The organism is Mucilaginibacter sp. (genome assembly GCF_025362475.1).
Classification (GTDB): domain Bacteria; phylum Bacteroidota; class Bacteroidia; order Sphingobacteriales; family Sphingobacteriaceae; genus Mucilaginibacter.
The window spans coordinates 1-57671 of sequence record NZ_JANYGH010000040.1; the positions used below are offsets into that span (position 1 = coordinate 1).

Below are 57671 nucleotides of genomic sequence, written 5' to 3' on the forward strand. Positions count from 1 at the left end.
TTAGGCCACGTAAAAAACGTCATGACGGAATAGTGACGGTTTTACGTGAAGTTCAACAAATAATTATGCAAGTCCTGACGTTGTGAAGTTTTTACGGTGTCAGCGCCGTGGAATAAATCCGACTCAAAGATATTAAAAAAAGGCCGTTTCCGTTACAGAAACGGCCTTTTTATCGGAAAAATCAACAAGCCCATGGCTGTTAATTTAAGTGCGCCCACCTGGGCTCGAACCAGGGACCAAAAGATTATGAGTCTTCTACTCTAACCAACTGAGCTATAGGCGCGGTTATTTATATTTATTTAACGGGTGCAATTTTACATATTTGCAGTCAAATTACAAAGTCATTTTATGCAAAATATTAAAAATATCATCTTCGACTACGGTAACGTCATCTTCAATATCGATTTCCTGAAGGCTCAACAGGCGTGGAACCAGTTGGGTATCAATAATGCAGCTGATTTTTTTGGTCATAAACAGCAAGATCAAATTTTTGATAAATTTGATAGAGGTGAGGTCTCTGCGGAGGAGTTTAGAGACTATATTCGGCTAAAATCGGGTAATCCAAAGCTCACAGATGAGCAAATAAACGCGGCGTGGAACAGTATGTTGCTCGGACTTGAGCCAGGAAACCATGAATTGTTGCTAAATTTAAAAGGCAGGTACCGTACTTTCCTCCTTAGTAATATTAATGCCATCCATTACGATCATATTATGAACTACCTGAAAACTGATTTTGATTTTGATGGTAATGATCACCTATTTGAGAAAACTTATTACTCTCACCTAACAGGTAAGCGTAAGCCAGAGTCAAGGATATTTGAATTGGTGCTTAATGAAAACAACCTTGAACCCGCTGAAACTTTGTTTATAGATGATAGCCCTCAGCATTTAGCCGGTGCAGAAAAATTGGGGATACAAACCTTTTTGATGACCAAACCTGATACTATACAGCAGTTTTTTAAAAGAGCGCAGTTATAAATTAAATTTGAGTCCATCCAAAATCTTTTATCTTGTTTTTTTCCTGGGCCGTATTCAAATTGAATTATTGTTTAATTAATAATTCCATTTGAATATTACTCCGTTCGTATGGCGAATTACGGCTTGCAACTTTATTAAAACCCAGTTTGTGGTACAGGCTAATTGCTGGTTTTAGTATAGTATTGCTTTCAAGGTAGATTTTTTTTGCACCCAATAATCTGGCTTTTTCAATGATCCCTTTACCCAATAAGAAACCAATATTTTTCCCCTGTGCTAAAGGCGATACCGCCATTTTTCCCATTTCGTATTCATAGTCCGGATCATTCATTTTAATTAAGGCGCATACGCCTACAGGTACATCATTGTACAAAGCAACCAATATACAGCCACCTTTATCTAATATATAGCCTTGTGGGTCATCTAATGCCCTGTAGTCGGCTTCCTCCATTTTGAACCACCTGGAGATCCATTCTTCATTTAAATCCTTAAATACCTGCTTATATTGCGGATCATAAGCGATGATCTTTACATTAAGGCTCTCCCGTTCTTTCTTTTGCTCACGAACCCTGGTAAGCAAGGATTGCTGATCTAACAAAAACTCCCACTCTTCTATTGCTTTCCAAAGATCGTTACGGGTTTGTGTCGTGAGTTGTTCAATTGCCCGGTTGATATCGATATATTGATCTTTAATTTTTTCACTAATGGTGTTCCCTTTGGCAGACAAGCTAACCATATTCAATCTTCCATCTTTTTTATCCTTTTGTTCGGTAACCAACCCTTGCTTAACCATTTCCCTGATGATTTTGCTTACAGAAGGATGCGAATGCCCAATTTCCTTTGAAATGTTTGTAATGGTTTTTGCTTCTCCCGCCGATAAAACATAAAAAACAGGAAACCACTTAGGTTGCATATCAATATCATACATTTTATAAATGCTTGCGGCATCTTCGGTAATTTTCTCGGTAAGCATTCTTAACCGGCTACCTATGGCCATCTTGCCGGTTCTGTTAAAAAATTCCATATATAAATCTAATTACGTAACTGATTACGCAAATATATCAGAAATTAGATTTATCCAAAGGCAATCGGTATAAAATGACAAAAAAACAATGATTTTAAGAGGGCGAAAGTTGCATATAAACCTCTTTTATAGAACAATTAAGGGTGCAGAGAGCCATATACATTGATGATCAACATATAGTATAATGTCAAATATCGCCCACGCAATATCAGCATTGATTTACAATACATTAACTTATTTTAAAGAGATATTAAAAATCCCTATGCCCAGGCTTTCCTCAAAAACCTCAACCAGTTACCATGCATCATGTTCTCGATATCCAGATCGGTATAACCTCGCTTTTTTAACAGATCAGGTACCTTTTGCAGATCGGCGATGGTTTCCAGGTCGTACGGACACTGTTCGCGACCGAAAGCGCCGTCAAGATCGGTGCCCATACCTACATGCAGGGCGTTTCCGGCTATCTGGCATATATGATCGATATGATCAATCATAACCTCAAGGTTACAGTTCATTCCTTTTGGTGTAGATACTCCCCTCACCCATCCCGGCACCATCATCCAGGCATCAAGGGCCGCACCTATTACCGCTCCGCGATCAATCAGGGCCTTTATCATTTCATCGCTGTACTGGCGGTTATGGTTTACCAATGCACGACAATTGTTATGACTCGCCCATACGTGGCCGTTAAAATGGTCCAATGCCTCCCAAAAACTATCATCGCATAAATGAGTAGCATCCAAAATAATATTCAAGCGCTCCATCTCTCTTAAAAGCTCGTGCCCTTTCGGCCCCATATAGCCAGTAGCATCAGTGCCTTGCGCATACCTGCCGGGGCCATAATGAGCCGGCCCAACAGCACGCAAACCATAATTATAGGCTCGCTCCAGGTGTTGAACGGTAATAATAGAATCTGCCCCCTCTAAACTTAAAATATACCCTATCGCTTTATTTTCTGTGGGTTGGCCATCATTCCAATACGATAAATGTTTTTCTAATGATGTCAGGTTATTCACTTGCACCATTTCGCCAGCATCTTCCATGGCTTTATACCATGCTACCTGTCCTTGTGTTTGTGCCCAGGCTTGCTCTGGCGAGTGCCAACCCGGCAGCGGATTGCCCGGTGCTACATAACGCCCTATTTGTGTGGCTACTACCAAACCGATGTTGCCTTTACGCAACTCTGGCAAAGTAATCACGGCTTTGGCTCTATCGGGTTTATCGGTCAGGCCTTCTTCACGCCGGTTAAGTTCGGCTAGTGGCCGGGTAAGGTCACGATTCCACTCCAGCGCATTCATGCTGAGATCTAAATGAGCATCAACTACAAACATATTTTTTTATCAGATGGTAATCTTACGGTCGCGGGCTAAGTTTAGCCACTCACCCGTAAGTGTTTTATTTTCAATTGTATAAACACGTTCATATAAAGCCACTGTTGGGCAAACATGATGCGGAATGCCATAAAGCACATCCCCTATTTTATAGTGATGATCTTTACCGGCATCAACTACCAAATGCTCTTCACTTTGGCCGGTTGGTATCAATTCCGGGGCGTTTAAAAAGTATATGCGTTTTCTTAATTCGTTCTCGGCAGATACGGATTTATGCCCTACATCCAAACAAAGCTTAGTTTCATCCGGCAGGGAAACTACTCTTGTAGCAATTAGCACTGCTGGCAAAAATGGCTGTTCGGGTATCCCTATTTCGTATCCCCTATCCCAATATACAAAAGTTCCGGGGCTGCATTCTACAAAATCTCTTTTGGCATGAATGGTAAATGTAGGCGAACCACCGGCAACAATAATAGGTTCCGGATAGCCCTTGGTTTTAATATCCCGTTGTAGTTTTAAAACCGGTTCAAACGCCGCATCACAACGTTTTTTTCTTTCATTGATATCAACATCATGAATATGACCGTCATAAGCATGCAAACCAACCGGATTTACTCCTGGCAAAACACTGCAATCTATATATAATTGCAAGGCTTCTAACCCGGCGGCAATCCCTGTACGGTTCATCCCAACATTCAAATCCAGGTAAACATTGATCGTGAGGTTATATTGTTTAGCTACCTCAGAAATTTCATTGGCAGCTACAACACTATCAACCAGGCAGGAAAATTGAGTTTGCGGATAAGTGTTGATCAATTTAATGAACCTATAAAGTTTAGGTCCTACCGGTTGGTAAGCAAGCAATACATCGGGAGCGCCGCACATTGCTAATAATTCGGCCTCGGCAATGGTAGCGCATTTAAACTTTTTGATTCCGGCCTTCAGCAATAATTGGGTAACTTCTTTGTTTTTATAGGTTTTTACATGTGGTCGCAAACGCTTAACATCGTCTATCATTGTTTTAAGCAGATCGATATTGGCCTGTACCCGGGCCGGATATACTACAAGGGCAGGTGTATCCAGCTTGTCTATATCTTCTATTTTGAACCAATCTTGTTGATCAGCCATGGCTACACTAATTCAAACAGGGCCTCTATTTCAACCGGAATATTATCGGGTAATGATCCCATACCTACTGCGCTGCGCACACCAATTCCGTTTTCTTCGCCCCAAATTTTAGCAAAAAGTTCACTTGCTCCGTTGATAATGAAGGGGTGTTTTTCAAAATCGGATGTACAGTTAACCATACCCAATACTTTTATCACCCTTTTAACCTTATCAAAACTTCCGATATTAGCTTTTATAGTAGCCAGCATAGCCAAGCCAACCTGCCGTGCAGCCAACTTACCATCTTCCATATTAATGGTATCACCAATTCTGCCAATAATAAGGGTGCCATCATCCTGTACCGTTCCGTGACCAGATAGGTAAAGGTATTTACCATCAACTAAACAAGGCTTGTAAACACCAAGTGGTTTTGGCGCCGGCGGCAGGTTTAAACCCAATGCCGCAAAGTTTTCTTCGGGAGTGTTCATAGCGTAAAACTATTGTTTTTTTAATAAATACGGTACCATAAAAAGCAAAAAAGCCGGGGATCTCACTCCCGGCCTCTCCTTAAATCATAAAACCAATCTCTATTTAAATCTGTATGTAACTCCAATATTGATGGCGTAATCGGCAAATGCCGCATCGCCCTGTGTATATGTTCCTGTTAGTTGTGTTGAAATTTTATCCGGAACACTTTGAGTACGATCACGTTTTAAAGCAACCGGTACAAAAGCATAAATTGAAAGCGATTTTAAGCGATAAGTAACACCTGGCTCAGCAGATATAATGTAACCTGGCCTTCTGAAGCCATTGCTACCACCTACAAGATCCTTTACTGGCAAACATTCGTAACGTACACCGGCAGAAAAATCAAATTTACCTACACCATAGCTCGCACCACCTCTCAACATTACCTGGTCTGGTACGCTCATGATATCGCTGCCATTGGCAACAGCTTTAGCACTTGGAGCACTGCCACGTGCCGATGAAACACCATTTTGTTCTCTTGGACTAATAAGGTAATAGAAACCACCATATACTCCAAACTTATGGGTGAAGTTATAATAGGCATTAATTTCGGTAGTTATACCGGTACCACCATCTCCCAATTGTATAGATTGATCAACCGGACCAAGTACTTTGGTATCGGCTGTACCTCCCTGGTGGTAAAAATAATCCTGGTAGTTATAGGTGCCGGTAGCCAGCTTTAAACCCAATCCTACCTGTATATTTCCTTTGCGGGCTTTTGCCGGGTTCAATAGCCAGGCATAAGCTGTTAAACGGATATCGCCTAAGCCAAAAGAATGTGTGCTTAAACGCTCTTTATTACCATGTTCATATAAAGATGACCGGCTGTTATCAACAATAGGCACATCAACCGCAAATGACCAACGGTTGTCAAAAATACGGGTAAGCGTTAAATCCTGAGTATATGAATGGTTAATCACGTTTGTACCTAAAGCAATACGTTGCTTTTGTTCCTGGGTACCAACAAAGTGTTTGTATGATTTGAAATATCTGCTGTTGCTATTGAACAACCAGCTTCCATTGCCTGTATTAGAACTATCCGGGTGTTCATCCATGGTACATAAGCCACCTGTGCTTCTGATTGCCACACAACCTTGGGCCTGTACATTGATGTAATTAAAAAGGATAAGAAAAGCGATACCACAGATAGATTTTAGAATAAATTTCATAGTTTTTTTAGGTGTTTATAAATGATAGAATGATAAAACCGGTCATTTTAACCCAGTTTCGACCTGACTTGATACAGGATTTTATGTTAATTAATGATGTTTAAATTAGATGTATTTTTAAAAGGCCATGCAATGGAGCCCGAAGGGGCTTTTTTAACTGCGAACCACAATGATAATAATACACCGTAGCTGCCGCCACGTTCTATCCATTCAAATATTTCATATTTAGGATAAAAAAGTTCGCTCGCTATTTTCCAGGCAATTAATACCAAAAGTATATTAGCAAAGGGACGAATGAGTACCGAAAAGGCAGCCACAATTTCAAATAGGCCTACTATATATGCTGTTTTACCGGGATCATTAAACCCTAAGGAATGATATTGATTGATAAGCCCGGCTTTCTGGATAAGATTTAGCCACCCATGGCCAAGCAGTAGCAGGAAAGCGAATACCCTTAAGCAATTAATTACTGCTTTTAAGGTAGATGCATCCAAATTTACATGATCATCCATACGGGTAAACCATTTTTTCAAAGGCATTTTAAAGCCTCCCTGTAATAGCAGCAGCACAAACGGAGCACCAAAATTACCCGCACGTTCAATTAACTCGGCAAATGGCTCACCCGATAATGGGCGCATTGATGCTGTTATAAATCCCCATATTACCAGCCATCCCGCTACAACACGCAAGGGATAAACCAAAAGAGATAAGCCTAACAGTATATCAATTACCCCTACATATGGCATCAGCGTATATGACATGTCATGACCAATGCCTACTACCGCAAAGTAATTACACCATATTTGTTTGGTTATGATCCCAAATGCACCATGCCCAATAAAACACATGGCACAGGCAAAGCGTAGTGTATAATATATTTTTTGATCGGCGGTTAAACGTTGCATTTTTTAGCTTACTTGATAGTACTTATTAAAGTCCGGCTCCGTCTGCTTTCCCCCTGTTAACTGCATATTGCCCTACCTTGTTACCGGTTACCAAGCCAACTTCACAATCACTGCGGAAGTGGATACCACCATACAACCTTGACATAGCAGCATCATTCGCCAGATCAGTAAACTTACTTCCCCTATCAGGTAATAAATAGGTAAGCACGGTTGCAGCTGCACCGCTAAAGTTTGAGTGGCCTGACGTATAAGCTGGAAAATTGGGTACGCCTGTCAGGGTTTTTACCAAAGGATCAACTTGTGATGGGCGTTGATTAAAGTAAAAATATTTGGTATCCCAGCAAACAATTGCAGCATCCATTTCGGCCATATTTAATAATGCAAAATTACGGGCCCAGCGTACTTCGCTATAATTTTGTTTTACAAACTCATCTGCAGCTATGGCATCCCAATGACCTGCCGGGGTGTAAGTTCCAATACCATCGGCCCAAAAAGCAACCTGCTCTTCATGCTGGCGGCTGTGGTTTTTGCTCATTGATAATACCTCGTCAACTTCTTTCTTATACTCAACTGAATTGGATAAATAAGGCGCAGCCGGACGAAGAGCAACCACTGTTAAAGTATCAAACAAAAAAGGAAGAACTTTTGAAAACAAAGGTAACATTGGCGGCCGTTTAGGCGTTTCTAAACTCTCCCAGAATTTCCCTTTTTCAAATGCCGTTGTTTGAAGTTTTGCCCATACTGTAGCATCACCAATAGCCTTACCGGCACGATCACCACGGGCACGGGCTGCAAATAAGGCAGCAACTTGCTTACCCAATGATTCTCCTGCTGTAATTTCACCACGAGTGTTGGCGCCCGCCATTATACGATATAATTTTTCTTCCTGAGCTTTCTCGTTAATGAAGGCTAACTCTGTTGGGAATAAAAGCTTCATCATCTCAACTGTAGTGCCGGCAACAACAGCATCTTCACTTGGATACGATGGCAAATCAGAAACAGGTACCAGGGCACGTACAGTTGCATCGTTTTTGTATGGTGCAGTACGTTTATAAGTATTTTTAAAATGCCAGGCCGCTACTAAGGCATCATATTGAGCAGCACTCACATAGGCATAAGCACGTGCGGCATATGGAGGATTCGAGAATGGAAACTCCGGATAATTAAACGGATTGGCCGAGCTTGGTGCTGGGTAAGTACCATCAATATTTTGATACGGCGCAACGTTATGCTTAGCCACCAGTTGGCGCATAATCTCATTCCACCTTAATACGGCACCTGCGCTCCAATATTTTATAGAGGCTTTCTGGTCATCAGTTAAATTCCTTTGCATCGCCTTAATCTCGTTGATATCGGCAAGGTAAGCGGGTGATGTCACTGCATCAGGCGCAGATATGGTAAGAACGCTAAAGTCCTTAACTAATACCGGTTTCCAGGTATCTGCATCAAGGTCGAGCTTTGCAGGTGTTAATGCAGGGTACAATGCTGTACGGTCAACTATATCTTTTTTACACGATGAGCTAAAAATGGCTACACCTAAAAAAACTGTTGGAATTATATGAAGTAAAGATCTTTTCATCAGATTATTATTAAGTATTATGAAATTATTTAGCTTTCCTGGTGTTGAATACGTAATAAACACCACCATAAATGGTTCTTGCCTGGCCCACATTTCTGCCTTTTAATACGTAGTTGCCACCAGCAGTCAACTCCAATCCGGCTATCTTTTGAAAACTATATTTTAATATAACACCGGCAAGTGTGGAGTTCATCTTATTACTTGGAAAAGGCATATCATTTTTCCTGATATCAAAACCACCTAACGTTGTAACCTTTGTAAGTACAGCCTCCGCGTTAAATTGCAAGCTCCTAAAACCAGCGCTTACTAAAAAATTAGAAACATCAGGCATTTTCACTTCGTTGGTATAATGCATCTCGGTAGTATAATAAGAGTTCCTATCGATATTGATATTGCCCCTGCGGATGTATTGTGCCGCACCGGCTACAAAGAACTGATTAACCTGGTAATTGAGTAAACCGCGTAAAGCAATATTCTTGCTATGCAAACCAATAGATAAAGGCAAAAAATCGGCCTCATAATTAGTTGCCGGTATTGATCCGGATAATATAGCGTGAAAACTAAGTAATCCTTTGCCTATCTCCTGTTTAACAGCCAGCCATTTTACATAGGCGCTTACATCCTGTAAATTGCGCTCACCTCTCAGTGTGCCGGCACTTGCATTTGTGGTTACATAAGGAAGTGCAATTGATACGTTAATTTTGTTTGTAAGACCATAAACAAAGCCCAGCATATATGAATTTGAACTTACGGTACCCAGGTTTGGGGCATCACGTTTAAAAGTACCTTCCCAATAGTGGTCCCACTGACTGTGCGTATAAACGCCAGCGGCACAAACATAGTTTTTAGGTATCATTAGGGCATCAGCATCTGTCTGCGCCTGCGCATAATCTGAAAAAGTAAGGCAACATGCCACAACAATACAGCATCTGTAAAAATACAGCAATGAATGTTTCATTCGATTTAAGTAAGTAAGGGAAATAAGTAAATTAATAAACAGGCCGAAAGAAAATTATTAATAGCATTCAATAAGGCTATCAAATATTTGCTCAGCATTAAAATTGAGAAGCATATAGTAATAATTAAGTAGTGGGCCAACACCTCTTATTGCAAATGATGGCGCAACAATGAGTATTGGTCAATAATTAAATCAAACTGCGCTTCTTTTTAAAGAACAATTCAACATCATAAACTATAAGCTATAATTAGCAGGTAAAGTTAGGCGGTTTGCCGGGAGACTCGATGTAGGGAGAATTAAGGTGGTAGATTATAGGGCTGCTATTAGTCTTCAGCAGTATGGAAAATGAAGAAAACTGGTAATTAATTACCGTAAAACTATAGTCGTTACCTAAATTTACTTTTTTCAGGGAAGAATCATGCCCTTTTTTACTCAATGGAACATCATTTATTTCTTTGGCTATGACCAGGTTGGCAGAAACGAGCCTGGTTTTAACACTATTGGCAATACAGATGAATGACATTGTATCGGGCGCCATTTTATACCTTAAATAGTTATAATAAACACCTTTTAATTGCAGCTGCCCATTTATGCGAATGTAGTCTTTCCATTTGTGTATCCCTGGCAAATGTACCGGGATCTTGATCTCGACAAGCTTGGTAGCGTCTATCTTATTTTCGTAGATCTCTTTTACTATCTGCACTTCAGACTGATGAATGAAATATTGAAATACTAAATTGTACCCGCCCAAATTGAACAGATGTACATTTAATAATAGTATCGCAATAATCCTTTTCACTTCTCAGAATGTGTTATTATGTTTTATAATTAATGGTAAATATATTGTTACAACGCTATTAAAGCAAATAAAAAGTAAAATTACAGAAACTCACGTTATACACATGGGTTGAAAAGTATATTTGCACATACAATAAATATATATGCTACAGCAGTCATTTAAATAATATGAGTCTATTAACACAACCATGGCCCTGGTATATCGCTGGCCCCCTTATAGGCATTGTAGTTCCGGCGCTTTTGCTTATGGGTAATAAAGCATTCGGCATATCATCTTCACTCAGGCATATTTGCGCAGCCTGCCTGCCATCCAACATCTCCTTTTTTAAATACGATTGGAAAAAAGAAAGCTGGAACTTGTTTTTTGCAGCAGGTATTATTTTAGGTGGATTAATTGCCGCTCAATACTTATCCGGTAACCAGGCAGTTGATATTAACCCCAAAACTATAGCACTTCTTAAACAACAAGGTGTGCAGGATTTTAGCGGTTTATTACCCGGGGATATTTTTAGCTTTAGGCAACTGCTCACTTTACGTGGTTTTATTTTTATAGTTGTAGGTGGCTTTATGGTAGGCTTTGGTACCAGATATGCAAGTGGGTGTACTTCTGGCCATGCTATTATGGGGATATCAAACCTGCAATGGCCATCTATGATAGCAACATGCTGCTTTATGATAGGCGGCTTTGTAATGACCTGGTTTATTTTACCCTACCTTATACAGCTTTAACATGAAGAATATAAAATACCTGTTCATTGGTTTACTTTTTGGGATAGTGCTTGTAAAATCGCAGGTAATCTCCTGGTTCAGGATCCAGGAAATGTTTAGGTTGCAGTCTTTTCATATGTACGGTATCATTGGCAGCGCCATTGTTGTTGGCATGTTATCTATTTTAATCATCAAACGGTTCGGTATTAAAATCCTATCCGGTGAAGAGGTTGTCATTCAACCAAAAAACTTCAACTGGGGTAATGTGTATGGCGGTTTAATATTTGGGTTGGGTTGGGCCATTACAGGTGCCTGCCCGGGTCCCTTATTTGCGCAAATTGGAAGTGGCTTTTTAGTTACTGCTGTAACCCTGCTTAGCGCCATTGCAGGTACATGGGTATATGGCTTGCTTAGGGATAAATTGCCTCATTAAATTTGCCAAGCAAGAAAAGCAATTCATTAATTATGGCTTAAAGCAATACGTCAGGTTTGTTTATTGAATCTCCCCTCTTTTATACCAAAAACTATCGCGCATGATAAAAAGCAAACATTTCTCTAAATCAAACATCATATTTACTGTACTTATGGTGTTGGCTTTAGTTACTTTAGTAAATCCCACGGCTAAAAGCTTTTTTATACGTGGATTAATGTCCGTCGGCTTTTTTCAGCCAGATCCTGAAGGGTATTTACGTCACCATAAAGTTATCGCCACTTTACCCGATTATCGCTACAGAGATACAAGCGGCCATATAATAGCTTTATCCGATTTAAAACATAAAGTAGTATTTGTAAATTACTGGGCAACCTGGTGCCCTCCCTGCCTTGCCGAAATGCCATCCATTAACAAATTGCATGAAAAATTTAAAAACAATCCTAAAATAATTTTCATCATGGTTGATGTAGATAATGATCCGGCCAAAGCCACAGCCTTCCTGCGTAAACACAACTACAACTTGCCTGTATATACAACACTAAATCAACTGCCCGATACTTTGTTAGATGGCACCATACCTACCACGCTGGTATTTGATAAGACTGGAGTTTTAAAATATAACCATTCCGGAGCAAGTGATTACAGCAGTGATAGCTTTAAAACTTTTTTGAACAAAGAGGCGAATAAAAATTTTTAGCTAAACATTAAGGGTGCATCTTGATTTGAAAATCTTTTATCTAATTTTTTTTATTGTTATTTTCACACTTATTAATAATTTTTCTTTTCTTTACGGTATAAACCTGTTTTCAATGAAAAGAAATTTGCTCTCCTCACTTGGCATTGCCGCGCTGTGTTTAATTTCGACAGCCGGATACAGCCAAACCGGCACCCTCAGTATCAGCAATGATTCAAAGACAACCATTAGCAAGCACATTTACGGGCAATTTGCCGAGCATTTGGGCCATGGTATTTATGGTGGTTTTTGGGTTGATAAAACCCTGCCTGTTAAAAAGCAGAACCGTATCCGCCTGGACGTGGTTGAGGCCTTAAAAAAGATTAAAATCCCTAACCTGCGCTGGCCTGGTGGCTGCTTTGCAGATGAGTATCACTGGCGCGACGGCGTTGGCCCTTCAGCCCTTCGTCCGCGTATGGTAAATACCAACTGGGGCGGTGTTACCGAAGATAACAGCTTCGGCACACATGAATTTCTGGAGCTTTGCGATTTACTAAAATGCGAGCCATATGTTGCCGGCAATGTTGGCAGTGGCACTGTTGAAGAGATGTCGAAATGGATAGAATACTTAAATTCCAACAGTACCAGTACAGTTGTACAAATGCGGGCCAAAAATGGCCACCCTGCACCTTATAAAGTAACACTTTGGGGTGTTGGTAATGAAAGCTGGGGTTGCGGTGGTAATATGACACCTGAATATTATGCAGATCTGTTTAAACGCTATGCCGCGTTTGCCAAGGATTATCCGGGCGCAAAGCTTAAGAAAATAGCCAGCGGACCAAATTCTGATGATTATAACTGGACAGAAGTTTGTATGAAGAACATACCAAATTGGATGATGTCTGGCTTATCTATGCATTATTATACTATCCCAACGGGTAACTGGGGTAAAAAAGGATCGGCAACCCAATTTAGCGAAAAAGAATACTTTGGCACGATGGTTAACTGCCTTAAAATGGAAGAACTGGTTACCAAACACTCGGCAATTATGGATAAGTATGACCCTGAAAAGAAAGTAGCTTTGGTAGTTGACGAATGGGGAGTTTGGACCGACCCTGAACCAGGCACCAACCCTGGCTTTTTATATCAGCAAAACAGCCTTCGTGACGCGCTGATTGCCGGCACAACACTTAATATATTTAATAACCACAGCGATCGTGTTAGAATGGCTGCTTTAGCACAAACCGTTAACGTGCTGCAATCCCTTATTTTAACTGATAAGGAAAAAATGGTACTAACCCCAACCTACCATATTTTTGATATGTACAAGGTTCACCAGGATGCCAAATACCTTCCGATTAAATTGAACGTACCTAATTATGAGGTGGATGGTAAAAAGATAGAGGCAGTAAATGCTTCAGCTTCTCAGGATGCTGTCGGCAAAGTGCATATCTCGTTGGTTAACCTGGATATCCATAACGCGATAACTATTACTACGGACTTGAAAGATGTGAAATGGAATACAGTTAGCGGCCAGGTATTAACTTCGGCTAATATCACTGATATCAACACATTTAGCGAGCCAAATAAACTGCACCTTGCAGGCTTTACCGGCGCTAAAAAAGATGGTGACAAACTGGTTGTAACATTACCTGCAAAATCAGTAGTAACGCTGGAGTTGAATTAATATCTAAAGGGTTGCTTTGCATATATTAAACTGACAGTCGGTTTAATATATGCAAAGCCAAAGCCCGGAGCAACGATTATTTAAAAAATCACTTCGAGCCTTTTACTTCCTGCACATTTACTGCCATACCATTTATCGGTTTATCCGAATAAATAATCGCCTCCCCCGGATTAAGCCTGTTCATATACTCACTGGATGGGTTTTTAATCTTTAATTGAACTACATGTTTTCCTTTAGCAAGATCATATTTCCAACATAATTCATTTCTTCGGATAGTGAAATTTACAGGCAGATCCGGCGATTCAATTAATTGTCCATCTATATAAAGCCCGGTATGAAAAACAAAGTTACTACGATCATTATACCCGGTTGTTTCACCTTTAAGCACAAACCCTGTCCCTTCAAATTCAAAACTTAGCATATCCCTGCTTTCCGACCATTTAACGGCAATCTTTCCAGCAGGATAAATTCCGGCAAAACTTTTCTCAAATTTCACCGGCTTTGGATGTTGTAATTTCACGTTAATTATATCCCCCTTAATATTGCCTCCATTTTTTTGGATATTTTTCAACGCCTGGTTGAAGCCTATCCTATAAACATCGTTAAGGCTCATGGTGGTGTATTTAAATTTAATATCTTCAATATCCTTTAACCCCATTTTCCAGTAAGCCGGGATTTTATCATATCCCAATATAGTACCTAAAATGCCTCCTGCAGAAGATGGGTTGCAATCAGCATCCTGCCCGCAGCGGGTTGCAATTTCAAGGGTTTTGGTAAAATCTTTTCCGCCATATAATAAGCCCATTACAACATAAGCAGAATTTACTTTTGAATCTATATCAAACGGAGCAAACACACCATCCGGACAACCGATATCATTGGCATATTTCTTTTGTACTTCCAACCAGGTTTGTTTCCAGTCGGCCGGATATAATTTATGCCATTTTACTACATCACTAATGCATTGATAAAATTCACTTTGCCTGGGTATGGTTATTAATGCCTGGTTCACTATATAGTTAATATCAGATGATGTAAATGCAAGGGTATACATCGCCCCAATAAATACCCCACCGTACCAACCATCGCCGTAATTCATAATATGGCCCACCTTATCACTTATTGCCGAGGCAGTATTTGGCATTCCCGGGCTCATCAAACCAGCAAAATCTGCTTCTATCTGATAGTCAATACAATCGGCATGCGGGTTGTTTTTCCATTCGCCGCTCATTGGAGCCTTAATACCGTGCAAAATATTGTAACGCCCACTCTGATTAGCATGCCAAAGATCATAACCGGCATGCGCGAAAGCGTTTGCAAATGAATCAACCGGTGCGTCCAGCCCATGTTTTTCAAACACATCAACAAACGTCAAATCCATATAAAGATCATCATATAAGCCAGGGTTATTAATCATGTTTTGCTTTAAATATCCCGCATTCCACCTTAATGGCTGATAATCTCCAATAAAAGTTCCATTGTACCTAAATTCATATGGCCCGCCGAAAGTAACCCCAATGGTTTGCCCGGCCCATCCACCCATTATTTTATTTTTTAGCTTTTCCTTAGTTATCGAAATTGTCGGTGATTGCCCTCTTACGGTAGTAGCCACAAGAAATAGAAGCAAAAGGCCAGGCAGATATCTTTTCATTACGTTACAGGTTTTAATAGAATTCGGTTTTGATTGGAATTAAGCAAAGAGGGAACAAAAAGCAAGGCGATTATATTTACTTGATAACCAATAAATATATTGACACAGGCTTGCTCCCCAGTGATAAAACTATTGAATTTTTCACTAATCAGCGCAACAACAATTAGAAATGTAAAAGAAATAAAAACAGACAGGGTTATTTTACTTTTATGCCAAAAATATCGCTCAAAGCCTTTTTACCGGCATGATACCCACACATGCCATGTACACCACCGCCGGGAGGGGTTGATGATGAGCAAATATAAAGCCCTTTAGCAGATGTTTTATAAGGAGAGGCACGCAGCACAGGCCTGGTAAATAGCTGACCAATATCTATCACTCCACCGTTAATATCACCACCAATATAGTTGGGATTATATTGCTCTAACTGCGCGGTATTGAATGTATGCTTTGCTAAAATGGTATCCCTGAAACCAGGCGCAAACCGTTCCACCTGCCGTTCAATAATACTGGTCATATCCTTATCCGATCCGTTTGGTACATGACAATAAGCCCAGGCTGTATGTTTTCCCTCGGGAGCGCGGGATTTATCAAATATGCTTTGCTGAGCCAACAGTACGTAAGGCTTATCGGGATGCCCTCCCTGCCATATCAACTGTTCGCCATCGGCCATTTCGTTGAATGTATTACCAATATGTACCGTTCCGGCTTGTTTTACGCTTTCTGCTTTAAATGGAATTGGGGCATCCAGCGCCCAATCAACCTTAAATACACCGGCCCCGTAACGATAGCGTTCCAATTGCCATTTATACAGAGATGAAAATTTGTGACCAGCTATTTTCAGTAACTGCCTTGGTGTAATATCAAACAGTATTGCATGGGCAGAAGGTAATTTATTTAATGAATGAACGTAGAAGTTAGTTTCGATCTTTCCGCCAATGCTAATAAAATACGATGCCAGGGCATTGGCAATTTGCTGAGAGCCCCCTTTAGGTATAGGCCATCCCTTTAAATGCCCCTGGGCCATCAATACAAGTGCAATTGCCGACGTAGCTATGTTGCTGAGCGGCTGAATAGCATGGGCTGCCATTCCACCGAATAAACCTTTGCCCTCTTTGGTTTTAAATACTTTTGATAACAAGGTTGCCGGGGTAAGTGCGGGCAAACCAAACTGGGCCATTAATAAAGGATGTTTTGGAAAATGAAGCGGCCCCAGTACATCGGCGGCAATTAAAGGCCAGTTTTTAACCACCGAACTCATAAGATTCAGATACGCTTGTTCATCACTCCCAAGCAGCTTTGCTGTTTCGCTAACCGATTTTAACAAAACAGCAGCCGTTCCATCATCAAAGGGATGAGCGGCTGCTATTTTGGGGGAAATATATTCAAGCCCATGCTGCACAAGCGGCAATGTTTCAAAAAACGGCGATCCTATTGCAAGCGGATGAATAGCTGAGCAAATATCATGTTTAAAGCCAGGTAAGGTAAGCTCTGCAGTACGAAGGCCCCCTCCTATTTCATTTTTACCTTCAAGTAATAATACCGATAATCCGTTTTGCTGCAATAAAATCGCCGCGGCCAAACCATTTGGCCCTGATCCTACTATTATCGCATCGTAATCGCGCTTTTCAAGCTTCATCTATAATGTACAGAGGTTTTTGTGCCTCTAAGGTATCCAAATTAACAGTTTTGTGCTGATATAGTTTAACTTAAAACCTCCCCGGCATGGCTGGCTTCAGGCACCTCGATCAGTTTGCCCGATCTTACATCGTATACATAACCATAAATTGGAATATTGCCTGCAACCAGGGGATGATTCCTGATGCGTTCAACATCTTCGACAACGCTGGCTTCCAGATTTTTAAAAGTAAGGAACGCTACATGATTTGCCTCATCAGAGCCGCCGCTTTCATCTGTATTACGCCAGCCATTCTCATCAATAGTTGCCGTAGCTAAACTTGTAGATAACAGATTACGGATGATATCATCGGTAAACAACCCCATACCGCAGTCGGTATGATGAATTACAAACCACTCTTTAGTACCCAATAATTTATGCGAAATAACCAGTGAGCGAATAGCATCGTCACTTGCACGGCCCCCGGCATTGCGGATAACATGCGCATCGCCTTCGGCAAGACCCGCGTATTTTGCCGGATCCAGCCTGGCATCCATACAGGTTAAAATAGCAAACTGACGCTTAGGTGGTATGGTAAGCTCACCTTTATCGCCAAAGTGTTTTACATATTCACTATTAGCCAAAAGCACCTGTTGATGTACTTTGGTCTTCACTTTCTGAAGTTCATCTATCGTGATTGACATAGTTTTAGTTTTTTAATAAATATCAGGCAGATCTTCTGCTGTTAGCTATTAATGAGGATTCATAAACTGAAGAAATAATTTCTTCGCCAGAAAATGTTCCCAAAAAATCCTGGTCGATATGATTATAAATAACCTGTTTATTGTTATCAATAATATAAGTAGCCAGTAAGGGTACATTAACATCAATGCCAGAGAACCTGTTCCAAACGGGATCATTATCTGAATAGATCCTGAATATTTGGGCAATGTTTTTTTCTTCGTCGTGATAAAAATTCAGGGTTAAGCTGTTTTCCCAGGCTTTTTTCCCCAGTTCATCATTACGTTCATCGCTAATGATCAACAAATTGCCACCGTTGGCCTTTATTTCCTGTTGAATATTATTCAGTTTTTTTAACAGTTCAAAACCTTGCTGCCCCCAGTGGCGCGAATAAAAGGCAATTACCAATGGCTTATTTAATAACTGCCTTAATGAAATAGGTCCGTGAGTTTGCGCGCCGTTAAAAAACGACTGCCAACGACTGTAATCATTAAGAAATTTCAGATCGGGGATGTAATTACCTGCTTTTACCGGTTTTAAAGATTGATATGGTTTAAACGGGATATCATTATCAGGAACAATTTCCGAAAGATCAAAAAATGGGTATTTATTATTAGTAATTAACATTTGTAATGAAATAATGGGTATATAAATTATTTTTTGTTGGGGGTTCGTAATCAATATATCACGTTCAACAACGGCATAACCCATAAATTACCTGGCTGTAATGTAATACACAATCTATCGGTGTATTGATTTGAGTAAGCAGGTAAGTATTCATAAAATAATATATTAAATAATCAGGTCAGTAAACTTTTTAAATGGTGAGGAGTTTTGCAGGAGGAGAATTCAGCAACAACACATACAACTCATGGCTTTAAGATCATTATATCTTAAAAAACTATTTGTACTGTATTTTTGCACTTTATTTGGCATGACTTTGAGTTAATGAGACAAATATACTGCAATGTCTATAAACTTAGTATACATTTATATAAATATTTTATTATTTTTTAGTTCCCTATCTTACAAATAAAAAAACGATGCTAAAGAAAGCTCATAATTATTATCCAATATATCTTATCCTATTCATTTTCAATACATTTAGTTGCAAGCAGATTATTAAGCAGTATGAACAAACAAAAGCCGATACTATAAAAAAGAAAATTGTTAAAGAATGGAATAAGACGATTCCGGGTAACTTCAGTGATCAGACCAAAGCTGTTTTTGATAGTACAGAGATCATTAAATTCCTTAAAAAATATCCCGCCTTTGGGCCTTATGCTCATGACATACGTGTGTTTTACAGCAAGCGCAAGTTTGCCTATGCCTGGTATGTGAACGGACAGCTGATTGAGCAAGCAGGAAACTTATCAGACAGGTTGACAAACCTGCAAAGTGAAGGTATCTATAAAGCTACCCCCTATCCAAAATCATTAGATTCATTGGTATTTGAGGCTCATCCCAAAGATCAAAGTGCGAAACCCAATATTTCTTCAGAACTAATGCTAACCGCCCAATACTTTGTTTTTTCAAAACTAGTGTTCCAGGGAATGAGCGATGCCACAAGTAAGGCTGTAAACTGGTACCTGCCCCGCAAAAAAGTATCCTATGATAATTATCTTGATACCTTGCTAAAACAACCGGACAAAGGTGGCAATACCCTATCTGAGCCCGTTTACAGGCAATATGACTTATTGAAATCCTTTCTTGGCAAATACAGTGTTTTAGATGCCAAAGAAAAATGGCCTGCTATACCTTCGGCTAAGGGTTTAAAACCCGGTGACATCTCTTCAGTTATCCCTCAAATTAAAACCCGCCTTTATAAACTGGAGGATTTTAAAGGCGATACGCTAAGTAATGTATTTGATGATGAAATACAAGAAGCCATTAAGCGGTTCCAATCGAGGCATGGCTTAACTGATGATGGCTTGCCGGGCCCCGGAACTATCGCCGAAATGAATGTTTCTCTGAAAACCCGTATCCGCCAGATTATTGTTAATATGGAACGTTGCCGCTGGCTGCCGGTGAGTTTAAATACCGATTACCTGGCCGTAAACATTCCCGAATTTAAATTACATGTGTACCATGCTGATAGTTTGCTTTGGAGCTGTAAAGTAGTAGTTGGCCAAAAAGTTCACCAAACCGTTATTTTTTATGGCCAAATGCAGTACGTTGTATTCAGCCCGTACTGGAACCTTCCCGAGAGCATTATCCGCAACGAGGTATTACCGGCTATGCGTAAAAACCCTAATTATATAAATGAACATAATATGATCATTACCGGGCAGCTAAATGGCCTGCCTGTGATTAAACAAAAACCCGGACCGGCAAATTCATTGGGCCTGGTAAAATTCCTGTTCCCCAATAGTTATAGTATTTATTTGCATGATACCCCCTCCAAATCATTATTTGGTGAATCATCCCGGGCTTTTAGCCATGGTTGTATCCGCGTAGGTGAACCTGCAAAACTCGCATCTTTTTTATTGAAAAACGACACTACCTGGACAGCTGAAAATATAAGCAAGGCCATGAATTCAGGTATAGAAAAGCAAGTAACCCTAAAACAAAAGGTACCGGTATTTATAGCTTATTTTACGGCATTTACCGACAGGAGCAATAAACTTAATTTCCGTAAGGATATTTACAACAGGGATGAGCAACTGGCCTCTATGATTATTTCGGGGAGTGGAAAATATTAAGAAAAAATCATCCTGGCACTAATAAGAAAAGCCATGCCGAAACAAATCGACATGGCTTTTCCTATTTTTTCGGCAGTTTTTATTTCAACACAGATACCGCTTTATTGGCGTCACCAACACCCCAAACAGTACCTGGTTTATCACCCATAGTGATCTCCAGTTCCCCGCCCTTCATTAAATCTGTATGCGCGAAATAAGTTTTGGTATAGTTTGTACCATTTAACTTCATGGCGTTGATGTATATGTTTTTAGGACCATTGTTTTTGATTATGATATGGAACGTTTTATTGCCCTTTAATTTAAGTGTTGCCTCATTGATAACAGGGCTCCCGAAAACATATAGTCCGTTTGCAGGATTAACCGGGTAAAAACCAAGGGCCGACAAAACATACCAGGCCGACATCTGCCCAACATCTTCATTGCCTATGATACCATCAGTTTTATCGGTATAAAAATCATCCAGTATATAACGCACCTTTTCGGCTGTTTTCCATGGCTGACCAGAGTAGGCATAATAATACGTCATAGGATGGCCAGGCTCATTACCGTGCGCATATTGACCAATTAAACCAGACACATCAGGTGATTTGAATTTGCCCATATCGCCCTGAGCTATAAACAACGAATCCAGTTTGATATTAAACTTAGCTTCGCCACCTAACATATTAATCATCCCCTCCACATCCTGCGGCACTAAAAAGGTATATTCCCAGCCATTGCCTTCGGTAAAGTCGCCGGTTTCATGGATAGAAATAAAGGGGCTATAAGGCGTACGCCATGCCGTTTCTGATAAACGGCCACGCATAAAACCGGCTTTAGGATCGTAATAGTTTTTATAGTACTGACCGCGTTTGCTGAAGTACTCATAATCGGCGGTTTTGCCTAATTTTTTTGCCACCTGTGCAAGGGACCAATCATCAATAGCATACTCCAATCCCATCGAAACAGATTCGGCAGTACTATCAGCGGGTATGTAACCTAATTTCTTAACAAACTTAATACCGCGTGCATCCTGCATCGCCGTAGTCTTCATAGCTTCATAAGCCAAATTTGCATCAAAACCTTTATAGCCTTTCAGTAATGCATCGGCAACAACTGGTACAGCACTGTATCCAACCATACAATTAGTTTCGTTGGCCATTAAATGCCAAACAGGTAAACTACCCTGCTGCTGGTAAATAGCCAGCATAGAATTAATCATATCGTTGGTATGCTCCGGGTGGATGATAGTTGATAGCGGGTTGTTTGACCGGTAGGTATCCCAAAGTGAAAACGTAGTCACGTTATTAAAGCCTACATTTTTGTGTACTTTTTTATCCGTTCCCCAATACTCGCCATTCACATCATTAAAAACAGATGGAGCTACCATAGAATGATAAAAAGCCGTATAGAATTTTTTTAACTGTGAAAGTGAATCCGCTTTTATAGTGATCTTTTTAAGTTGGGTGTTCCATGCCTCATCTGCCTGGGCTACAACTTTATTAAAATCCCATCCCGGTATTTCCGCTTTAATATTCAGCATCGCGTTTTCTGAACTTACAGGAGAGATACCAACTTTGGCGTAAACTACTTCGCCTTTTGTGGTGGCAAAACTGATAACGCCTTTTACCTTTGCCCCTTTTACCTCTGTACCCGCCCTGGCGGTACTATCGTAAACAGCAAAGGTTTTTATTGGTTTCGAGAAAACAGCGGTAAAGTAAATACGCTGATCATTTGCCCAGCCTTTTGAAAAGCGGTAACCAACAACGGTATTTTTATCCAACTGTTTGATATAGGTTTCTTTTGCCTTATCCCAACCTATACCTTCCTGCAGGTCAATAACAATATGCGCGTCTTTTGATGCCGGGAAGGTGTATTTGTGCATCCCCACTCTTGTGCTGGCTGTAAGTTCAACACCAATATCATACCGCTTAAGTTTCACTTTATAATAGCCTGGCTTTACTACCTCGTCCTTGTGGCTAAACAGCGATACATAACCGCTTTGCATGCTTTTAAGCCCGCCTTTGTAAGTTTTTACGGGACCAGTTGTTGGCATAAAGGAAATATCACCCAGGTCGCCAATGCCGGTACCGCTGAGGTGGGTATGCTGAAAACCGATGATGGTAGAATCTGAAATATGGTAGCCAGAGCACCAGTCCCAACCTTCGGATAAATTGGTTGGGCCCAACTGTACCGCGCCAAAAGGCACATTTGCGCCAACAAAAACATGCCCGTGAAAGCCTGTACCTATGTAAGGGTCAACATATTTTGTAAGACTGGCATTTTTTGTAGCCACGGTCTTTTTATGCGATTGGCTAAATGAATTTAAAGCTAAAAGTGCCAGCATTCCGGCTAAACAGATCTGTTTTTTCATTTTAATTATAGATGATAGTGCTGTGGTTTATAATATTTTTCAAACCTAAATCACAGCACATAATAGTTTATTAATAAACGCTTAATTCGGCTACAGTAATACCATTACCTGCAATTACTCTTGTAGCCTCAAATTTAAAATATCTTGCGTTAACGGGTTTGCTCAAAACCACAGGCTGCTCAATTGGATTTGACTTGATATTGGAGAACTCGCCTGATGCTGCTTTAATCCACTCCTTGCCATCGTTACTGATGTAAAACACATAGCTATCAACAATTCCGTCGGCTTGTTTATCCTGCCTTGGTAAATAGCCAAAGGCTTTAATATCATGAGCTTTACCCATATCAATCGTTATTTGTTGTGGATAAATGGCAGCATCTTTTTGCAATGTGCTATACAATGTGCCGGGATGTTCATCTATAGCATTTTCGGGCCGGTTGCCGTTATCATTGGCGGCAGCAGCGCCCAAAACTTTCCAATCAGCTTTAGCATAGCCCAACGATATAAATGTTACATCACTTTTTTGTGATTTACCTTCAAAACTCCTTGCCTTAACTACTCCATCATCAATTACCGTAAATGGTTTTGTATATAATGGCGAACTTTGTGTTGGGTCCTGCCCGTTTAAAGTATAACGAATTGCACTTACGGGTGCTTCGGTGGTAATACTTACCTCACCTTTTTTATTCCGAACTATTTTTGGAACTGTCAGGTGCACCGGCTCCTTAAATAATCCAATATCACTTAAAGCAATAGATACGGGGGATTTGGTCACTCTTATCCTGATTTTATTTGAAATTATATTCTGCGTTAAGCGGATCAGCCTGTTTCCACCAATACTTGTTGCGGTGCCTATTTGCTGCCATTTGCCATTTATATAAGCATCCACCTCCAAAGCCTCAATACGTTGGCCCAATTTAATATTTTCGCGCAGCCTCATCACATTAAAGGTTTTAGGCGCATGCAAATCAATAACCACATTGGCTGCTGTTACCTTATCATCTGTAGCCCAATAACTATAACGATCATTATCAACCAAAAACTGCGGACCATATTTAGCTTTGTTGCCACCACGCACATTGCTTGCCGTAATGGTTGCCCCCTTTGCCAGGTTAACAGCAAAAGTTTGTTTCAATAGTTTACCAAATTCGGTAAGTGATTTAACGTCAATCTCGTTTACTATTCCCCGCGGATCAGGAGACAAACCCAAATCAAGCGCCGCACCGCGACCTACACTTTTATAATAAAGATCAAGCAAGGTATATGGCGATTTTACGCCATCATCCTGGGTTTTGTGGTAAAACCAGCCTGGCCTTAATGATACATCGCACTCTGCGGGCATCCAGTAATCGCCATTATGGGTTCCTTCTGTTCCTTCGTAATCTTTAACAAAGCCATTGCCCGGTTTCTTACCTTCTTCGGGGGCATGCGGAGTATATGTTGCCCAGCAGGTTTCGCCGGCATGACCTTCCTCGTTACCAACCCAACGTACATCGGGGCCAACATCGCCAAATATAACCGCATTGGGCTGTAGTTTACGGGTAATTGCCCAGGTTGTATCCCAGCCATAATAAGTGGAACGATCAATCTTTCTTACTTCCCGTTTGCCACCATAATAGCCATCGCCACCATTAGCACCATCATGCCATGAAATAAAAAGCGGACCATAATTGGTATACAGTTCTTTCAGTTGCTCGCGATAGATCTTTATATATTCGGCCGTACCATAGTTAGGGTTGTTTCTATCCCATGGAGAGCAATAAACACCTAACTGCATGCCTAATTTATCGCAAGCCTCACGGTATTCTTTCATCATATCGCCCTTACCGTTTTTGTATGGGCTTTTTGAAATATTATGCTCAGTTGTTTTTGTTGGCCAAATGCAAAAACCATCATGGTGCTTGGCTACAACCACCACACCTTTAAAACCACCAGCCTTGGCAGCCGCTACTATCTGTAACGCGCTAAATTGCGAAGGGTTAATGAGCTTTGGATCTTCATCTCCATAGCCCCACTCCTTATTGGTATACACATCAACACCATAGTGAATAATGCAATACATTTCCATCTGCTGCCAGTTTAACTGCCCCTTTGTAGGCAAAACACCATAAGGTTTGGGCGCGGTTTGGCTAAAACCTTTTAGGTGGATAATAAGTAATAATAAAGCTATGCCTGTAAACTTCTTCATAAATGGATATTTAATTTTTAAACCAATCGGCCGGTACATCCTGCGGAGCAGAACCATTAACACTGTATTTTAATTTCAAGGTAAAACCACCTCCACCTTCAATAAAATCAAGTTTGAAGGGGTGCGCTCCCATCTTTAAAGCAATTTGCCCGCTGCGTTCCTGGGCAGAGTGGTTACCATCGTTATTTACAACCACATTGGGGCCTACGTTTAATACACCACCATCATCGCAGGTTAAATAAAAACTATAAATACCATCAGCGGGTACATCAATGTATCCCTTATAAGTAATGCCAAATGAGGGCGCCTTTACTGTAGCGGGTACTTCAATTTTATCAGATACAAAAACACTATCGGCTTTGGCATCCTTCATTAAAGCCGTTTCTTTAAAATAGGCTTTATAGTAAGTGCAAGCCAATCCCGCTTTGGGTGGGTTTATTTTTACAGCACCAAGCATATGTTGTTGGGTATAGTTAAGGCTATAAACATCCCCACGGGTACCTGTTGGTGTAAAGGCTGCAACTTTTACTAACTCCGTTTTTTTGATAATTAATGGATACGGCAAAACAGGCGATTTAACATCGGGCAAAGTACCATCGGTGGTGTAACGGAGTGTCAGACTTTTTAATGGTGAGGTGATGCTTAATTTGCCTTCATCTGTAAATGCGTATTCGTTTAAAAGGTTAGGCAGATCAGGCAAACGATAATTGATCTTCAAGGCGTCCATTCTGCTATATTGCTGCACCAGGCGCTCTAAATAAGAATCATATTTGTCTTGTTTATTCGTCCACAGCAATTCTGCCAGTGCAGTCATCCTTGGCATATACATATAATCGGCGCGGCGCTCTGACGGGATTTGTTCTGTCCAGATGTTTGCCTGCGCTCCTATTATCGACTTCGCTTCTTCGGCATTTAAAACCTGTGGGATAGGATTAAAATGATAAACCTTATAAATAGAATACTGATCGGCCTGGTTATCAAAGTATAAAGGTTCGCCAGGTGTCATGATCACCGTATTTCCATTTTTAACCGCTTTTACCGGAGCCTGAGGTACCCAGGTACGCCAATACATTACAATTGCAGTTGGACTGATACCGCCTTCTATTATCTCATCCCATCCTATTAATTTACGGCCTTTTGAGTTAAAAAACTTCTCCATCCGGTTAATGAAATAGCTTTGTAGCGCGGGCAGATCTTTGATACCCTCGCGCTCCATCAGGGCTTTACAGGCATCAGATTTGCCCCAGTCAGTACGGTCAACTTCATCGCCACCAATGTGGATGTATTTGGATGGAAAGATGTCCATTATTTCGCTGAACACGTTTTGGGCAAATTCAAATGTAGTTTCGTTACATGGGCAAATAGGTTTGGTAAAAAGCGTACCCCATTTATTTTCGCCGTTGCAGGTTAAAAACGGGTATGAGTTAATTGCCGCCATCATGTGCCCGGGCATATCAATTTCGGGGATGATATCAATGTGCTTTGCAGTTGCATAGGCCACAATCCCTTTCATCTCCTGCTGGGTATAGAAACCACCATACAGGGTTTTACCACCGCGCTGAATGATGTGCTCTTTATCAATAATAAAATCCGGATTATCTTTAGCGCGTTTCATACATGACGAATCCTGGTTGTTGAATGTACGCCATGCCCCTTCTTCGGTTAGTTTGGGATATTTTTTTATTTCGATGCGCCAGCCCTGGTCGTCAGTTAAATGCAGGTGCAGCTTGTTCATTTTATAAAGCGCCATCCTGTCAATAAACTTTTTGAGATAGCTTACCGAGAAGAAGTGACGGGAAACATCTAAATGCATGCCCCGCCATTCGTAAGCTGGTTGATCTTGTATAGCTACTGCGGGTAAAGTTAATTGCTTATGAAGCATGCCTGTTTCAACAGAAACCGGCAGTAATTGCCGTATAGTTTCCACCGCATGAAAAACTCCGGCGCCGTCCTTCGCTCTGATTACTACTTCATTTTGAGTTATATTTAAGGTATATGTTTCTGACGCAGTAATGCTGGCATCGTAAATCAATTTTATAGCATGAGACTTATTAACTTTACTCAACAATAACGGTTTGCCTAAACCCCTTTGCAGTATATTGTTGAGCTCTAAAGCTTCACGGCCAAATTCTTTAGCTATTACAATTGGTGTTTTTGATGTTATAATAAAAGAGCCACTCCCCATAACCAGTTGATTTGGATAAGGAATTAAAGGAAACTTAGTGGCATCCTGCGCATTTGATGTAACAGAGGCGCATACTAATAATATCACCAGCTTAAAAGGAGTAAGTTTTTTAGCAAAAGCTATCATTGATGGTTTGTTTTATTAATAAAGTTCTGAAATAAATCTGATCGATCAGCCTACCAAAATAAAGCAAACAACTATGTTTTTATGGGTGCGATAATCGATGGTAATTATTTTATAAACATATCAAAACTTTTTAATTTTATTGTAAAAGTTAATAAAATGTTACGAAATTACTGTATGCAAAGTATAGCTATTAATGCCTGGTTAAAATTCAATCTGGTTGGAAAATCATTCTGATCAGGCTAAAATCAAACTCGTGGCCATGAAGTTAAAGAATTACCTAAGCTTTTTTTTCACAATCAACTTTAACTGTTTTTGATTGTCGCTAATTAAAACAAATTCTATCAATCTAAACCAGTAAAAAGTAGTTAACAAATGGATATAATCGGGCACTGTAGCTCATGTTATTTAGCGTCAATTCGTAACAATCGCGGCATTGCTGTGTTTAATAATTAAATATATTAATCATGATAACAAGTGGCGTAACATTCGGTATAAACAAAGAAGACGGAACTCATATCACCATTGCAATAGATCCGGCGGATATCAATAAGGTTGAAGGTAATAATGCAGGCACCTATAAACTATATAAAGAAATTGACAGCTCGAAAACTTTTGATAAAGGATATTTGGGCGCCATATTTTTAGATGATGCAGATCCCGGTTATCACTATTCCGGCGGTACAGAATTAACGGATTTTGAATTAAAGCAATTGGCCAAACTCATCAGGGAGTATCATGCTACTGGTAAAGAGTTTGATGACCATCATCGCGATATCAGCTCGAAATAAATTGGTTAAATTATAGCCGCATTAAATTTTTCAAGGTATTTGGCTATATAATCCTGTTTTGTTTTTGATTTGTATTGCATTATAAAGCGGGGATGTTCAAGGGCGATGATCTGCTTAAAGAATTTCTTTTCTTCATTTAGCTTTTGCAAAAAAGCCTCGTTCTTTCCTGTGCCGAAGCAAAAGCAAATATCAGTTTCGAAACCCAGGTCTATTTGTTTTTGAATATTTTCAACGATAAAAGGATACACCGCTTTGGTTAACGCCGGCGTATCATAGTAATTATAATTTACCTCCTTACCTGCAGTACCGGTTATTGTAAAACCAAGCGGACAAACCGAATGGATATAAAACTGCTGATAAAACGCTGCAATACCACCAAAAGCGTTGATCACCTCATACACATACTCTGATGATGGCTCGTGGGTTATAGGGCCATTATATGGGATATGGCATTGATTGATCATCCGTTTAGGATCCGTAAAGGCAACACCCGTCATTCCTGAACCAAACCTCCCGGGATTTATGCCAAGGATTAAATGCCTTGGATGGTTATCGTTATAATACTTATTGTAAAACTGAGATGAAACGTCAAATGCAAAATCATTATCCCTAAAGGGATTCATGATACTGATTCCGGGTGGAAGAATGCCCCTATATTCAAGCTGTTTATTAAAATTGATTATCCTATCTGCGAATGTGCTCATATCAAATGCTAACCTATTAAAAATTAGTAAAAAGCAAAAAGCTTTCTTTAAGTTCTCATATAATTACCTTTGCATTATGGGAATCATCAACTTCACTGCTTTTCTGCTAACATCTTTCCTGTTTATAATATCTCCTGGCATCGACACTATTTTTGTGCTCAATAAAGCTATTGCCCAGGGAAAAAAGTCTGGTATTTACTCAACATTAGGTATTACTACAGGTGTGCTTGTGCATACCACCCTGGCCGCTTTTGGATTGTCGCTAATACTTTCGCAATCGGCAATGGCATTTAGTTTTGTTAAATATGCGGGCGCCGCTTATTTAGTTTGCCTGGGGATTGCCAAATTATTTTCAAAGAATGAAGTTGTACAACAAGATATACCTGCTTTACCTGAACCTGTAAGGAAAACATATTTATCTGCCGTGCTTACCAATGCGTTAAATCCCAAAGTGGCCATTTTCTTCCTGGCTTTCTTTCCGCAGTTTATACAGCCTGCCTACATCCATGATGCATTACCTTTTGTATTGCTTGGGGCTACCTATGCTTTGACGAGTTTAGTATGGTTTATAATACTCACTTTTTTTGCTGGTTCATTGTCAATCCGGTTAAAGCAACGCCCTTTATTTGGCGTTTGGCTTAATAAATTCTCGGCTGTAGTTTTTGTGCTGATGGGCGTTAAAATCGCGTTAACAAAAAGGTAAAAAAAATCCCGGCGCCCCCACAGCAACCGGGATCATTAAATCACCCTGCACAAAATTGTTATTTCATGTACTCCTGATCAAGAAACAAATACCTGGCCCTGTCATTTTCAGTTTTCTGCTCACTTTTTACATTGATATCCATAAACTTAACCGGGCTTTTACCAGTATTGGCATCCCATTTGGGCAAACCAGATCCGTTTGGATTACCGGTTTTAATAAAGTTGGCAAAGTAGTTTTCCATGGTTTCTGATACCTTGTAGTCATCAGGTGTCCAGGCGTACACTTTGTTACTCGCCAGGTTACCCATGGCGTATTCAATTTCTGATGCATGCGCAGCGCCAATTTGCGCCGGTGCTTTTGGAGCAGGTTTCGCAGCGTCTCCTTTCACAACTCCCCCGGCAAGACCCGGTGTGGCATTACCCATTTGCGCAGTCATGGCCGGGCGGATACGGGAAAAGCAATAACGATAAACCGGTTTGCCGCCTGTCTGAATTTGCAAATCGGCCCATTTCCAGGTGCTGTATACAATAAACCTATCACTTGATAATGCTGTAGCCGATTTAATAACTTCCTCATCTGTTGAGGCGGGATATAATTTCATCGCCTCATCAGCCTTATCACCATATGTAGTTGCAAGCGTCTTTTTGTAATTCTCCAATGTTGGTGCATCGGCACGCATTAAAAACTGGTATGGTACTTCGGCCGAATTCCATCCAACCAGGATAGGTATTTTAGCTTGTTCGCCTGCTTCAAAAATAGCAGGTAATGATTTTGACAATAAATAACCATCAATTGTAGGCGTCATTGGCGTTGAGCCTGGTTTAAAAACAGCGTCGAGCAGATCTGCCGCGGATATTGCCCTTAATTCAGCCAATGAACCGGCTTTTACATGGGCGGCAAACGTTACTCCATTTTTCTCGGCATCGGCCAGTGGTATGGAGTTTAATGTTGGTTTTATACCCGCGCCGCTTTCGCCGATTGCGCCCATAATCAGGTCTTTTGATAACGGCGATGCCATTTGTACCGATACAGATATAGAACCTGCCGACTCACCTGCTATAGTTACATGTTTAGGGTCGCCACCAAATTTGGCTACGTTTTTTTGAACCCACAGTAAGGCCGCGTTTTGATCAAGATATCCATAGTTGCCTGATGAATGATTAGGCGACTCTTTGGTTAATTCGGGGTGCGAAAAAAAGCCAAAAACACCTAATCTGTAATTCACGGTAAGCACAACGATACCTTTTTTAGCCATACTTTCACCATCATAACGAGGTTCAGATCCATCACCGGCAGCAAGGCCTCCCCCATAAAAATAAACAAGTACCGGTAATTTTTCTTTCATGGTTTTAGCAGGCGTCCAAACGTTAAGGTACAAGCAATCTTCGCTCATACCCGAAGAACGGAACCCCATATCGCCAAAGATTGGACGTTGCATTGGGTTGTTTCCAAAATGATCGGCTTTGCGCACACCATCCCAGTTTTTTGCAGGCTGTGGTTCTTTCCAGCGCAAATCGCCAACGGGTGGTTGGGCAAACGGAATTCCTTTAAAAACAGTGATAGGCGAGCCTGTATCTTTTATTCCCTCCAGGGTACCATTCTCAACGGTTACCTGGTTTGTTTGTGCAATTACCTCTACAGTGGCAATTTGTACCAGCAGTAGTACTGCTAAAAATGGTTTCATCATATGGGTATAATTAAGTTTTTTGGTTTAATACGAAGATAAGATATCTTATTGTATCATTTTGTTACAATAGTAATTAATTTTATCCGGGGGTAACATTTTTTTTTGTTATTTGCTGTAAGTTTTATTTATAATGTATGAGTAACAAATTCAGAAACCAGGAAGCTAATGCCCACGGCCATGGTTATTTACCCGGTTTGGCTATTGATGCTGTTATTTTTGGTTTTCATGATAATCAGCTAAAGGTATTGCTGCTCACCTACAAAAACACAGGTCTGTTTGCCTTACCGGGTGGTTTTGTACACGATACTGAGGATGTAAACGAAGCGGCCCGCCGGGTTTTGTTTGACCGTACAGGCTTAACCAATATCTTTTTGGATCAGTTTTATGTTTTTGGCGATAAAAGCCGGCACGATACTGCCCCGCTGAAGGCGATCATGGCAGTTAGAGGGGTTACACCGCCGGATGACCATTGGCTGCTGAAACGCTTTGTATCTGTTGGCTATTATGCCCTGGTTGATTTTACAAAAGCTATCCCCACTCCCGACAGTATATCTGATAGCTGCGATTGGTTTGGTTTGGATAATTTACCCGAGCTGATGCAGGATCATAACCTCATCATTAAAAAAGCGCTGGAAACTTTACAGGCAAACCTCGATCAAAAACTTATCGGCTTTAATTTATTAACCGATGACTTTACCATGGGCGATTTGCAAAGTCTGTATGAAACAATTTTAAATAAGAAACTTATCCGCGCAGCTTTCCAGCGTAAAATACTGGGCCTGGGGATATTAGAGCGAACCGCAAAAAAATGGACCGGTGGAGCCCATAAAGCCCCTTATTTATATAGATTCATATCTGAAAAATAATTTCTGTCATAATTTAACCCCATAATTGTCGTATTCTGCCCTGTTTAATTATCTTTAATCGCAGTAAATTTACTTCTGTAAATCACAAAAAATTATAAACTAAAAACCTTAAAAATGGCAACACTTAATCCGTACTTAAATTTCCCCGGCAATACCGAGGAAGCTTTCAATTTTTACAAATCAATTTTTGGTGGTGAGTTTCTGACCGTAATGCGCTTTAAAGATTCTCCCGAGGCAGGGCATATAGCCGAAGAAGATAAAGAAAAACTGATGCATATAGCGCTCCCAATTGGCAAAGGCAACATACTAATGGCTACAGATAGTGTTGGCGAAATGGGCATGGGCTATAAACAAGGCAACAATTTTCACCTATCTTTAACTGCAGAAAGCGAAGAAGAAGCAAACACATTATTCAATGCTTTATCTGCAGGTGGCAATATAATGGTTCCACTTTCTCCAGCTTCATGGGGCGATCTTTTCGGATGGTTTTCTGATAAATTTGGTATTTCATGGATGGTAAGCTATTCACCTAACCGCCCGCAGTAAATATTGATAATATGAGCGCGAAAACAATTAAGATCACCTATTGGATATTAACCGTTTTACTTGCTTTATCAATGGCCGGGGATGGTTACGGCGGCGTTACAAAACAACAGGCAGGTGTTGACGTATTGCAACACCTGGGTTACCCGGTTTATTTCATGGTTATTGTTGGGGTTGCCAAGCTATTGGGTGTAATTGCCATATTACAAAACAAATTCAAAGCAATAAAAGAATGGGCATATGCCGGTTTCGCTTTTAATTTCCTTGGAGCAATTGCATCCAGAGCTTTTGTTGGTGATGGCCCGGCCGATCTTATACCGCCAATTGTAATAGTTGTATTTTTATTTGCAACCTACTATTTCTGGAAAAAGTTCAACCAAATTGAAGTAAATCCTAAAACTAAAAATCAATAATAATTTAACTTTAAAACATGAAGATCGCAGTAATTATTGTACGTACCCTTGTTGCCTTAATGTTCCTGTTTGCTTCGGTAAGCTGGTTTTTAATGGTCTATTTTCATGCATTCCAGATGCCACCTGTAACCGGCAACATGAAAGTGTTTAATGACGGACTTGAGGCTTCGGGCTACTTAATGATGCTTATAAAAATAACAGAGTTGGTTTGTGCATTATTTTTGTTATTCGGCAGATACGTTGCGCTGGCTTTGGTAGTTCTGTTCCCGGTAATGCTAAATATTGTGTTAGTCAACGCATTTTTGGCACCTTCGGGCCTTACCAGTGTAATCCCGTTGCTACTTGGGGTTTTATTCCTGGCCTATACCCAGCGCGATAAATACGCGCCCTTGTTCGTTTCAAAATAAGCACCTTACTCACGGAATAAAAAACAAACTATTATGACGGTAGAAGTTTTTAAAACCAATGTAAACAAGCGCAAATACGCTAAAATTTTATTAGATCACATTCATAAAACATTCTCGGGCTATAATGCCAATTTTGATCTTGATGATTGCGATAATATTTTGCGTGTACAGTGTAAAAAGGGCACTATCAGATCGAAGGCATTGATCCTTTTTTTAAAAGATTTTGGTTATCACGCTGAGGTACTGGTAGATTAATCCCTACCATGCAAAACAAAAACCAACTTGACTAATTGTTATAATAAAGGAGAACTATTATGTTAAAAGACAGTAAAGCATTTAGCGGATTTTCTGTAAACGACACTGCAAAAGCCAAAGAGTTTTATGGTCAAATCCTCGGACTCGAAGTAAAGAACGAAGCAATGGGAGGTTTAATAAGTTTGCAACTTACCGGTGAAAACTATATCATCATATATCCAAAGCCCAACCACGTGCCTGCCACTTTTACCATACTCAATTTCCCTGTAAATGATGTGGAAAAAACAGTTGATGAACTTACAGCACGTGGTGTAAAATTCATTGTTTATAACGAGGAAAATTTTAAAACCAATGAAAAAGGAATATTTACGGCCGGCGGCCCTACCATTGCCTGGTTTAAAGATCCAGCAGGTAATATTTTATCCGTTATCGAACAAAAAAATTAATTGAATATCTTATTCTTATTAAATAGTAAAAGTTCCTTAAGCCAGCTTAAGGAACTTTTACTATTATCATCAAATATTGCCTCAATACTCCATTGAGTTTTAGTGGACGACTTTTTAAAAACCACACCTGAGGCAGCAAGGCGTTGATATCCCCACCTGTACATCTGTAGAAAACACAACAGCGGCTAAAGCTTAACTTCAAAATACCTTTAATAGCAATCAGGCAAAAACTTGCCCAATTTATAAGTTTTAACCCCAAACGGGAATATATTCCACAATAGGGAAAATAAACCAATATAATACGTTACTTATAACCCATAATTAGTCAATTTTAAACACTGCGGGCAACTGGCATATTTGCTTAATAGTAAATAAAATAATCGTATATAAATATAGTAAGCATTTTATATGTATTTTCGGTACAGTAATTGTTTACATGGATTAAATCACTACATCAGGTTAAACATTTTATGAATATTTACAAAAAACAAAACTCTGTGCATTGTTTTAACGTACACCTATTAGCTTTGCAAATCATTAAATTAAATATTCATTTGCAAAAACCCTAAAGCCTGATCTACTTATTAAATTGATAACAATTACATGCATATAACTGCTTTTTAATTCAGATCCACCCCAATCAATAACATGAAGAGAACCTTACTAATTGTCGATGACGATTTAAGCATACTAAAATTACTCAATTTTATTCTTTCTAAAGATTATGATGTTGTTGTTAAAAACAATGGCATCGATGCCTTTGGTTGGTTGGAGGATGGCAATATGCCCGACTTGATACTTTCTGATCTTCAAATGCCTTATTTTGATGGCCAGTCATTTGCTAAAAATGTTAAGATAAGTGGTTTTTATCGCGACATTCCTGTTCTGTTATTATCTGCTGCTCATGATCTGGATGAGCAGGTAAGCAATATGCCATTTAAAATCGATGGATATATGCACAAACCATTTAAACCTAACGAGCTAAAATCAGCCATTAATCAACTCTTACAAGTTTATGAATCACCAAACGTCTGATTGGAACGAAAACTCCGGTTCGCACATTAAGATCGCTTACGCTGGGTTGGCTTTAAAAGACCTTATATTAACCGGCCTTAGTAATTTCAATATCCATCTTAACGATTCTATTGCCGAACTTGACCGTTATCTGGGCGAGCAGTCTATTTTAACAGTTCCGGATATTATCCTGATGGAAGTAGATGCTCATGGAAAATGCTTTGCTTTGGTTGAAGAAATTAAAAAAAGCTTTTTACTCAATGGCTCTATCATTGTTTTACTATCTGTTCAAAACGATAATACCCTTAAGAAAAAGGCGATGCAGCTGAAGGTGCATGATTTTTATAGCCTCCCATTTTCTATTGATGACCTGCGCGAAAGATTAAATTTCCTGGTAACCTTTAAGCTGATAAAACCAAGGTTACTTGAACTTTCAAAAGAGGTTGATACTACTTATAAAATGCCGTTTGGAAAACGCATTATTGACCTTACCATATCAGGTTCGATGTTGTTTTTCCTATCTCCACTTTACCTGCTTATAGCGATAGCTATAAAGCTTGATTCAAAAGGGCCGGTGCTTTATAAAAGTAAGCGCGTTGGCACAGGCTACAAAGTATTTGATTTTTACAAATTCCGATCGATGAGGACTGATGCGGATCAGCTATTGGCTCAATTATCAACAGAGAATAATCAATACGCAACAGAAGGAGGAGGCGGCAATAAAGCTGCGTTTGTTAAAATTAAAAACGATCCGCGTATAACAAAGCTTGGCAACTTTTTACGCAACTCCAGCTTAGATGAACTTCCGCAGCTCTTTAATATATTAGTTGGCGATATGTCTGTAGTTGGCAATAGACCATTACCTGTTTATGAAGCCGAAATGTTAACCTCGAACGAATGGTCGATGCGTTTCCTGGGCCCTGCCGGCTTAACAGGTTTGTGGCAAATCAGCAAACGTGGCAAAGAGGATATGTCTGAAAGAGAGCGGAAAAAACTGGATAACTTTTATGCTCAGAAGTACTCTATTTGGTTAGATTTACGGATTATTGTTGGAACGGTGCCAGCCCTCTTTCAAAAAGAAAAAGTATAAACAATGACTAAACATTTAAGAATTTTTTGTTTCTTATTAACTATCACCCTGTTTTCTAACCAATTACATGCACAGGAAACTTTTATAAACAATGTCAATTTCGCCTATCTTGATAAACTGGTAGCCGTTGCAAAAAAGAATTATCCCGAGGTTAAAGTAAGGCAAAGCCAGGTAAATGCTGCTCACAGCAATTACAATGCAACAAAATTTGCCTGGCTGGATGGATTAACGGCATCTTATATTTATAGTCCGCAAAATTTAGTTAACCAGGCGCAGCCCACCATATTTAAAGGCTACCAGCTGGCTATAACATTGAGTATCGGTCAATTACTTAAAAACCCTGCAGTTACTAATGCAGCGCATGAAACTTATAAAATTGCGCAATACCAGCAGGCTGAGTACATGCTCAACCTTGAAGCCCAGGTAAGAAAACTTTATTTTGCTTACCTTTCTGCCATGACCGAATTGAGGTTACGCTCGGGCGCCGTAACCGACGCCAGTAGCGCAGTTAAGCAATTAAAATATTCCTTTCAAAAAGGAGAAACAACTTTTCAGATCTATAATGAGCAATTAAATAGTTATTATAATCAAAATTCGTTTATGGTACAAGCTGAATTAGCAACGTGGACCACCAAAACCAATCTTGAAGAACTATTGGGTGTTAAATTAGAGGATATTAAATAAAAATGGAGATAACCAATTTTTTTAAGCTTTTAAAGAAATACAGATTAATACTAATTTTTTTACCGCTTGCAACCATAGTTGTATCATTTTACTTTGTTAAAAAACTACCGGATAACTATGTATCCCATGCGCAAATAGCAACCGGTATTATCGATGCATCGCGCCACCTGCTTGATAAGGATGCCAATACTAATGTTCAGGAACAACAGGTATTAAGTGAGTTTAGTAACCTCATGGCCATTATGAAGTTAAAGAAAATGGTTAACCAGGTTTCTTACTCGCTAATCATACATGACCTCAAGAATCCAAATGCGCCTTTTCGAAAACCCAGCAAGCAACTTGCAGAAATGCATGAATATGAACGGGAACAGGCACTAAAGGTTTTCCAGTATAAGTTTGATCACCTTGAAGCTTTATTGCTTTATAACAAACAGGAAAGCATTTTAAACGAACTGCTGCGCTCCATGAAATATGATGACGTTTCTCTGCGTAAGGAACTGTTAATATTCAGGGATGATGAAAGTGATTTTATATCCGTAAGTTTTGATTCAGAAAATCCACAATTATCCGCAACGGTGGTAAACGTATTGTGTACGCAATTTATTAGTTACTACACACAAACAGTAAAGAAAAACGAATCAAACGCGGTCGCTTTTCTATCAGAACTACTGGATCAAAAAAGGAATGCCTTAAATAATAAGACAACTCAGCTTCAAAAATACAAGATAGATAATGGCATATTAAACCTTGATGAGCAGTCAAAAGCTATTTTTAGCCAGATACTTGTTTATAATGATAAAAAACAAGAAGCCGAAAAGAATATTGCTTCATTTGAGGGTGCCCTTAAAACCATCAATGGCAAATTTGAGCCTTCGGATAGGAAATATTTAGAGTCAACCATAAGCAAATATAACCAGGCCATTACCTCAACCCAGGATGAACTTCATAACATCCAAAACAGGTATATACGCAGCAACTACGATCCTAAATATAAACCGGCATTAGATTCTGTTCAAAAAGCATTAGCATCAGAAATCAATCAATCATCAGATAAATACATAAGCAGCCCCCTTGTAGCTAAAGACGACCTGGTTAAGCAAAAATTAACACTGGAAGTATCGCGTGATCTGGCTAAATACAGCATTCAATCTATCAATAGTGAGTTATCAGATCTAAACACAAAATTTGCCCGTCTAGTACCCTTTGATGCGAAGGTTAAAACTTATGATTTTGATATCGACATCGCCAGTAAGGAATACCTGGAAGTTTTAAACAAGTACAACGAAACTAACCTTAAATCAAACTTTTCCATTAAACTGATACAGGTAGAAATAGCTGCGCCAGAAGCGCCGGAGCCGTCAAAAAAAATGCTCCTTATTGGCTTAAGCGCCGTAGCAGTGCTTTTTGTTTGCCTGTTTGTTTTGTTTTTATTGTTCTACCTTGATGATACCATTAAGGAACCTGCCGAACTGGTTAATAAAACACAATTACCATTGCTGGGATATCTTAACAGAGTACATGGATCAAACCTTGATCTTAGAAAACTTTGGGAGGTGGAGAACCGCGATAAAATGCGACAGTATAAAGAACTGTTACGATCAATAAGGTTTGAAATTGACCAGGAGCTTCGCGGAGAAAAGGTGATAGCGGTTACAAGCATGGGGGCTCATGACGGTAAAACCGTGTTTGCTACCAGCCTGGCCTACTCCTACTCCATGATCAATAAAAAAGTGTTGCTGATTGATGGAAACTTTGATAATCCCGCCCTTACACAGGCCACGCAACCTGCCTTGTTCCTGGAAGAGTATTTCAAAAACACGCCCTTTAATAACGTTGAAATAAGCAGCAGCACATCAAACGTTTTAGGTAACCATGCCGGCGATGTAACCCTACTTGAAATTGGCGACGAAATTTTCATTAAAAGCCGCTTTGATAATCTTAGATCAAAATACGATATAATAATTATTGATACAGCGCCATTAAGCTCCTTAAACAAATCAAAAGAGTGGTTGTTGTTTGCCAATAAAACAATAGCTGTTTTTGAGGCCAACAGGAGTTTAACAAATGCGCAAAAAGCTCACCTGGCATTTTTAAAAAATCTTGGCGGTAAGTTTGGCGGCTGGGTGTTAAATAAAGCAACTTTTGATCTCAAAAAGTAATAGTTACTATTACAACCATTTCTAAATTATTGTTGATACACCTTTTAGCTTTAATATTATGAGAATAGACCCTATTGAAGCAAAACCAGATCCTTTTGAAAATTTAACACCACTGCAAAACAGATCGCGTAAGGCAGCTATCGCAATAGCTTTTATAGGTGTTTTTGTTTGGGTAATAAAAATTTTGGTTTTATAATTTCCTTGTCTACCACAAATGCAGATTGATAAAACAAATAACACCGAGGCAAAAGTAACATTTGGGCAAAGGCTGCTTATCCAAAAGTTTTCTAACCCGTTTGTGCTTGTTTTTTTAGCACTAGCAGTAGTGTTTATCAGCCTGATAGTTTATAAACTCGGCATTATCGGCTTCGGCGCCATTGTAGTAATTACCTTCGGCTTACCAATTTTATTTGGTATTGTGGCCTATCCCCAATTTGGGATAACCGTATTAATAATCACCTCCTTTTTTATCAATTACGTTTCAGAATTTTTACCTGATGCGGTACCAATAGGAACCTTACTTGATGCAATAACCTACCTGCTTATTTTGGGTTTTTTTATTAAGCAAAAAAGCGAAAATAACTGGACTTACTTTAAAAACCCAATCAGTACCTTGATTATAATATGGCTGGCGTACAACCTGCTGGAGGTAGCCAATCCATCTGCCTCATCCGTACTTGCATGGATTTATACCGTGCGCACGGTTGGCTTTATTATGCTCATGTATTTTGTGTTTGTTTATCACATCCGCTCGGTTAACTTCATTAAATACGTTTTTAAACTTTGGATTTTACTTGATGTTATTGCCGCTATTTCGGCCTTTCAGCAGGAAAACTTTGGTTTTTTACCTTTTGAAAAAAAATGGCTTTACTCCGATCCTCTTAGGGTGGGTTTACTGTTTATAAACGGCCACATGCGTAAGTTCGGCATTTTTTCAGATCCGGTTACCTTCTCCTATAACATGGTTATAGGTGCCTTGTTGTGTATAGCGCTTACCATGGGTAATATAGCCACCCGTAAAAAAATAATTTTAGGTTGCACAGCAGCATTTTTTCTGTATGTGATGCTTTACTCGGGCACAAGGGCGGCCTATGTTTTGCTGCCTGCCTCGCTTGCTATATTAGCTGTGCTTAATTTTAACCGAAAGGTATTGATGTCAACTATTATAGCCGGTTTAATGCTTACTTTTTTAATTGTAGTACCAACATCAAATCCATCAATTAAAAGGTTCCAAACCGCTTTTAGCCCATCGGATGATCCTTCGTATAATGTAAGGGCCGAAAATCAGAAGCGGATAAAGCCTTTCATTTTATCTCACCCATTGGGCGGAGGCCTTGGTTCGGTAGGTATTTGGGGCAGGCGTTTCTCGCCAAATTCCATGCTGGCTAAATTTCCGCCGGATAGTGGTTTTGTGCGTGTGGCTGTTGAAATGGGCTGGGTGGGATTAATCCTTTTTTGCACACTGTTTTTTGTGGTATTACGCAGTGGGATCAACTATTTCTTCCTCATTAAAGATCCCCGGCTTAAAAACTATTGCATGGCTATGGTACTGGTAATTTTTGCCTTTAACATAGGTAATTTTCCGCAACAGGCTATTGTACAATACCCTTCAAATATTATATTTTACCTGGCAATTGCCATCATAGTAGCTTGCAAACGCCTGGATACAGTGCAACAAAAACGCCTGGAAGAAAGTAACAATATGAGTAAAGTATTATTACCACAATAGCATTAAACCAGATGTCAGTAATAACCCAAATAAAATCGAACCCCAGGTTAAAAAGTTTAGTTCATTGGATGCTGATACCTACCGGCGAATCAAGGCCAAGGCTATGGGTACGTTGGTTTATTACTCCTTTTTACCACCATCGCGGTAAAGGCGCCGTTGTAAGGTATTATGCCCGTTTAGATATATTCCCTTTCAATAAATTTTCATTAGGAAGTAAAAGCATCATTGAAGATTTCGCGACTATTAATAATGGCGTTGGAGACGTGATAATAGGCGATAATTGTGGCATCGGTATAGGCAATGTAATTATTGGCCCGGTAAATATGGGTAATTATGTAATGCTTGCTCAAAACATTGTAATATCGGGCCTTAACCACGGCTATGAGGATGTAACTCTCCCACCAAGGGTACAAAAAGTGGTAACCAAACAGATAACTATTAGCGACAATGTTTGGGTGGGTGCCAATAGCGTAATCACCGCAGGCGTAACTATAGGTAAGCATGCCATTATAGGTGCGGGCAGCGTGGTTACAAAGAATATTCCCGAATATTCCGTGGCCGTAGGTAACCCGGCAAAAGTGATTAAAAAGTACAATTTCACAACAAACAACTGGGAAAAAACGTAATAAATAATTAATGGGGGTTTTTAAAAAACTTATAAACAAGCACACTCTTTCTTTAGCAAGTAATGCCATAATGCCTGTTTTGGGCATGGCTATATTAGCACTAATGGCGCGCCATCTCACCAAAACCGACTTTGGCGATTACATTTTCTTCCTGGTTATATTCACCCTGGCAGATACCTTCAGAACAGGATTCCTGCAAACATCCCTTATAAAATACTATGCCGGTACCAGTCCCGAAAGGGCGGCAAATGTTGCTGGTTCGGCCTGGTACATCGGTTTAACTATCGTATTTACTTTTGGTTTGGGTAATTTGCTGGTATACCTTTTCTTTTGCTACTTTGGCACCAGCCCCAACATGTTTACCATATTAATGTGGTTCGGTATCACTTACCTGTGCTCGTTACCAACCGCAATAGCTACCTGGATATTACAGGCCGAGGAACGTTTTGATAAACTTTTCCTGTTACAACTTATTAACCAGGGCGGCTTCTTTATATTTATTTTACTGCTTATAGTGTTTCATCGTGCCAATTTTCAAAATGCTATTTATTGCTACTGTTTAAATAACATCATCAGCAGCTTAATCACTGTTTTTAACGGCTGGTCAAAAATAAAAACCATAAGCAGTAAAAGCTGGGCATCTGTAAAAGAACTTGCCCACTTTGGTAAATTTAGTGTAGGCACATCCATCAGCTCCTATCTGTTGCGCAGTTCTGATACCATTATCATTAAAATGATGTTTCCTGATAGCTTGCTGGGTGTTTATTATATTCCGCAGCGGTTGATGGAGATATTTGAGATTCCGTTAAGAGCATTTATTGCAACTGCATTACCTGTTATGTCGGCAGCAGTGCACCGGGAAGATAATAAGCATGTATCCTACATCATGAAAAAGTATGCAGGAATGCTTACCATCGCCCTGATACCTGTAGCTGTGGTTGCTTTTTTACTGGCCGATTTGATTATAGGTTTATTATTTGGCAGTGCCTACCAGCACTCAGATGCAGGTAATATCTTCCGCATATTTATGTGCTTTGTAATGCTGCTACCTATTGACAGGTTTTTTGGAATAACACTGGATATTATTGGAAAGCCCCATTTAAATATGATAAAGGTTTTCATCATGCTGGCCGTAAATGTAAGTGCCGATTTTGCAGGCATATTTATATTTCACAGTTTGTATGGCGTAGCAATAGCATCAATTTTCACATTTTTTGCCGGGGCTATTTTTGGTTACTGGGCACTTAAAAAACATTTAGAGTTTTCAATTAAAGATATATTCTATTTAGGATACCTTGAGTTGATAGAATTATTAGGCGTTTTTTATAATAAGATCAGAAAAAAGGAAACCGGTCAAATTTAATATGGAACTCAGGAACCGTAATATCATCATATTTTCGCAGATGCAGTTTGATGGCCGCCTTGAATCAACAAACTACACTATGGCCAGGCACCTGGCCGAGCATAACAACGTGTACTATGTAGACAGGCCTTTTACCTGGAAAGATTATATTAAATTTAAAGATACTCCAGAATTTAAGATCAGGAAGCCTCATTTCTTTTCTTCGGCGAATAGTATTATTCAAACAGAGATACCCAATCTTAAAATTGTTATATCTCCACCGGTACCATCTATTAATATGCTGCCCGAAGGAAAACTTTACCGTATCGCAGCAAGGATTAATGAATTGATAGTTGGGCGGCGACTAAAAAAAGTGATTAAAAATTTAAATATCACCGATTACATTTACATTAACTCTTACAATTACACCTACCCTACTTTTCACAACCTGATAAAGCCGGTGCTAACAGTTTATCACTGTGTTGACCCATTGGTAGAAATCTACCAAACCAAACATGGTTTAATATCTGAGGATATCGTAGTTAAAAGCGTCGACCTGGTAATTTGCACCAGTAAAGCGTTAAGGGATAATAAACTTAAATTAAACCCAAATTCGCATTTTATACCTAACGCGGCAAACATTAGCCATAGCCAAAAAGCACTTAACCCTAAATTGCCTGTTGCTGATATTTTATCAGGCATTAATAAACCTGTAATAGGTTACTTTGGCAATATTGAGCGCCGCATCGATTATAATTTACTTACAGAGCTACTGGCACAAAATCCGGATAAAAATTTCGCGTTCATCGGCCCGGTTGATGTTGATTACGTTGATATGCCCGCGTTTAAAGAAAACAACGCCTTTGTAAAAGGCGCTGTACCTTATGAGCAAATGCCGGCCGTTTTAAAGGGCTTTGATGTTGCCATTATTCCCTTTAAAAAAGATGACGTGAGCAATTCCATATTTCCGTTAAAACTATTTGAATACCTGGGTTCGGGCAAGCCAGTAGTGTCGTCTGATTTTAACAGCGACTTACAGGAATTTACCGGCGATACTGTTGTTTATTGCAAAACATCAACGGAGTTTACGCTTGCCATAAACAATGCGTTAAAGGATACACCTGAATTGCAACAAAAAAGACTTGCCGTTGCAGCAGAAAATACCTGGGAGCATAGAATTATTGAAATAGAAAAGCTTTTGGCATTAAATTTAGAAACTAACAATAACGCATTAAATTCATAATAATGCAACATTACCCTAAAAAAGACAGTAAAAGTCTTTATAACATATTAAAGCATGGAGATTATTAGGTTTATTGCTTCTTTAATAATGAGTATAGCTTTTATATATCTCGGTATATATTGTATTTATCTGTTTATATTCTCTGTATTGGGGAAATTAGTTCCCATTAAATACCCACCCGCTGCTACCTCGTTAAGTAAATTTGTTATTTATATATGCGCTTATAAAGAAGATGAAATTTTATTAAACTCGGCGGTGGGTGCATTGACACTTGATTACCCGGCTGATAAATTTCACATCTGCATTATAGCCGATTCGCTTCAACCCGAAACACTTGAAAAACTAAGAAAACTGCCCCTGCAGGTAGTGGAAGTTTTTTTTGAGAATAGCACAAAATCAAAAGCACTGAATAAAGCCATTGAAAATACTGCGGATGGCTTTGATGCGGCCATTGTATACGATATTGATAACGTTGCCGCTCCCGATTACCTTTACCAGATCAACAATTATTTACAGGCTGGTGAAAAGGTGGTTCAAGGGCACAGGATCGCAAAAAACACTAATACAAACGTTGCCATACTTGATGCGATAAGCGAAGAGATCAATAACCATATTTTCAGAAAATCGCAACGGGTATTAAACCTTTCGGCAGCCATTATTGGTTCGGGGATGGCGCTTGAATATAATTTATTTAAGGTTACCATGAGTCAAATTGATGCGGTTGGTGGCTTTGATAAAGAAATGGGGCTAATACTTACCCGTCAAAAAATAAGCGTGGCCTATGCCGAAAAAGCTTTTGTATACGATGAAAAGGTAAGCAACCCCGAGGTATTTAAAAAACAACGCAAAAGATGGCTATCTGCACAATTCAATTTATTGCGTGTATATGGCTTGAGCGGCCTTCGTGAATTATTCATGAACGGCAACTTTGATTATTTTAATGAAATATATCAAATGTCGATATTGCCACGGGTATTGATGTTGGGAATAATGCCATTTATGTTATTCATATCAATATTAACGCCTGGCATCGGCCCATCATGGCATTTATGGCTTGTAGCTACGTTATGTTGTTATATTGCTATTGTTGTTGCTATACCCGGTGATTATTTTAACAGCAAATTATTCAATGCTGCACTTAAATTGCCCCTCATATTTTTCACGATGTTATTGCTGTTGTTTAAATTAAAAGGTGCAAATAAAAAATTTATTCATACACCGCACGACCATACAGCAGTATAAATCGTAAGTATGAAAATATAAACGGTGGATATATATAGTTTAATTACGTAAATCCCTTGTTATTCAGATTAAATATTAGAAAGATACCCCAATATGGATGCTCACGAAAAAACCGATAGTTTAAGCTTATTAAACAATACCGTGGCTGATTATCCTAAAGATAAAGCGCTGCATCACCTGCTTGCCGAACAGGCATTTAAGAACCCTGATAAAATAGCTATTGTATTTGAAGATCGTTCGCTAAGCTTTAAAAACGTAAATGAAGCGGCAAACAAACTGGCTAAGCATTTACTAACATACAATATCAAAACCGGCGACATTATTGGGTTAGCACTCGACAGATCGCCTGAGATGGTAATTTCTTTGCTCGCGATCTTAAAAACAGGGGCTGCTTATGTACCTCTTGATCCCGAATACCCGAAAGACCGCGTTGAGTTTATGATGGAAGATTCAGCGGCAAAAATATTGTTGACGTCTGAAAAGTTTAAAAATCATTTTATCACGGTTGCAAAGGAGGTGTTGATAGAAGATGCTTTTGATAAATTTGATAGCTACTCTGCAGATGAGCCCGAAACAGTAGTTAGTGGAGATGATCTTGCTTATGTCTTGTTTACTTCAGGTTCCACAGGGAAACCTAAAGGCGTACAAATAAAACACCATAACCTGGTAAACTTTTTGCTGAGTATGGCCAAGGAGCCAGGCCTCACTCCTGCTGATAACCTATTGGCAGTAACTACTATATCTTTTGACATAGCTGGCCTTGAATTATTTTTACCTTTATTGGTTGGATCAAAACTTATAGTTACCGATGCCATAACTGCAAAGGATGGCCGCGCTTTGCTCGATCTGTGCAATAGCCAAAAAATTACCGTTATGCAGGCCACTCCTTACACATGGCGCGTAATGCTGGAAGCTGGCTGGGAACAGAAACTACCTCTTAAAATACTTTGCGGTGGTGAAGCTTTGCCAAAAGACCTGATCAATAAGCTGATTGCACGTAGTTTAGAATTGTGGAATATGTATGGCCCTACCGAAACTACAGTATGGTCCACAGTAAAACTGATCGTGAACGATACCGACATCACCATTGGCAAGCCAATTGATAACACACAGGTATACATACTGGATGAGACGCTTAATAACTTTACCGATGGAACCATTGGCGAAATTTATATAGGAGGTGATGGTGTTGCTAAAGGCTACTTAAACAGACCCGAACTGACTGATGAAAGATTTGTTGATGATATATTCTCGGGGATTGCGGGCAGCAAAATGTATCGTACCGGTGATTTAGGAAAAATCCGTGAAGACGGTGAGATAATTTGCCTTGGCCGGATTGACCACCAGGTGAAAGTGAGGGGTTACCGCATCGAACTTGAGGAGATAGAGCAAAATCTCATAAAAGAAGAAAATATAAAACAGGCTGTTGTTATAGCCCGCGAAGATACCCCCGGAAACCCACGTCTGGTAGCCTATGTTATTGTAAACGAACTGATAAACAGCACTGATTTAAAACAACAGTTTGATACCTGGCAGCAGGGTTTACTTGCAGCATTACCAGAGTATATGGTGCCCGATGATTTTGTGATAATGGAAGTTATACCGATAACTCCCAATGGAAAAATAGACAGGAAGGCATTACCAAAACCCGATTACGGCAATATACAACGCACAGGCGAATTTGTTGCGCCGCGAACTGCCAACGAAAAATTGGTTGCAGAAATATGGCAGCAATTGATGGGAATTGAGAACATCAGTATGGCTGATAACTTTTTTGAATTGGGTGGCAGATCATTAGTGGCTGTACAGATCATGGCACGTATTGAAAAAGAAACCGGTAAACGCCTGCCCCTGGCTACCTTGTTTGAATACGCCACCATTGAAAAACTGGCTGCAAGGCTCGAGATCGACCCGGCATCAATAACCTGGGAATCACTGGTACCTATTAAGCCAAGCGGCAGCAAAATGCCACTATACATTGTACATGGTGCCGGCTTAAACGTTTTGCTTTTTAACGCGCTGGCCATGAACATGGATGCAGAACAACCCGTGTACGGCTTACAGGCAAGAGGACTTAACGGTGTTGACGAACCATTGGATGTAATGGAAGAAATTGCCACTAATTATATAACAGAAATTGTTGCCAAAAACCCCGATGGGCCATATGCCCTTGCGGGATACTCCCTAGGCGGAATTATTGCTTTTGAAATGGCAAAACAATTAATGGCGGCCGGTAAAGAGGTGAAAATGCTGGCCATGTTTGATACTTTTGCCGAGCAATCAACCGTTAATGACCCTGCATTAAAGAGAACCATTAATAATACTACTTTCATGCTGAAGCAAATAGGCCATAGCCTTGTTTTACTTACAGAAGACCCCAAACGGACCATTGAGTATAAAAGCCTTGTTATTAAACGCAGGATCATCAAATTTTTCTGGAAGCTATTTCCTGGTAAAGATGAAAAGAAAGAAGGCTTTTTTGCTTATGATAATGAGATAGACGAAGCCAGCGAAAAGGCTTTGCGCAATTATATTTTAACACCGCTAAATATTGCAATTGAATTATTCAGAGCAAAAAAACGCACCTTTTACATGGTTGATTTTGATTTCCTGGGTTGGCGCCCCTTTGCACTAAAAGGCGTTAACGTACATGAAATACCTGGCGAACACAATACCATATTTGCACCACCAAATGATAAAGAATTTGCTGTTGTATTACAAGAGTGTTTGGATAAGGTAACAAAAAGCTAAGGTATATGTATGGAGTGGTAACATTAATTAGATAAATGGTGCCAAAATTGGATAACTAAGGTTAGGTATGCCAAACACTGCAGTTCTTGAAAAAAATAAGACAAAAGTATTCTTCCCCAATTTAAATGGAGTAAGGGCTTTGGCTGCGCTCATGGTTGTAGTATCACATATCGAGCTTCATAAAACCATTTTTAATTTAAATAGAATTCCAGGGGTTGATCTGTTAAATTTTGGCAAAACAGGTGTTACTATTTTTTTTGCACTCAGCGGGTTTCTGATAACTTATTTATTGCTCGAAGAAAAACGAAATTTTACCACCGTCAATTTCAAAGGCTTTTACATGCGAAGGCTTTTGAGGATATGGCCTTTATATTTCCTGGTGGTTTTTATTGGGTTTTCATTTTTCCCCGGTGGCTCAACTTCTGCTTTTTGGCTTTCGGTTTTGTTTTTACCCAATTTAGCTTTTTGCCTGCAAATGCTCCCCTCTATTTTTGACCCCATTTGGTCTATAGGTACTGAAGAACAATTTTATATATTTCATCCTCATTTCTTCAGGCTCGAAAAGCTCCAGCATATTTTTTACGCCCTGTTAATATTCATATTGTTCATTTGGGGGCTGCAATTGACGGTTGATCATTTGCTGCAACATCACCCAATGTATTCATCATTACATCAATTAATGTATTACTCACGGTTTGATAATATGATGATTGGGGCTGCCATAGCAGTTTTATATTACAATACAAAACATCCGGAATTTGACTTTAAGTTTCAAAACACCTTCAATAGCATATTTAAAAAATGGTTTCAGGTAACATTGCTGATTGTTTTTGCTGCGTACCTTGTACTGTATTTATGTTACGATATTCCTCATGGTGATGTTTTGATAGCGCTATTGGCTTCTTTGCTAATTGTTAACCTTTGCGAAACAAAAACAAGTATTTACTCACTTCAACATAAATACGTTAACTATATAGGGCAAATTTCCTACGGTATATATCTTTTACACAAATTTGTGTTGTTTTTGGTATTATATCTTGTTCAAAAATATTTTACACAAGGAAGCATGATCTTTGAAAACGTAATTATTTATGGAGCAACCATAACCGGCGTTATTGCTTTGGCTTCCGCATCTTATTATGGTTATGAAAAACCATTTTTAAGGATAAAAAAAAGGTTCCAGAAAATCACACAATGATAATATTATCCAATTCACTTATCAAAATAAATGGTCAACTTTTAGTACCCATAATCCGTAAAACCGTAGCTATCACTATATCAGCATAGATGAAAAAAATCTCTATTGTTACCGTAAATTTTAACCAGCCAACTATTACCGAAGAACTGCTTTCATCAATAGAAAAAACAAACACCTACACCAATATTGAAATAATTATTGTTGATAATGCCAGCAAAATAAACCCGGTACCCGAATGGGCATTAAAATATCCGGGCATTAAGTTAATCCGGTCGGATATAAACCTTGGTTTTGCCGGGGGGAATAATCTTGGTATAAAACAAGCCTCGGGCGATTACCTGTTCCTGGTAAATAATGATACCGAATTTACTGCGGGTTTAATTGAAAAACTGGTTGATATATTGGATACTCATGAGGACGTGGGTATGATATCGCCCATGATAAAGTACTATAACGATAAACAACTGATACAATACGCGGGCTACACCCCTATGAATTATTATACCTGCCGCAATAGCTGTATTGGTTTGCGCCAAAAAGATGAAGGGCAATTTGATCATATCATTGGCCCCACCGCTTATTGCCATGGCGCGGCTATGATGATCAGGAATGAAGCCATAAACAAGGCAGGTTTAATGGCCGAAAACTTCTTCCTATATTATGAAGAGGTAGACTGGTGCGAAAACATTCTGCGCGCGGGCTATAAAGCCTGGGTGAATACAGATGCATTGATCTATCATAAAGAATCGGTATCGGTAGGCAAAAAAAGCAAGCTGAAGGAGTATTTCATGAACCGTAACCGCATACTTTTTACCCGCCGCAATGCGCCTTTGTTTAAAAAATTGTTTTTTTATGCCTATTTCCTGTTAATGGTAGTGCCCCGTAACGTGATAACCTATATTAAACACAAAAACTACAACTTTATACCCATGCTGTTTAAAGCAGTCTGGTGGAATTTTACCCACTCAAAAACCAGCAATAACTTAGGTTACCCCATTAATACCATATCATGAAGATCATTTTAATAATAAGCCTGATTATTGTTTTTTACACGTTTGCGGGTTATGGCATACTACTGTATTTTATTATCAAACTTAAAAGGCTGGTAAAAGGACCTAAAAAAGTTGTGCCAGAAAACCTTGAACTATTACCTACCTGTACACTGGTAATAGCCGCTTATAATGAGGAGTATTTTATTAAGGATAAAATAGCTAACAGCCTTTTGTTGAATTATCCGGCAGGAAAACTAAAAATAATTTTCATAACCGACGGATCATCAGACAATACGCCAGCTATTATTGCCAATCATCCTCAAATACAGCTTCTTCACCAACCACAGCGTGCCGGTAAAATTGCAGCCGTGCATCGTGCTATGTATTTTGTAAACACCGATGCCGTAGTTTTTACCGATGCCAATACATTTTTAAATAAAGATGCATTAATAAAGATCTGCAGGCATTACATCGATCCAACTGTGGGAGCTGTTGCTGGTGAAAAGCGTGTACATTTTGATGAAAACGCCGATGCCAGTGCCGCCGGTGAAGGTTTTTACTGGAAATACGAATCGGCTCTTAAAAAATGGGATTCGGAACTTTATTCCGTTGTAGGTGCCGCGGGCGAATTGTTTAGCGTTAGGCGTTCGCTTTACCAGGCCGTTGAGTCTGATACAGTGCTGGATGATTTTATGATATCAATGCTCATTGCCGAAAAGGGTTACCGTATTGTATATGAGCCGGAAGCTTACGCTACCGAAACCGCATCTGAGAATGTATCCGAAGAATTAAAAAGAAAAATACGTATTGCGGCAGGTGGCATACAATCTATATTACGGTTAAAAAGCCTGTTCAACCCTTTCCCTTACCCAATATTGTCATTTCAATATATTAGTCACCGCGTATTAAGGTGGACGGTTACCCCCTTTCTGCTCATATTATCATTTGCCTTAAACCTGGCATTGGCTTTTGAGCCCGATAGCCAGGGATGGAAACTGCTTTTATTTGCACAGGTATTATTTTACCTGCTGGCCTTTTTAGGTTACGTAATGGAGAAGAAACAATTACGCATCAAAATACTTTTTATACCCTATTATTTCTGCGTAATGAATTATGCGGTTTTGGCCGGAATATTGAGGTATTTTACAACAACTCAAAGCGCGGTTTGGGAAAAGGCGCAACGAAAACAATAATGAACTGTATGGTAAACTAATTTTTGTTTACAGCGTTCATAACAACTTAATTAATATTATTGCGTATAAATAAATACACAATAAATTTGTTAGTATAAAATGGTGTTTACAACTAATTGAAATGTAAAAAATGCCTATCTTCCACTGCTTTTTAAAGTAACCTGCAACATTATTTTAAATCCCCCTGTTATAATAACGGTCAGGCAGTGAAGATAGCTAACCTTGTCATGTTTAATGAATATTAATACCGGTAACGTAATTGAAAGAAGTATAGATAATACCATATTAATACACCAATTATTTGAGCAACAGCAACAAAAAACACCCGATGTTTTAGCTGTTACCCATGGTAATTTGCAATTAACTTACAGCCAGTTAAATCAGCAAGCCGATAATCTGGCGGCAGCTATTTTAGTAAAATCACCTCATTCAACAATAATTGGTGTAAGTACGTTTCGTTGCATTGAAACAATAATAAGTGTACTGGCAATACTGAAAGCCGGCAAAGCCTATTTGCCCTTAGATGCCGATTACCCCAAAGACCGGCTTGAGCAGATCATAGCCGATTCGGGCATTGATACCTGCTTAACTACCGAAACACAAAAGCATTTATTTGAAAATCTGCCGGTTGGTATTCTGCTTACAGATAAAGTTTATCCCCAGGCGGCAAAAGCATCACCCTTAAGTAAGCCCGACGCCGCTTATGTGTTGTACACTTCCGGCTCAACCGGTAAGCCAAAAGGTGTGGTAATGAGTCACACAGCTTTGGTGAATTTGCTTTTATGGCAGCAGGAAAATTCCATATCAAAAACAGGTATAAATACTTTACAATTTGCGCCTTTAACCTTTGATGTGTCATTCCAGGAAATATTTGATACGCTAAGCACAGGTGGCACATTGGTACTTATTGCCGACGAACTGCGTATTGATCCGGTTAAGTTGTTGTTGTTTATGGACGAGCAATCAATAAACCGCATCTTCCTTCCTTTTGTAGTGCTTCAATATTTAACCGAAGCGGCTATAGCAAATTCACAGATACCAGGGCGCTTACTGGAAGTGATGACCGCAGGAGAGCAATTAAAGGTAACCCCGCAGATTGCCGCTTTTTTTAAAGCTTTACCAAATGCTGTTTTATATAACCAATATGGCCCAACAGAAACACACGTAGTTACCCAATTAAAACTCGACGGAGATCCATTGACGTGGCCTGCATTGCCCTCAATCGGGATCCCGGTCAATAATACAGAGATCATCATTTTAGATGAGAACTTACAGCAATTACCCATTGGCGAAACCGGTGAACTTTGCGTTGCTGGTTTAAGCCTTGCTAATGGTTACCTCAACAAACCAGACCTTACAGCTGAAAAATTTATAAACTGGCAGGAAAACGAAAACAAAACCACCCGCCTTTATCGCACCGGAGACTTGGCCCGCTTCATGCCCGATGGTAATATTGAATATTTGGGCCGTAAAGATACCCAGGTAAAGATTCGCGGAAACCGTGTAGAATTGGGTGAGGTTGAAGTATTGCTCAATCAACTCGATAACATTCAGCAAGCGATTGTTATCGCCCGCGAGGATGCCGCAGGACAAAAGCGCTTATTAGCTTACCTTGTATCATCAACTAATCAACAAAACACAGCTGCGGTAAGAAAAAGTCTTGAGCAGCAATTGCCCGATTTTATGCTGCCTTCTGCTTACGTATGGATCAAAGAATTACCAAAAACAAGCAGCGGCAAAGTTGATAGAAAAGCATTACCTAATCCCGGCCTGGAAAGGCCTGATCTTGCCATTTTATATAAAGCGCCATCCACACGAATAGAGAAGAATATAACAGCGGTATGGATGATGTTGCTGCAATTAGAAAAAATTGGTGTTGATGATGATTTTTTTCTATTAGGTGGAAATTCTTTATTAGCCCTCAAAACTGTTTCGGCGCTAAAACAGGAATTAAATTTAGATGTACCCATCACCAAACTATATCAATATCCAACCGTAAGCGGCTTGGTGAATTTTTTAAGCGGCAGTGATAAATTAGCCTTACTTCCCTCAAAAAAGAAAAATAAAGATGATAGCGTTGATCATGATATCGCCATTATTGGCATGGCTGGAAGGTTCCCGGGGGCAAACACTATTGATGAATTTTGGAAACTACTTTCGGAAGGACAGGAAACCATTAGTTTCTTTAGTGCCAATGAAATAGATAAATCGATACCGGATAACGTTAAAAACAATCCCGCGTATGTAAAAGCACGAGGGCTTATTGATAAAGCAGATGAATTCGACGCGGGCTTTTTCGGTTTTAATCCCCGAAACGCCGAACTCATGGATCCGCAACAACGGGTATTTTTAGAGATAGCCTGGGAAGTTTTGGAAAAAACAGGCTATTTGCCACAAAAATATACCGGCCCGGTTGGCGTTTTTGCCGGCTGCGGATATAATACCTATTACAATAACAATGTATTAACAAATCCCGAAATAGTTGAGCGTACGGGGCATTTCCAGGTCAGGCTTTTAAATGAAAAAGATTATATAGCCACCAGAACCGCTTTCCAGTTAAATTTAGAAGGACCAGCAGTTGCAGTTTATGCAGCCTGTTCTACCTCACTCTTAGCCATAGCACAGGCAGTAAGCAGCATCCGTAACGGGCAATGCAATGTGGCTATAGCGGGAGCGGCATCTATCACCTCTCCCATCAAAAGCGGGCATTTTTACGAGGAAGGCTCCATTATGAGCAGTGACGGGCATTGCCGCCCGTTTGATGCGGCAGCAACAGGCACTGTATTTAGCGACGGTGCGGGTGTAGTATTATTAAAATCATTAGCGGATGCCAAACGCGATGGCGATAATATTTATGCCGTTATAAAAGGCATCGGTATAAATAACGATGGTGCCGCGAAAAGCAGTTTTAGCGGCCCAAGCGCGCATGGCCAGGCTGGCGCAATAGCTATGGCTATTGATGATGCCGGTATAGATGCCTCGAGCATTAGCTATATTGAAGCACATGGCACAGCTACACCACTTGGCGACCCAATAGAAATTGAAGGACTAAATCTTGCTTTTGGTCTGCAGGAAAAAAAACAATTCTGTGCAATTGGTTCTATCAAAAGTAATATGGGGCACTTAACGGCTGCCTCCGGTGTTGCGGGCTTGATGAAAACAGCATTGGCTTTGCAGCATAAGCAAATACCAAAATCGCTGTTTTTTGAGCAGATAAATCCCAATATTGATATTGCTGATAGTCCATTTTATATTAACAATGAATTAAAAAACTGGGCAGCTGATACAGTTCGTCGTGCCGGTGTTAGTTCGTTTGGTGTTGGAGGAACCAACGTACACGTGGTATTGGAGGAGTTTAAAGCTGAGCCTATCCCTGTATCCGATAGCAAACCCTTAAAACTGATTAGTTGGTCGGCTAAAACAGAAAGTAGTTTAAATAATTACGCCGGCAAGCTTAGTGGCTTTATTAAACAAAATAAAAACGCCAATCTTGATGATCTGGCCTATACCTTGCAAACAACCCGTGCCGATTTTAATTTCCGAAGATTTGTTATTGCTGCTGATAATGACGAATTACTTATAAAACTTAATACACCTCAAACCGAGCCATCAGCTTCAAAGAATTTAAAGAACAAAGCTGAAGGTGTTGTATTTATGTTCCCCGGTCAGGGTTCCCAATATGCCAACATGGGAATTGATCTGTATAAAACCGAACCTGTTTTTGCCGCTGCTGTTGATGAATGTATCAACCTGCTAAAGGGTACGGTACATGAAAACTTACTTGAGGTACTATACCCTATAGTAACTGACAACCAATCAATTGAAAAAATAAAACAAACACTTTACGCGCAGCCGGCCATATTTATTTTAGAGTATGCGATGGCCAAACTATGGATGAGCTTTGGCATACAGCCCGAAGTACTGACAGGCCATAGTATAGGCGAATTTGTTGCTGCACACTTAGCGGGAGTATTTAGTTTGGCCGATGCTTTAAAACTGATTTCGGAAAGAGCCCGCCTGGTAAATGGTGTAGAAAAGGGCAATATGCTTTCGGTAAGGTTAGAGGCCGAAAAACTGGAAGCCATATTACCATCAAAATTATCTATAGCCGCAATTAACTCACGCAAGCTTTGCGTGGTTTCGGGCCCTTCAAATGCCATCAATTCCTTTTCGGAATTATTGGCTGAACAGGGCATCCCAAGCCGGTTATTGCTCACCAGCCACGCCTTCCATTCATCCATGATGGATAGCATAGTTGAACCTTTTGAGGCGGTTGTAAGATCGATAAAATTAAATCAACCAATAAAACCCATCGTTTCAACAGTAACCGGTAACTGGATGAGCAGCGCCGAGGCTACCGACCCAACTTACTGGTCGCAACATCTCAGGAAAACAGTTCGTTTCGCCCACGCCATTGATACACTGCAGGAAAATGAAAACCGACTTTATTTAGAGGTGGGTCCGGGTAATATATTAGGTACATTAACCCGTCAGCATATTGCCGATAAAAATGTAACAGTTATAACCGGATTTGAGAAAAACGAAACAAATTCGGAGTATTATCACGTATTAAAAGCATTAGGACAATTATGGTTAAGCGGCGTTGAACCTGAATGGATTGGCATTTATAACAAACAGCAACACAGTAAAATAGACCTGCCAACTTATGCTTTTGATCATAAACGTTATTGGCTTGAACCGGCCATAACCCAGAATACAACGGAAACAATTGCAACAGACCTTACACCACAGCCACAAATTACTACCAACCCAATTATGCAGACAAGGAAAGATATATTAATTGATAAGCTGAGAGCAATATTTGAAGATGCATCGGGCATTGAGATTGATAATTCGGGCACCGATATGAGCTTTATTGAAATCGGCTTTGATTCCCTGTCTTTAACACAGATAGCCACAAATCTTAAAAAGCAGTTCAATATACCTATCACTTTTAGGAAATTGTTTGAAGAGTATAACAGCCTGGTATTACTGGCCACCTATATTGATGCTAACCTGGCCCCCGATGTTTTAAAGCCAGAGCCTATTGCAACCCCTTCTGTAGTAGCCGCAACAACTACCGTTCAACCGATATTTAATGCGCATACTCCATCAAGTAACGGTGCAGGAACAAACAATAACGATCTCATTATTAATTTAATATCGCAGCAACTTCAACTATTAAGCAGCCAGTTATCATTAATTCAGGGTGGTAACGGGCAGGCAGTTTCTGCTCCTGTTTACAGTGCTGCGGCACCTGCAATTACCGCAGTTAAATCGCAACCGGCAACGCATGACCTTACGCCCGAGGAGCAGGTAGAAATAAAAAAACCTTTCGGCGCTACTGCCCGCATCGAAAAACAAACCCTGGTTCTTGACGAAAAGCAATCGGCTTTTTTAAATAATCTTACTATTAAATACAACGCTAAAACCAAAGGCAGCAAAGCACAAACTCAAAAAGATCGCCCGTATATGGCCGATCCCCGCGTGGTTAGTGGTTTTAGGCCGCTTACAAAAGAGGTGGTTTATCCGTTGGTGGTTAATCGCTCAAAAGGCAGCCATGTTTGGGACATAGATGGTAATGAGTATGTAGATGCATTAAATGGCTTCGGATCCAATCTCTTGGGTTACCAGGCTGATGTACTTAAAAAAGCGGTGCTGGACCAGGTAGAAAAAGGTTATGAAATAGGTCCGCAGCATGAGCTTGCAGGTGATGTTTGTAAGCTGATATGTGAGTTTACCAACTTTGACCGCGCCGCTCTTTGCAATACCGGTTCAGAAGCAGTGTTAGGTGCCATGCGCATTGCACGTACTGTCACTGGCCGCTCAATTATCGTAGCATTCAGCGGATCATACCATGGTATTAACGATGAAGTAATTGTTCGCGGAACTAAAAAATTAAAAACTGTACCTGCCGCTCCCGGTATTATGCCCGAGGTAGTGCAGAATATGCTGATCCTTGATTATGGCACCGAAGAATCGCTTAAAATAATTGCCGAAATAGCGCACGAATTTGCTGCAGTATTAGTTGAACCTGTACAAAGCAGAAGGCCTGAATTTCAACCGGTTGAGTTCCTGAAAAAGGTAAGGGAAATCACCCAAAAATCTGGAACGGTTTTAATATTTGATGAGGTAATATCAGGCTTCAGGATGCACC

At 39.7% G+C, this 57671-nt stretch carries 47 protein-coding genes and 1 tRNA gene (1 of these 48 running past the window's edge); 29 read left to right on the plus strand and 19 right to left on the minus strand.

The features are described 5' to 3' along the window. Nucleotides 1-209: 209 nt before the first annotated feature. Nucleotides 210-283: transfer RNA gene (locus Q0R88_RS13650), tRNA-Ile, on the minus strand. A gap of 65 nt (nt 284-348) precedes the next feature. Between Q0R88_RS13650 and Q0R88_RS13655 the strand changes: the two genes are divergently transcribed. Beyond that, entirely contained in the window at nt 349-978 is a 630-nt protein-coding gene (locus Q0R88_RS13655; protein ID WP_295716920.1) for an HAD family phosphatase, read from the plus strand. 64 nt (nt 979-1042) lie between these two features. On the opposite strand, the gene Q0R88_RS13660 is transcribed toward Q0R88_RS13655, so the two are convergent. The 9 genes from Q0R88_RS13660 to Q0R88_RS13700 form a co-directional block, all read right to left on the minus strand. Beyond that, nucleotides 1043-1999, minus strand: coding sequence for a bifunctional helix-turn-helix transcriptional regulator/GNAT family N-acetyltransferase (locus Q0R88_RS13660; RefSeq protein ID WP_295716921.1), 957 nt, complete (start codon nt 1997-1999; stop codon nt 1043-1045). A 260-nt stretch (nt 2000-2259) separates the two neighbouring features. Further along, entirely contained in the window at nt 2260-3330 is a 1071-nt protein-coding gene (locus Q0R88_RS13665; protein WP_295716923.1) for a membrane dipeptidase, read from the minus strand. Between the two features lie 9 nt (nt 3331-3339). Next, nucleotides 3340-4458: a D-TA family PLP-dependent enzyme gene (locus tag Q0R88_RS13670; RefSeq protein WP_295716927.1), complete on the minus strand. Its 1119-nt coding sequence runs from the start codon at nt 4456-4458 to the stop codon at nt 3340-3342. Nucleotides 4459-4460: 2 nt separating this feature from the next. Then, a complete protein-coding gene (locus Q0R88_RS13675; protein WP_295716929.1) occupies nt 4461-4925 on the minus strand; it encodes a RidA family protein in 465 nt (154 codons plus the stop codon). Between the two features lie 99 nt (nt 4926-5024). Beyond that, nucleotides 5025-6134, minus strand: coding sequence for a hypothetical protein (locus tag Q0R88_RS13680; RefSeq protein ID WP_295716931.1), 1110 nt, complete (start codon nt 6132-6134; stop codon nt 5025-5027). A gap of 86 nt (nt 6135-6220) precedes the next feature. Next, entirely contained in the window at nt 6221-7039 is an 819-nt protein-coding gene (locus Q0R88_RS13685) for a hypothetical protein (protein ID WP_295716933.1), read from the minus strand. Between the two features lie 25 nt (nt 7040-7064). Further along, nucleotides 7065-8618, minus strand: coding sequence for a phosphatase PAP2 family protein (locus tag Q0R88_RS13690; RefSeq protein ID WP_295716936.1), 1554 nt, complete (start codon nt 8616-8618; stop codon nt 7065-7067). A gap of 25 nt (nt 8619-8643) precedes the next feature. After that, a complete protein-coding gene (locus Q0R88_RS13695) occupies nt 8644-9576 on the minus strand; it encodes a hypothetical protein (RefSeq protein WP_295716938.1) in 933 nt (310 codons plus the stop codon). A gap of 247 nt (nt 9577-9823) precedes the next feature. Then, the gene (locus Q0R88_RS13700; protein ID WP_295716940.1) at nt 9824-10375 is read right to left on the minus strand and encodes a hypothetical protein; all 552 of its coding nucleotides are present in this window, start codon (nt 10373-10375) and stop codon (nt 9824-9826) included. 167 nt (nt 10376-10542) lie between these two features. On the opposite strand from Q0R88_RS13700, the gene Q0R88_RS13705 reads away from it, so the two are divergent. The 4 genes from Q0R88_RS13705 to Q0R88_RS13720 all read left to right on the plus strand — a co-directional run bounded on the left by Q0R88_RS13705 (nt 10543) and on the right by Q0R88_RS13720 (nt 13875). Next, on the plus strand, nt 10543-11103 hold the full coding sequence (locus Q0R88_RS13705) for a YeeE/YedE thiosulfate transporter family protein (protein WP_295716944.1): 561 nt from the start codon (nt 10543-10545) through the stop codon (nt 11101-11103). A gap of 1 nt (nt 11104) precedes the next feature. Further along, nucleotides 11105-11515: a DUF6691 family protein gene (locus Q0R88_RS13710; protein WP_295716946.1), complete on the plus strand. Its 411-nt coding sequence runs from the start codon at nt 11105-11107 to the stop codon at nt 11513-11515. A gap of 100 nt (nt 11516-11615) precedes the next feature. Beyond that, nucleotides 11616-12212 (plus strand): TlpA disulfide reductase family protein, encoded by a 597-nt coding sequence (locus tag Q0R88_RS13715; protein ID WP_295716948.1) that lies wholly within the window; start codon nt 11616-11618, stop codon nt 12210-12212. A gap of 112 nt (nt 12213-12324) precedes the next feature. Next, nucleotides 12325-13875 (plus strand): alpha-L-arabinofuranosidase C-terminal domain-containing protein, encoded by a 1551-nt coding sequence (locus tag Q0R88_RS13720; protein ID WP_295716950.1) that lies wholly within the window; start codon nt 12325-12327, stop codon nt 13873-13875. 88 nt (nt 13876-13963) lie between these two features. Here the strand turns inward: Q0R88_RS13720 and Q0R88_RS13725 are convergent, their stop codons facing one another. The 4 genes from Q0R88_RS13725 to Q0R88_RS13740 all read right to left on the minus strand — a co-directional run bounded on the left by Q0R88_RS13725 (nt 13964) and on the right by Q0R88_RS13740 (nt 18512). Continuing rightward, nucleotides 13964-15526, minus strand: coding sequence for an ADP-ribosylglycohydrolase family protein (locus Q0R88_RS13725; RefSeq protein ID WP_295716951.1), 1563 nt, complete (start codon nt 15524-15526; stop codon nt 13964-13966). A gap of 196 nt (nt 15527-15722) precedes the next feature. After that, nucleotides 15723-17165 carry an NAD(P)/FAD-dependent oxidoreductase gene (locus Q0R88_RS13730; RefSeq protein ID WP_295716953.1) on the minus strand — a complete coding sequence of 481 codons (1443 nt, stop codon included), beginning with the start codon at nt 17163-17165 and terminating at the stop codon, nt 15723-15725. 65 nt (nt 17166-17230) lie between these two features. Further along, nucleotides 17231-17848 carry a carbonic anhydrase gene (locus Q0R88_RS13735; RefSeq protein WP_295716954.1) on the minus strand — a complete coding sequence of 206 codons (618 nt, stop codon included), beginning with the start codon at nt 17846-17848 and terminating at the stop codon, nt 17231-17233. Between the two features lie 22 nt (nt 17849-17870). Beyond that, nucleotides 17871-18512, minus strand: a complete 642-nt coding sequence (locus Q0R88_RS13740) for a redoxin domain-containing protein (protein WP_295716955.1) — start codon at nt 18510-18512, stop codon at nt 17871-17873. A gap of 416 nt (nt 18513-18928) precedes the next feature. Here Q0R88_RS13740 and Q0R88_RS13745 point away from each other — a divergent pair, with 416 nt between their 5' ends. Beyond that, complete coding sequence (locus Q0R88_RS13745) at nt 18929-20587, plus strand: L,D-transpeptidase family protein (protein ID WP_295716958.1); 1659 nt, start codon at nt 18929-18931, stop codon at nt 20585-20587. A 79-nt stretch (nt 20588-20666) separates the two neighbouring features. Here Q0R88_RS13745 and Q0R88_RS13750 read toward each other — a convergent pair whose 3' ends face one another. The 3 genes from Q0R88_RS13750 to Q0R88_RS13760 form a co-directional block, all read right to left on the minus strand. Beyond that, nucleotides 20667-22940, minus strand: a complete 2274-nt coding sequence (locus Q0R88_RS13750) for a GH92 family glycosyl hydrolase (RefSeq protein WP_295716961.1) — start codon at nt 22938-22940, stop codon at nt 20667-20669. A gap of 70 nt (nt 22941-23010) precedes the next feature. Then, the gene (locus Q0R88_RS13755) at nt 23011-25128 is read right to left on the minus strand and encodes an alpha-L-fucosidase (RefSeq protein WP_295716964.1); all 2118 of its coding nucleotides are present in this window, start codon (nt 25126-25128) and stop codon (nt 23011-23013) included. Nucleotides 25129-25138: 10 nt separating this feature from the next. After that, nucleotides 25139-27439 (minus strand): family 20 glycosylhydrolase, encoded by a 2301-nt coding sequence (locus Q0R88_RS13760; RefSeq protein ID WP_295716966.1) that lies wholly within the window; start codon nt 27437-27439, stop codon nt 25139-25141. A gap of 464 nt (nt 27440-27903) precedes the next feature. Between Q0R88_RS13760 and Q0R88_RS13765 the strand changes: the two genes are divergently transcribed. Further along, entirely contained in the window at nt 27904-28227 is a 324-nt protein-coding gene (locus Q0R88_RS13765) for a hypothetical protein (RefSeq protein WP_295716967.1), read from the plus strand. A 5-nt stretch (nt 28228-28232) separates the two neighbouring features. On the opposite strand, the gene Q0R88_RS13770 is transcribed toward Q0R88_RS13765, so the two are convergent. Continuing rightward, the gene (locus Q0R88_RS13770; protein ID WP_295716968.1) at nt 28233-28931 is read right to left on the minus strand and encodes a uracil-DNA glycosylase family protein; all 699 of its coding nucleotides are present in this window, start codon (nt 28929-28931) and stop codon (nt 28233-28235) included. A gap of 76 nt (nt 28932-29007) precedes the next feature. Between Q0R88_RS13770 and Q0R88_RS13775 the strand changes: the two genes are divergently transcribed. Further along, a complete protein-coding gene (locus Q0R88_RS13775) occupies nt 29008-29634 on the plus strand; it encodes a LysE family translocator (RefSeq protein ID WP_295716970.1) in 627 nt (208 codons plus the stop codon). A gap of 58 nt (nt 29635-29692) precedes the next feature. Here the strand turns inward: Q0R88_RS13775 and Q0R88_RS13780 are convergent, their stop codons facing one another. Then, nucleotides 29693-31321, minus strand: a complete 1629-nt coding sequence (locus tag Q0R88_RS13780) for a carboxylesterase family protein (RefSeq protein ID WP_295716971.1) — start codon at nt 31319-31321, stop codon at nt 29693-29695. A 134-nt stretch (nt 31322-31455) separates the two neighbouring features. Between Q0R88_RS13780 and Q0R88_RS13785 the strand changes: the two genes are divergently transcribed. The 21 genes from Q0R88_RS13785 to Q0R88_RS13885 form a co-directional block, all read left to right on the plus strand. Then, the gene (locus Q0R88_RS13785) at nt 31456-32187 is read left to right on the plus strand and encodes an NUDIX domain-containing protein (RefSeq protein WP_295716972.1); all 732 of its coding nucleotides are present in this window, start codon (nt 31456-31458) and stop codon (nt 32185-32187) included. Between the two features lie 114 nt (nt 32188-32301). After that, nucleotides 32302-32733 (plus strand): VOC family protein, encoded by a 432-nt coding sequence (locus tag Q0R88_RS13790; RefSeq protein ID WP_295716974.1) that lies wholly within the window; start codon nt 32302-32304, stop codon nt 32731-32733. Nucleotides 32734-32744: 11 nt separating this feature from the next. After that, nucleotides 32745-33143, plus strand: a complete 399-nt coding sequence (locus Q0R88_RS13795; protein WP_295716978.1) for a DoxX family protein — start codon at nt 32745-32747, stop codon at nt 33141-33143. Nucleotides 33144-33160: 17 nt separating this feature from the next. Next, nucleotides 33161-33550, plus strand: a complete 390-nt coding sequence (locus Q0R88_RS13800; protein ID WP_295716980.1) for a DoxX family protein — start codon at nt 33161-33163, stop codon at nt 33548-33550. A 33-nt stretch (nt 33551-33583) separates the two neighbouring features. Further along, nucleotides 33584-33805, plus strand: a complete 222-nt coding sequence (locus tag Q0R88_RS13805; protein WP_295716982.1) for a hypothetical protein — start codon at nt 33584-33586, stop codon at nt 33803-33805. 59 nt (nt 33806-33864) lie between these two features. After that, the gene (locus Q0R88_RS13810; RefSeq protein WP_295716984.1) at nt 33865-34251 is read left to right on the plus strand and encodes a VOC family protein; all 387 of its coding nucleotides are present in this window, start codon (nt 33865-33867) and stop codon (nt 34249-34251) included. A 648-nt stretch (nt 34252-34899) separates the two neighbouring features. Next, entirely contained in the window at nt 34900-35286 is a 387-nt protein-coding gene (locus tag Q0R88_RS13815; protein WP_295716986.1) for a response regulator, read from the plus strand. Then, nucleotides 35267-36355 carry a sugar transferase gene (locus Q0R88_RS13820; protein WP_295716987.1) on the plus strand — a complete coding sequence of 363 codons (1089 nt, stop codon included), beginning with the start codon at nt 35267-35269 and terminating at the stop codon, nt 36353-36355. The genes Q0R88_RS13815 and Q0R88_RS13820 overlap by 20 nt, the downstream gene beginning before the upstream one ends. A 3-nt stretch (nt 36356-36358) precedes the next feature. Next, the gene (locus Q0R88_RS13825) at nt 36359-37039 is read left to right on the plus strand and encodes a TolC family protein (protein WP_295716989.1); all 681 of its coding nucleotides are present in this window, start codon (nt 36359-36361) and stop codon (nt 37037-37039) included. A gap of 2 nt (nt 37040-37041) precedes the next feature. Then, nucleotides 37042-39198 carry an AAA family ATPase gene (locus tag Q0R88_RS13830; protein ID WP_295716990.1) on the plus strand — a complete coding sequence of 719 codons (2157 nt, stop codon included), beginning with the start codon at nt 37042-37044 and terminating at the stop codon, nt 39196-39198. A 58-nt stretch (nt 39199-39256) separates the two neighbouring features. Continuing rightward, nucleotides 39257-39394, plus strand: a complete 138-nt coding sequence (locus Q0R88_RS13835; protein ID WP_295716992.1) for a hypothetical protein — start codon at nt 39257-39259, stop codon at nt 39392-39394. 18 nt (nt 39395-39412) lie between these two features. Further along, complete coding sequence (locus Q0R88_RS13840; RefSeq protein ID WP_295716994.1) at nt 39413-40927, plus strand: O-antigen ligase family protein; 1515 nt, start codon at nt 39413-39415, stop codon at nt 40925-40927. An 11-nt stretch (nt 40928-40938) separates the two neighbouring features. Beyond that, complete coding sequence (locus Q0R88_RS13845) at nt 40939-41553, plus strand: acyltransferase (protein WP_295716996.1); 615 nt, start codon at nt 40939-40941, stop codon at nt 41551-41553. 10 nt (nt 41554-41563) lie between these two features. Beyond that, nucleotides 41564-42916 (plus strand): oligosaccharide flippase family protein, encoded by a 1353-nt coding sequence (locus Q0R88_RS13850; RefSeq protein ID WP_295716997.1) that lies wholly within the window; start codon nt 41564-41566, stop codon nt 42914-42916. A gap of 1 nt (nt 42917) precedes the next feature. Beyond that, a complete protein-coding gene (locus Q0R88_RS13855) occupies nt 42918-44138 on the plus strand; it encodes a glycosyltransferase (RefSeq protein ID WP_295716998.1) in 1221 nt (406 codons plus the stop codon). Nucleotides 44139-44192: 54 nt separating this feature from the next. After that, nucleotides 44193-45380: a glycosyltransferase family 2 protein gene (locus Q0R88_RS13860; RefSeq protein WP_295716999.1), complete on the plus strand. Its 1188-nt coding sequence runs from the start codon at nt 44193-44195 to the stop codon at nt 45378-45380. A 93-nt stretch (nt 45381-45473) separates the two neighbouring features. Beyond that, on the plus strand, nt 45474-48131 hold the full coding sequence (locus Q0R88_RS13865) for an amino acid adenylation domain-containing protein (protein ID WP_295717000.1): 2658 nt from the start codon (nt 45474-45476) through the stop codon (nt 48129-48131). Between the two features lie 67 nt (nt 48132-48198). After that, the gene (locus Q0R88_RS13870) at nt 48199-49329 is read left to right on the plus strand and encodes an acyltransferase (RefSeq protein ID WP_295717001.1); all 1131 of its coding nucleotides are present in this window, start codon (nt 48199-48201) and stop codon (nt 49327-49329) included. Between the two features lie 89 nt (nt 49330-49418). Further along, nucleotides 49419-50342, plus strand: coding sequence for a glycosyltransferase family 2 protein (locus Q0R88_RS13875; protein WP_295717002.1), 924 nt, complete (start codon nt 49419-49421; stop codon nt 50340-50342). Continuing rightward, complete coding sequence (locus tag Q0R88_RS13880) at nt 50339-51514, plus strand: glycosyltransferase family 2 protein (RefSeq protein WP_295717005.1); 1176 nt, start codon at nt 50339-50341, stop codon at nt 51512-51514. Before Q0R88_RS13875 ends, Q0R88_RS13880 begins: the two co-directional genes overlap by 4 nt. A 234-nt stretch (nt 51515-51748) precedes the next feature. Beyond that, on the plus strand, nt 51749-57671 hold the 5' portion of the coding sequence (locus tag Q0R88_RS13885; RefSeq protein ID WP_295717008.1) for a polyketide synthase. 722 nt of this gene lie beyond the right edge of the window; the window shows 5923 of its 6645 coding nt (coding positions 1-5923); it begins with the start codon at nt 51749-51751; its stop codon lies off the right edge, out of view.

What these genes read in the sequence shown, in the direction of transcription:
- Q0R88_RS13760 (WP_295716966.1), bottom strand. Translation starts at nt 27,439, where the DNA reads ATGATAGCTTTTGCTAAAAAACTTACTCCTTTTAAGCTGGTGATATTA.
- Q0R88_RS13860 (WP_295716999.1), top strand. Translation starts at nt 44,193, where the DNA reads ATGGAGATTATTAGGTTTATTGCTTCTTTAATAATGAGTATAGCTTTT.
- Q0R88_RS13755 (WP_295716964.1), bottom strand. Translation starts at nt 25,128, where the DNA reads ATGAAGAAGTTTACAGGCATAGCTTTATTATTACTTATTATCCACCTA.
- Q0R88_RS13680 (WP_295716931.1), bottom strand. Translation starts at nt 6,134, where the DNA reads ATGAAATTTATTCTAAAATCTATCTGTGGTATCGCTTTTCTTATCCTT.
- Q0R88_RS13715 (WP_295716948.1), top strand. Translation starts at nt 11,616, where the DNA reads ATGATAAAAAGCAAACATTTCTCTAAATCAAACATCATATTTACTGTA.
- Q0R88_RS13835 (WP_295716992.1), top strand. Translation starts at nt 39,257, where the DNA reads ATGAGAATAGACCCTATTGAAGCAAAACCAGATCCTTTTGAAAATTTA.
- Q0R88_RS13740 (WP_295716955.1), bottom strand. Translation starts at nt 18,512, where the DNA reads ATGTTAATTACTAATAATAAATACCCATTTTTTGATCTTTCGGAAATT.
- Q0R88_RS13775 (WP_295716970.1), top strand. Translation starts at nt 29,008, where the DNA reads ATGGGAATCATCAACTTCACTGCTTTTCTGCTAACATCTTTCCTGTTT.
- Q0R88_RS13710 (WP_295716946.1), top strand. Translation starts at nt 11,105, where the DNA reads ATGAAGAATATAAAATACCTGTTCATTGGTTTACTTTTTGGGATAGTG.
- Q0R88_RS13870 (WP_295717001.1), top strand. Translation starts at nt 48,199, where the DNA reads ATGCCAAACACTGCAGTTCTTGAAAAAAATAAGACAAAAGTATTCTTC.
- Q0R88_RS13790 (WP_295716974.1), top strand. Translation starts at nt 32,302, where the DNA reads ATGGCAACACTTAATCCGTACTTAAATTTCCCCGGCAATACCGAGGAA.
- Q0R88_RS13875 (WP_295717002.1), top strand. Translation starts at nt 49,419, where the DNA reads ATGAAAAAAATCTCTATTGTTACCGTAAATTTTAACCAGCCAACTATT.
- Q0R88_RS13675 (WP_295716929.1), bottom strand. Translation starts at nt 4,925, where the DNA reads ATGAACACTCCCGAAGAAAACTTTGCGGCATTGGGTTTAAACCTGCCG.
- Q0R88_RS13705 (WP_295716944.1), top strand. Translation starts at nt 10,543, where the DNA reads ATGAGTCTATTAACACAACCATGGCCCTGGTATATCGCTGGCCCCCTT.
- Q0R88_RS13855 (WP_295716998.1), top strand. Translation starts at nt 42,918, where the DNA reads ATGGAACTCAGGAACCGTAATATCATCATATTTTCGCAGATGCAGTTT.
- Q0R88_RS13795 (WP_295716978.1), top strand. Translation starts at nt 32,745, where the DNA reads ATGAGCGCGAAAACAATTAAGATCACCTATTGGATATTAACCGTTTTA.
- Q0R88_RS13825 (WP_295716989.1), top strand. Translation starts at nt 36,359, where the DNA reads ATGACTAAACATTTAAGAATTTTTTGTTTCTTATTAACTATCACCCTG.
- Q0R88_RS13800 (WP_295716980.1), top strand. Translation starts at nt 33,161, where the DNA reads ATGAAGATCGCAGTAATTATTGTACGTACCCTTGTTGCCTTAATGTTC.
- Q0R88_RS13730 (WP_295716953.1), bottom strand. Translation starts at nt 17,165, where the DNA reads ATGAAGCTTGAAAAGCGCGATTACGATGCGATAATAGTAGGATCAGGG.
- Q0R88_RS13770 (WP_295716968.1), bottom strand. Translation starts at nt 28,931, where the DNA reads ATGAGCACATTCGCAGATAGGATAATCAATTTTAATAAACAGCTTGAA.
- Q0R88_RS13840 (WP_295716994.1), top strand. Translation starts at nt 39,413, where the DNA reads ATGCAGATTGATAAAACAAATAACACCGAGGCAAAAGTAACATTTGGG.
- Q0R88_RS13845 (WP_295716996.1), top strand. Translation starts at nt 40,939, where the DNA reads ATGTCAGTAATAACCCAAATAAAATCGAACCCCAGGTTAAAAAGTTTA.
- Q0R88_RS13690 (WP_295716936.1), bottom strand. Translation starts at nt 8,618, where the DNA reads ATGAAAAGATCTTTACTTCATATAATTCCAACAGTTTTTTTAGGTGTA.
- Q0R88_RS13785 (WP_295716972.1), top strand. Translation starts at nt 31,456, where the DNA reads ATGAGTAACAAATTCAGAAACCAGGAAGCTAATGCCCACGGCCATGGT.
- Q0R88_RS13830 (WP_295716990.1), top strand. Translation starts at nt 37,042, where the DNA reads ATGGAGATAACCAATTTTTTTAAGCTTTTAAAGAAATACAGATTAATA.
- Q0R88_RS13735 (WP_295716954.1), bottom strand. Translation starts at nt 17,848, where the DNA reads ATGTCAATCACGATAGATGAACTTCAGAAAGTGAAGACCAAAGTACAT.
- Q0R88_RS13850 (WP_295716997.1), top strand. Translation starts at nt 41,564, where the DNA reads ATGGGGGTTTTTAAAAAACTTATAAACAAGCACACTCTTTCTTTAGCA.
- Q0R88_RS13815 (WP_295716986.1), top strand. Translation starts at nt 34,900, where the DNA reads ATGAAGAGAACCTTACTAATTGTCGATGACGATTTAAGCATACTAAAA.
- Q0R88_RS13665 (WP_295716923.1), bottom strand. Translation starts at nt 3,330, where the DNA reads ATGTTTGTAGTTGATGCTCATTTAGATCTCAGCATGAATGCGCTGGAG.
- Q0R88_RS13660 (WP_295716921.1), bottom strand. Translation starts at nt 1,999, where the DNA reads ATGGAATTTTTTAACAGAACCGGCAAGATGGCCATAGGTAGCCGGTTA.
- Q0R88_RS13685 (WP_295716933.1), bottom strand. Translation starts at nt 7,039, where the DNA reads ATGCAACGTTTAACCGCCGATCAAAAAATATATTATACACTACGCTTT.
- Q0R88_RS13750 (WP_295716961.1), bottom strand. Translation starts at nt 22,940, where the DNA reads ATGAAAAAACAGATCTGTTTAGCCGGAATGCTGGCACTTTTAGCTTTA.
- Q0R88_RS13745 (WP_295716958.1), top strand. Translation starts at nt 18,929, where the DNA reads ATGCTAAAGAAAGCTCATAATTATTATCCAATATATCTTATCCTATTC.
- Q0R88_RS13725 (WP_295716951.1), bottom strand. Translation starts at nt 15,526, where the DNA reads ATGAAAAGATATCTGCCTGGCCTTTTGCTTCTATTTCTTGTGGCTACT.
- Q0R88_RS13820 (WP_295716987.1), top strand. Translation starts at nt 35,267, where the DNA reads ATGAATCACCAAACGTCTGATTGGAACGAAAACTCCGGTTCGCACATT.
- Q0R88_RS13655 (WP_295716920.1), top strand. Translation starts at nt 349, where the DNA reads ATGCAAAATATTAAAAATATCATCTTCGACTACGGTAACGTCATCTTC.
- Q0R88_RS13670 (WP_295716927.1), bottom strand. Translation starts at nt 4,458, where the DNA reads ATGGCTGATCAACAAGATTGGTTCAAAATAGAAGATATAGACAAGCTG.
- Q0R88_RS13780 (WP_295716971.1), bottom strand. Translation starts at nt 31,321, where the DNA reads ATGATGAAACCATTTTTAGCAGTACTACTGCTGGTACAAATTGCCACT.
- Q0R88_RS13695 (WP_295716938.1), bottom strand. Translation starts at nt 9,576, where the DNA reads ATGAAACATTCATTGCTGTATTTTTACAGATGCTGTATTGTTGTGGCA.
- Q0R88_RS13865 (WP_295717000.1), top strand. Translation starts at nt 45,474, where the DNA reads ATGGATGCTCACGAAAAAACCGATAGTTTAAGCTTATTAAACAATACC.
- Q0R88_RS13810 (WP_295716984.1), top strand. Translation starts at nt 33,865, where the DNA reads ATGTTAAAAGACAGTAAAGCATTTAGCGGATTTTCTGTAAACGACACT.
- Q0R88_RS13880 (WP_295717005.1), top strand. Translation starts at nt 50,339, where the DNA reads ATGAAGATCATTTTAATAATAAGCCTGATTATTGTTTTTTACACGTTT.
- Q0R88_RS13720 (WP_295716950.1), top strand. Translation starts at nt 12,325, where the DNA reads ATGAAAAGAAATTTGCTCTCCTCACTTGGCATTGCCGCGCTGTGTTTA.
- Q0R88_RS13765 (WP_295716967.1), top strand. Translation starts at nt 27,904, where the DNA reads ATGATAACAAGTGGCGTAACATTCGGTATAAACAAAGAAGACGGAACT.
- Q0R88_RS13805 (WP_295716982.1), top strand. Translation starts at nt 33,584, where the DNA reads ATGACGGTAGAAGTTTTTAAAACCAATGTAAACAAGCGCAAATACGCT.